Below are 57,671 nucleotides of genomic sequence, written 5' to 3'. Positions count from 1 at the left end.
ACCGGCAATAAAGATTTGACCGGACTCAATTTGACGGGTGAGGTACCTTCGTCAACTACTTATGAGGGAAGCACGACTGGAGGTGCAGCCAATGGAAACGAGGTAACTTTTCCTCCTTTCGATCTGGCTGTCGGTGAAACCAAGACATTTGTATATGTGGTCGAAGCAAGCTCGGTTACACCTCCGACACCTATTGTCAATGAGGCGGTCGTCCAGTTTGAAGATGCTCAAGGTACTACTGTATCTAAAAACGATACGCACAGTATGCCTACAAATTGTACACCTGTCGTCGCGGGAGACTTGGAATTGTCAACAGCAGATCCTAATCCGGCTTGTTTAGGTGAAAAAGTTACGTTGACAGCTAATGTGGCTACAACTTCTTCGTTGGATCCAACCGTTCTGTCCAATATCGTATGGTATAGCTCATACAATGCCACTACAGGTGTGCTGAGTGGAGAAGTAGGGACGGGACAAAGTATAGAAGTGACACCTACAAGCCTTGTTACGAAGTACTATGTTGCTGTAGTTTCGACAGATTACTGTTTCCAAAATCCACCTGCGGAAATCACGGTAACGGTTGAGGATGTACCTTCAAAACCTGTTATTGCAGCCGTTGCAGCAGATTATTTCTGTGATGGAGATGTGATGACACTTACTATTGCCAATGAGCAGATCGGAGCTACCTATACATGGTTTAGAAATGGTGTTGAAGTTGGTACAGGAATATCTTACAATGCAGATGCAACAGGAGAATATACTGTTCGAGCGTCCTTCGGATCTTGTCCAAGTGAACTTTCTACCGGGGTAAATCTTACGGTTTATCCTCGTCCAGTAGCGAATGATATTCAAATTACAGGTAATGAGAGCTCCGTGTGTGAAGGTGAGCCTGTACGTTTGCAGGCTGCACTGGTCACTACTCCAAGTGTAGTCGTGACTAATCCGGTGTTCCACTGGTATAGCGATGCCACTTTGACCAATAGAGTGTATACCGGAAATACATTGGATATCAATCCACAGGTGACGGTAACATATTATGTGACCGTATCCGGTGACAATATCTGCGAAAATGTAAGTGGAACGGCCAAAGAAGTTACGGTAACTGTGAATCCGACCCCTGATTATACGATCAATGGTGCATTGAGCTACGGTATCGAAGTCGGTCAATCGGTTACCCTACCAACTATATCGGCTCCTACAGCTACTATAACATGGTATGATGATGCGGGAACAAACATAGGCACAGCTACGACCACTCGTGTATTTGACGCTGTTGGTACTTATACCTATACTGCTGTCATTTCAGAAGCCAACCATTGTACAGTATCCTTATCTGTGGTCATCCGCGTATTTGATACGGGCGAATGTCCGCCGGTATATCAACGGGTATATGCGACAGATGGTTCTTCCTATGGTGTGTCTCGTTTGATCGTACCTTTGGGTTCGGTATCTGATCGCGCAAATGCTGCCGATAGCAATGTAGAAACATACAGCACCCTGACAGAAGGTCTTAATCTACTTGGTGGAGTATTGACGGGACAGACTTATCAAATCTTGAAATGGAATAATCCTGTTGCTGCCGGTACTCCGGTCAGTGTGAAGTTGGGCAAGAGTTTGAGTACGGTCAATGCGGTGGGAACATTGCGATTGGTCGCTGTAAATGCTAGTGGAAATGCGGTCAGTACCGTACAGGATATAGAACCAAAATTGGTGGAGGTGTTGGGAGGACTGAATGTGTACGAATACACGTTTACACCTGTTGATCAAAATGGACAGAACATAGCTTATTCTGGCGTGAAAGTCTATTTTGCTGGTGTTGCTTCAGTTTTACAGACCGCACGTATCTACGAAGCTTATTATCATGAATCAGCTTCAGTGGATTGTGGAGCGGAAGAAGTACGTGATGTTCTGCATGGAGTAGAAAATCCGATCCAGACGTTGGGTGTAGCAAATGCATTGGTCGGTGTTAGTGATGTAGAGAATGCAGTAGACAATGATCCAGATACCTATGCAGTAATGAATAATGTGGTTGGCGTAAATGCGCAGACACGCTTAGAAGTGTTGTATCATATACCTGCATTGCCTGGTGATAAGTTGTTGATCAATCTATCTACGCCAAGTTCATTGTTGAGTGTGCAGGCATTGCAATCGTTTACTATCCAGCCTTATTTAGGTAATGTTCCTGTAGGACAACCTATAAGTCAAGATGGGGTCATCTTGAAGATAGACATACTTTCTGGCAATAGTGAAGCATTAGTGACTTACACTGCTGACAAAGCCTTTGACCGTATAAAGATTCTGTATGGTGGTGTAGCAGATGTATTGACTCAGCTACGGGTACATGAGATCAGGCGTCAAATACCGGAAATCGTGACAGGGGACAACAATGACAATAAATTTGAGATATGTGAGGGAGGAGACATCAGCATTGTGCCGTCCGATAATTGTACGACTTACCGAATTTATGATAATGCTACCGGAGGTGCTGTTGTCGATGTGAAAACACTTGGAGCAGGTACACATACCGTATATGTACAGGTTGTTCGTTTTGGAACATGTGAGGTAGGAGACAGGACGGCTATAGAAATCACGGTCAATGCTTTGCCGGATGCACCTGTAGTGGTTGATCAAACTGTTTGTCAAACACCATCAGCATCTACTGTTCCATATAATGTTACGGCATTGACCGGACATAATCTGATCTTTTATGCTGATGAGAATACGGCTACGCCATTGACAGACGTACCTACAGTAAATAGTGCGAATGTAGGAGTTTATAGAGTATACGTTAGTCAACGCAGTAGCACAGGTTGTGAGAGTGCTCGTGTTCCGGTCATAATTACAGTTACACGCACTGCCACAGCAGCAGACATCATAGTCAATGACGTCACTATTTGTGAAGGTGAAAGTATTACCTTGTCTGCTTCCAGTGCCACAGTAAGCAATCCGATCTTTAAGTTTTACACAGATGAGACATTGTCAACAGAGATTATGAATGCTACTGTCACACCGACTGTCTCGGGCAATTATTATGTCACAGTGACTGGAGACGGTGTATGTGCCAATCCAGTAGGCGAGGCTGCGGTCATTCATGTCAATGTGGTGGTCACGGCAGCTCCTACCATAGATAATGCCAATCCTGAATATTGTGAGAATGACAACAAGACGTTGGCAGACCTTCCGGTCGAAGGTACTGCGATCAAATGGTATACAGATGTAACAGGTGGAACTGAATTGGCAAATTCGACTTTGTTGCAAGACGGAGTAACATATTATGCCAGCCAGATGGGAGCAAACTGTGAAAGCGTGGCCCGATTGGCAGTAACCCCTGTTATTAAGGACTGTGAAGTGAAGTTGGGTATCACAAAACAGGCAGATGACAGTAGGGTTGTGGCTGGTCAAAATACAAGTTTCACTTTGACGATTACAAACAATGGGCCAGGCATAGTAAAAGTGGGGGATGTTATTACCTTGGAAGAAGCCCCAAGTGAAGGTCTGGAGATTACTGGTTTCACGATGGACAGTCAGTACGGAAGTATCAGTTCTGTTGGCAATACAGCTACTATCACAGCGAGTGATGTCATGTCAATCGGAGGCACTATCGTTGTAAAAGTGCTCGCCAAAGTTACGGCTGATGCACCATCGACGATTCGCAATGGTATCAAAGTTTGGGGACCTGACACTCCTACCACGGATGATCCTGACGATGAGGATGAGACACCAGATATTCCGGTGGATCGTGAGTACGAGCTGGGTATTACCAAAGTGGCTGATCAGGCTCGTGTGAAAGCAGGAGAGAGTACGACCTTTACAGTAACCATTCGCAACAATGGTCCGTCGGCGATAGCTGTAGGTAAGACCATTGAACTGCAGGAAACACCAAGCCCCGGTCTGACGATCACAGGCTATGCAGTTACTTCGGGCAATGGTACTATAGTCGGTACGGACAACAGTGCTACAGTTACGACTGCAAGCAAGATCGATGTAGGTGATGATATCGTCGTCAAGGTCACTGCATTGGTATCTGCTGATGCACCATCGACCATCCGCAACGGTATCAAAGTTTGGGGGCCTGACAAGCCGACTACGGACGATCCTGACGATGAGGACGAGACACCAGATATTCCGGTGGATCGTGAATATGAGTTGGGTATTACCAAAGTGGCTGATCAGGCACGTGTGAAAGCGGGTGAGAGCACGACCTTTACAGTAACCATTCGCAACAATGGTCCGTCGGCGATAGCTGTAGGTAAGACCATTGAACTGCAGGAAGCACCAAGCCCCGGTCTGACGATCACAGGCTATGCAGTTACTTCGGGCAATGGTACTATAGTCGGTGCGGACAACAGTGCTACAGTTACGACTGCAAGCAAGATCGATGTAGGTGATGAGATCGTCGTCAAGGTCACTGCATTGGTATCTGCCGATGCACCATCGACCATCCGCAACGGTATCAAAGTTTGGGGGCCTGACAAGCCGACTACGGACGATCCTGACGATGAGGACGAGACACCAGATATTCCGGTGGATCGTGAATATGAGTTGGGTATTACCAAAGTGGCTGATCAGGCACGTGTGAAAGCAGGAGAGACGACTACCTTCACCGTGACAGTAATCAACAATGGTCCATCGGTGATCGACATAGGCAAGGAGATCCTTCTACGTGAAAGACCAAGTAATGGAGTTGTCATTGAGGGCTATGAGATGATCAGTAACAATGCAACTGTCAATGGTACAGCCAATAATGCTACATTGACAACAACAAACAAGATCGGAGTTGGTGAAACAATTGTAGTCAGAATCGTTGCAAAAGTAGATGATGAAGCTCCGGCAACGATCACTAATGGTATCGATGTTTGGGGACCAGACAAACCTACTACCGAAGATCCGGACGATGAGGATGATACTCCTGAAGTTCCAGTAGATTATCCATTGATTGAAGCTGTAGATGATTTTGCTGAAGTCAAAGCTGGATCTAATGTTAAGATTGTCGTGTTGAGCAATGATATCGTAACCAAATGGGATATTGATCCCGCAACGGTTGAAATTACGCAGCAACCTCCGTTTGGAGAACTGGAAGTGTTGCCTAATGGCGAAATAATATTTACAGCTCCAAAGAACCGCCTGGGAGAAATACAGTTTAAGTATACTGTAAAAGATATCAAAGGGCGTCAAAGTAATGAAGCTGTTGTTATTGTCAACGTGATTGACAATCCTTTGGAGATACCGGATGTCATTACTCCTAATGGAGACAATGTCAATGATTATTTTGTTATTCGAGGTCTGGAAACGTATGACCGTGTAGGCTTGACCATCTTGAATCGTTGGGGTAATGAAGTGTATAGACATACTGCCTACAACAATGTATGGGATGGAAGAGGCCTCAGTGAAGGTACATATTTTTATGTATTGGAATTGGTCAAAGACGGTAAAGTCACGAAACATACCGGATCAGTACTCATTAAAAGGAATTAAATTTTCAGCTTATTACTAAGATAAATTATGAAAAAATACAGTTTAAAAAGTGGGATGATCGTATGGATCATCCTCCTTTTGACCGAGGCGGCATATAGTCAACAGAATATTCAATTGACCCAATACATCTTTAATTCTATCAGTGTCAATCCAGCGTACGCCGGATATAAGGAAGAATGGTTTGGACAATTGGGATTACGAAGTCAATGGACAGGAATGAAAGGTGCCCCTAAGACAGGTACAGTGTCCATAGATGGGGTATTGGATCCTGTGGCCCGTAGGCACGGGGTAGGTTTGACTGTGACTGCAGATGCTTTGGGGGCACAGGCAGCGACGGGTATTTACGCGAATTATGCATTACGCTTACAGTTGGATCGGTCGGACGAACATCGGTTGAGCTTGGGTATAGCCGGAGGTGTTACCCAGTATAGTTTGGACGGCAACAAATTGAATCCGCTGGATGCTAATGACAGGATTCTACCGGAAGGTAAAGTCGGAACTTGGCGGCCCGATATCCGGTTGGGGGTTTACTACAACAACTCGCGTTGGTATGCAGGCGTCTCCGTACAGGATCTTTTTGCCGGAATGGATAGTGATGACGATTTTCAGTTGAATCAAAATTCGTTGGAGAGCTTATACCGCAATGTCCATGGCTATTTTATTGCAGGAGCTTTGTTTGAATTGGATAGGGCATTGTTGCTTCGCCCCAGTATATTGATCAAGGACGATTTTAGGGGGCCTACGGCGATGGATGTCAATGCCATGTTTGTTTTCAACGACAGGTTTTGGATAGGAGGAGGTTATCGTACACGAACTAAGATATTCAAACGGGATTATTCCACCTATACAACGAATAAACTAAGCTCTATCAATTCATTGACCGGTATTGTGCAGTTTTACGTTAACCCTAAATTCCGTATCGGTTATTCTTATGACCACATGTTGAAACGTTCGGTCGGTATCCAAAACGGAACGCACGAAGTGACTTTAGGAGTGACATTCGGACGCTTGGACAGAAGGGTGTTGAGTCCACGTTATTTTTAAATCAAAGAGATGGTTTGGGAGACAGTGGATATCACCGGGAGTAATGCAGTATTGTAAACAAAGCAAGAGAGTACAATGATGAAAAGAACATATCATATAGGTGTCGGCGCTATTGCCTTAAGCCTCTTACTGAATCTTGATCTCGTTCAAGGGCAAGAACAACCTAGCCGACGTGGGCGCGCAGAAAAGTTATACAATAAGTATGAGTATGCGAATGCAGCAAGGGTGTACGAGACACTGGTCGATACGAAAAAACCTAGTACAGTCGATATGGAGCGATTGGCCCATAGCTATTATTATATCAAGGAATATGGTCTTGCCGAAAACTGGTACGCGCGTATCGTAGAGCGTTCCGATGCAGACAAACAGTCTTTCCTTCATTATGCTGAAGTTCTGAAACAACAGGGCAAGTATGGAGATGCCAGGACACAATATAAATCGTATGCAGAGAAGTTTGGTAGTACACCGCTTGTGGAAAATGCGATTCTAGGGACAGATTCTGCAGAGGTATGGCTCAAAAATCCTTCAAGATACAAATTGCGTAATGAAGAAGGTGTCAATACTGCTCAAGCTGAATTTTCACTTGTCCCGACCAGCGGAGGAGCAATTTTTGCCGGCGAACCGACGACAACAATCCTTGGGCAAAAGAGTGGAATGACCGGACAGGCCTATCTACGGATATATTCCGCTTCAAGGCATGAGGATGGTACATTGAGCTATCCGAATATCATGGTAGCCTCATTGAATAATTCACCCTACCATATAGGGCCTTTAGCAGCTGATTCAACAGAAGAAACCTTATATGTCACTAAGACGTATGCTGGAAATGATGGAGAAAAAATAAGGTCCGATGGCAAGTCTTGGAGAAATCAGAATTTGGAACTGAAAATTTATAAAAAGGATGGAGAGGGTTGGAAAGAGGAGGATTTTGCTTATAACAATGTGAAGGAATATTCGGTGGGACATGCATCCTTAAGCAGCGATAATAAAATTTTGTACTTTGCTTCAGATATGCCGGGAGGAAAAGGAGGGGTGGATATATGGTATTGTGAGTTGGGTACGGATGGCAAATGGGGAAACCCACAAAATGCAGGTGCGACTATCAATACTCCGGGAGATGAAATGTTTCCCTCAGTACACGAAAATACATTATACTTCTCCAGTACGGGACATGTAGGGATGGGAGGTCTGGATATTTTTAAGGCAGAAGGAACCAAATCATCCTTTACGACACCTGTCAATCTAGGTGTTCCTGTCAATTCTCCATCGGACGATTTTGCTTTTGTCGTTTTGGAGGCAGGCGAAGAAGGAAGCAAGGGATATCTGTCTTCCAATCGTACGGGTGGTGCAGGATCGGATGATATTTATTCTTTTACCTATCAAAAGCCTAAAATCAATATTCAGTTAGAAGGGATTGCAAGGGACAAAAAGACGAACGAACTGTTGTCTGCTTTAACGTTTAGCCTACATGATCAGAGTGGTCAATTATTGGCCAAAAACAAAACAGGGCTCAATGGTGTTGCCTCGTTTGACATTCAGAAAGGGCAGCATCTGAAACTTACAGGAGAAAAGAGCGGATATATGTCCGAGACGATATCTGTCGAACCTGTAAATCCTCAAAGGGATACCATTATCCGTGTGACCATGCTTTTACAATCCGTACAGAAAGTGGGGGAGAAATTTGTATTGGAAGATATCTACTATGATTTTGACAAATATCATATCCGTCAGGATGCTGCTCTGATTTTAGATAAACTGGTAGCAACCATGCGTGACAATCCTACATTGAGAATTGAGTTATCGAGTCATACGGATAGCCGAGGAAGCGATAGCTATAATATGTCGTTATCCCAAAAAAGGGCACAGGCCGCAGTGGATTATATTGTCGGTCGTGGAATCGCTCGTGATAGAATGGTTGCCAAAGGTTATGGGGAAACGCGTTTGGTCAACAAATGTAGCAACGGTGTAAAGTGTACCGAAGAAGAACATCAGAAAAACAGAAGAACGGAGATTGAAGTGCTGGCTTATTAAAAAATGCTAACCCGCAACGGATAGTTGTTGTTTTCAATTTTCTATAAGAAGATCTACCCATAAAAATAGATTACCCAAATTGTATGACAGTTTGGGTAATCTTTTGTAAGACAAACCAATGAAGACCATGCGTATATTTTGTGGGGTAATGCTATTTTGGATTGCAGTCCAGACGGGGTATGGGCAGCGGGTATATGCGGATGCAACACAAATATCGGTAACTCCTCCTGTTTTAGTTACGTTAGCTTCAGTGGAAAATCAGGGAAGAGCTATTGATTTGCCGGACACTTTAAATTTTTCAACGTTAAATGTATCGGTAGGTGCTTTGGGAATAATATATGCTCGTCAGAATTTACAATTTATCAATAATCCAAAACCTAGTAGGTTTTCTCCAATAATTACCAAAATAGGGAGACAAGGCTCATTGATAGATCTACTGGGCCGCTTTAAGGTCCAACGTACGAATGGAAATATCAATAATCTAGTGGAACCGGATTATTCGGGAAGCCAGTTGTTAAACCTGTTAAATTTGTTTGGAGGGGGAGAGGTCGGTACTCTTGTGTTTTTACCCAATGGGGATGATTTTGATGGAATAAGATTTGAAGTTACTAGTTTTCTCAGTGCCGCTGTTTCCGCACACTACTATTATGCCTTTTACATTGCTTCACCAACCTTATCGAATCATACCATACATCTTTGTGAAGGAGCAAGCGGCACAGCTACTATTTCCAATTTTCAACCGGGTTATACATACAGACTTTATACAGCACAGGCCGGCGGCACACAGGTGTGGAATGATATTACCACGAATACCATTACGATACCCCCGGATTCGGAAGGTTCTTATTGGTTAGAGGCTAGGGAAGGGAATGTGTATCCTTCAGCAAGAGTAAAAATAACGGTTACTGTCCATCCTTTACCGGGCAAACCACAGGTAACGCTAACAGATGAATTAAATTAAACTAATAGAAAGCAAATATGAAATGTACAACAAAAATGTTAAAAATGGGGCTGGTGGCTTTGTTTTTATCGGTAGGATTAAGTGCTTCTGCACAGCAACTCATTACAGCAAGCGATCAAACCAAACTGCGACCTCCCTTGAGTGGGTCGGCAACAGAAACGATCTTTGCACATGAAAAGACAAGGTTCAAATTGACGGCCACGACAACCAGTACCGCTACTGATGGAGAGGCAGGAATAACTTTTACCAATATCCAATGGTATTATAAGAAAGCTGATGAGGGGTTGGGTGCCCTTCCAGAACTGGCATTGACGGAAGCTGCTATTGCAGGGACCGCCAATAGTGAGTTGACTGTAAACGGACTAAAACCGGGTTTCTACACTTTTATGGCTGTTGGAGAAACTTCGGGTGAAATCTGTTCTACCGTACCGGAAGAATTTACCGTATTTGTTCTCCCGCCTTTGACGGTTGCTGTAGCAGGTGTGAGCCCCCTTATCTACTGTACGGACAATGCACCGGCAACTGGAAATACTTTGACGGCTACAGCTTCTTTTGGAGAAACATTTAATACGGCGACTCCATATACAACAAATAATCCCGATGTCAGTGATTTTGAATTACGCTATCGTTGGTACAAAGTTGCGGATGGTGGAACACTTGATATTGGAGAGACACCATTGCATACAAGTACAACGTCAAATACATACGATATCGTGGAGACAGCAGTGGGTAAATGGAATTATTACGCTGTCGTAGACTATACCGTAAAATCAGCAGGGCCATACCAAGCCGCATTGGGAGGAGGAACACCAACTGTCATCGAGGTGACACCTAAACCGGGTAAACCAACGATTACTATTGAAGATCTGAATTAATCCAGTCGTATACTGATATGCGCAACCTGTCCCTGTTATTTAGCTTGGCTTTAGCTGTGCTATTGTTTGCTCCACAGCAGACAATGGCGCAGCAGGGACAGTCTGTGCGTATTGTCAAAGGTAAGAAAGTAACCCTTAGGGCTGATGCTGACCATGCATTATCTTATATTTGGTTCCGTGATGGGCAGCCGATACATGGTGCACACGACAAGCGTATCATAGTAACAGAGGGAGGGAAATATACCGTAATTGCTTTGGGGGAGGAGTGCCATTCCGATCTTTCTGATTTTGTGGAGGTCATCGTAGATCCTCAGGGCGAAGATGTACAGGTGGATCTGGAAATACGTAACCTTCCAGATCGGAGCGAGATGCTTGTTTCAAAAGAGTTTAACTATCAGCTTTTGCTACTGAACAACAGTTCGTCTACTGCTACGGATGTGGTAGTGACGTTTGAGTTGCCGGATCAATTGAAATACGTAGGGCTGGTACATGGGGAAATGGCGGGCATCAATTACAATGCCCAAACGAATGAGTTGACTTGGTACTTGCCGAAATTGGATGGAGGAGAGGCTATCTCTCAGTGGATTAAGGTGAAAGGACAAGGCCCTGGCTACGCTGTGACAACAGCTAGCGTAAAGAGCCGTCAACAGGATACAAACCCCGCCGATAATATAGCACAATCTACGGTGGAGATCGTTACGCTTTTTGTACCCAATGTTTTCACGCCTAATGGAGACGGGGTAAACGATGTGTTTAAGATCGCGGGACTGGAGGCGTTCAAGTCTAATAAATTGATTATATTCAATAGATTTGGTAATGAAGTGTACAGGTCACTGAATTATCAGAACAATTGGAGTGGGGAGGGACTTAACGAAGGCACATACTTCTATTACCTCGAAGTGGAGGATTGGACAGGAGTGATACACCGTGATAAAGGACATGTACTATTGATGCGAGCAGAGATTCGGAATTAAACTTCCATCGGCTATAAGCCGATGGAAGTTTAATTTTTCTTAAAAAAGTCTACGGTGTGGGCCACAGCTTTGGCCCAATCATCAGGATGGTTTCCAAAGCCATGATCGGTATCCATTAAGATATAAGCACTGTTCGTGCCGTAGGAGCGCAGCTGATCATGGTATTTTTCGGCATCTTGTATGGTGCTGAAATAAGGTTCAAACGGAAGATCCTGATCATTGGATTTTGCCATGACCGTAATATTGGGCTTACCCGGTTTATTGTTGTTGGATACCCAATTGGGCGATATGGCCATCAAGTTTAATGCATTCTCATGGACAACTTCCGCACCACTCATTCGGTACAAAAGTTCTTTGATAGCCGGCCATAATGCATGGTCGGGAGGATTGTTGTAAAGCTCTTCGGACAAGGTCAGATTAGCAAGACCGGCAAAATTTCCCGAAGCCCTTACACCGCTATTCTTGTCGCCCTGCACATATAGCATAGCCAATGTTCCGCCGGCACTGTGGCCTGCCATATACAGGTTGGATATCCCTACACCCCAATCGCTTGCTGATGCTTTGTATTTGTTGACTGCCGAAGCCAGATCATCCACCTGATCACTTACTTTTATCGCAGAGGCCTGGTGCACAGGAGGAGACTGATCCAAGCCCGATGCGTCGACCAACCGATGGCTAAGGTTGACCGCAACAAAACCTTTGGCCACAAACAATTTGGCTACCTGTGTAAATTGTTCTTTCGTTCCCGCAATCCAACCGCCTCCATGTATCAGAAACACGACTGGTGTATGTTGATTATAACCTTCCGGAAAATAAATATCCATTTTTTGTAGGACGTGATCACCATAGGCAATGTCTATTTCTTCTTTTACCAAAGCATAGACCTTGTCGGGATCTGGGTCATTCTTTTTGCAACCCACAACAAACAGAAAGGAAACGAACAATAAGCCGAATATCTTTTTCATCATATAGGATTTATGTAGTATCTAATTTAATGTATTGCAAAAATAAGTCCAAAAAAAAGCCTTTGAAACAAACTTTCAAAGGCTTTTTTTGCTATGTTATAGCAATCTTACAATTGCTTTTCCAATTTTTCGACCAATACAGATTTTGGTACTGCACCGATTTGTTTGTCGACGATCTCACCGTTTTTAAAGAATAATAAAGCCGGAATATTACGGATTCCATATTTAACGGAAATATCCGAGTTATGATCTACATTGACTTTTCCGACGACAGCTTTGCCTTCATATTCGTTGGCAATTTCGTCCACAACAGGCCCGACCATGCGGCAAGGTCCACACCATTCAGCCCAAAAATCAATCAAAACGGGTTTATCTGACTTCAAAACAACTTCGTCAAAGTTGCTGTCTGTAATTTCTAATGCCATAATAATTATCCTCTCTTATATTTAATGTACCTACAAATATATGTAAAAACTTCATAAACGGCATCTCATCAAAATGCAATATTATCTATGCCCTATCAATTTAATTTATAATTGACGCCTTCCAATTCTTCCAAGCCTTCGAGCAACTCATTGGTCAATTTGATTTTTTTAGCCTTTGCAGGCATTTCTACGGAAAGTTCGTCCTGTACGTCTACTACCTTGAACTTGAGTGCACAGTTGGCCTGTTCGCCCTCTATTTGAGTAGCTTGTACCAATTCATCCAAGAAAGAGATCATTTCTTCGTTCAATTTATGAAGGACAATCTGTATGGTAAAACTCTTGGCCAGTTTATCCCGTAGATCGGACAGGAGCTGTATACTCTTCATTTCAAATCCCCAGTTTCCTTCCTGTCTGTAGCGCTCTAGTACCATACCTCGTAGCTGCACAAAATAACCTTCTTGTAGATAACCCTTAAATTTGACATAATCCTCCCCAAAAATTGCCATATCGTAGGAGTCGGAATAATCTTCAATAATGAAGGAGCCAAAGGGTTTTCCAGCCTTGGATATTCGATGTGCCACGTTCGTGATAATACCGCCCACGACAAGTTCCTTATTCTTGATTTTATTGAATGCGTCTAGTGTTTCTTCTTCCACTATGGTTTCTTTAACCTTATTGATCAATTGTAGATCGGTAACCGAATTTGGACAAAAATGCTTGATCTCGAACTTATAATTGTCCAAAGGATGGCTTGTCAGGTAAATACCGATTACATCTTTTTCGTATTTGAGTTTTTCGATCAGTCCCCAAGGTGTGCAGGGAGTAAGTACAGGCTCGGGCAGAGCCGTGGCTGCACCTCCACCAAACAGACTTGCCTGGGCGGACTGCTCGTTTTCCTTAAAGCGCTGCCCGAATTTGATGGCTTTTTCTATACCTGTAGACCCATCACCGTCCTTGAAAAAGTACTGTGCGCGATGTGTGTCCTTAAAACTGTCGAATCCACCGGCATAGGCTAAACTTTCAAAAGCCTTTTTATTGGCAGCACGAAGGTCTACACGCTTGGCAAAATCGAAAATAGATTTGTAAGGTCCTGTAGACCGGGTCTGTACGATCGTATCCACGGCTCCGGCACCCACGCCTTTGACAGCGCCTATACCGAAACGGACAGCTCCACTTTCGTTTACGGTAAATTTGTAGTGTGATTCGTTGACATCCGGTCCCAAAACTTCCAATCCCATTCGTTTACATTCTTCCATGAAGAAGGTGACCTGTTTGATATCATTCATATTGTTGGACAGGACGGCAGCCATGTATTCGGCTGGGTAATGGGCTTTCAAATAGGCCGTTTGATAGGCTACCCATGCATAGCAGGTAGAATGGGACTTGTTAAAAGCGTAGGAAGCAAAGGCTTCCCAATCCGTCCATATCTTCTCCAGGATCTTTTTATCGTGACCATTTTCGGCAGCTTGATCGATGAATTTAGGCTTCATCTTGTCGAGTACGGCCTTTTGTTTTTTACCCATCGCCTTCCGCAATACATCGGCGTCACCTTTGGAAAATCCGGCCAGTTTTTGCGAAAGTAACATCACCTGTTCCTGATAGACGGTGATTCCATAGGTTTCTTTCAAATATTCTTCGCAGGCTTCCAGATCATATGTAATGGGCTCGATACCGTGTTTACGTTTGATAAAGGAAGGAATGTATTCCATTGGCCCGGGACGATAGAGGGCATTCATCGCAATGAGATCGGCAAAGACCGTAGGCTTGAGCTCCTTCATGTATTTTTGCATACCGGGAGACTCGTACTGGAACACGCCTATGGTTTCTCCACGTTGGAACAGTTCGTAGGTCAGTGTGTCATCTATTGGGAAATTGTCAGGATCGAGCTCGATATCATGCCGCAACTTGACATTGGCGACTGTGTCTTTAATCAAGGTTAGGGTTTTTAATCCCAGAAAGTCCATCTTCAACAGTCCGGCACTTTCGACGACGGAGTTGTCAAATTGGGTGACGTACAGATCGGAATCTTTGGCCAGTGATACGGGAACGAAGTTCGTGATGTCATCCGGCGTAATGATGACCCCGCAGGCATGTATTCCCGTGTTGCGCATCGATCCTTCCAGTACCCGGGCCTGTTTGATCGTTTCGGCTTCCAGTCCGGCTCCGTCCGCTAGGTTTTTCAACCTATTGACAGCTTCTAGCTCTTCACTGCGCAAGACTTCCTTCAAGGCTTTTTCCTCCATGTTGAAGATCTTGCTCAGTTTGAGGTTCGGGATGAGCTTGGCGATCTCGTTGGCATCGGATAGGGGGAGGTCCAGTACACGGGCTGTATCTTTGATCGAAGATTTAGCGGCCATCGTACCGTAGGTAATGATCTGTGCGACCTGCGAGGATCCATATTTGTCAATGACATACTGCATGACCCGACCACGGCCTTCATCATCGAAGTCGATGTCGATATCGGGCATGGATACCCGGTCTGGATTGAGGAAACGCTCGAAGAGCAAATCATACTCGATCGGGTCAATATTGGTAATACCGAGGCAATAGGCCACCGCGGACCCTGCGGCCGATCCCCGTCCGGGACCTACCGATACGCCCATATTGCGGGCAGCAGCGATGAAATCCTGTACGATCAGGAAGTAACCGGGATAACCCGTGTTCTCAATGGTAGCCAGCTCAAAGTCGAGCCGTTCGCGTATGTCATCTGTAATTTCCTTGTATCGTTTTTCGGCGCCTACATAGGTCAAATGACGCAGATAGGCATTTTCGCCACGTTTTCCACCGTCTACTTCGTCTTGGGGATCTTGAAACTCTTCAGGAATCTCAAACTTGGGCAGCAAGACATCCCGATTGAGGGAATAGATCTCAATCTTGTCCACTATCTCCTGTATATTCAAGATAGCTTCGGGCAGATCGGCAAATGCTTTTTTCATTTCGTCAGCCGATTTGAAATAATACTCTTGATTAGGCATGCCATATCGAAATCCACGACCCCTTCCGATAGGGGTGGAAAGTTTTTCACCGTCTTTGACGCAGAGCAGGATGTCATGGGCATGCGCATCGGATTTGTTGACGTAGTAGGTGTTGTTGGTCGCGATCAATTTGACATCGTGTTTTTGTGCCAGTTTGACCAATGTTTCGTTTACCCGATTTTCATCTTCCTGCCCATGGCGCATGATTTCTATGTAAAAGTCATTGCTAAAGACTTCTTTCCACCATATCAGGGCATCTTCTGCCTGGTTTTCGCCGATGTTCAATACTTTGCTCGGTATTTCTCCATACAGGTTTCCCGATAATACAATGATGTCCTCTTTGTGGCGTTGTATGACTTCTTTATCTATTCGGGGTACGTAATAAAACCCCTCAGTATAGGCAATGGAAGCCATTTTGGCCAGGTTATGGTAACCGTTTTTGTTTTTTGCTAAAAAAACAATTTGGTATCCGTTGTCTTTTCGGCTTTTGTCTTTTCTGTCCTCACAGACATAAAATTCACAACCTACAATGGGTTTGATGAGCTGTCCTGTAAATTCTTCACCTGTCTCCTGTGCTTCTTTTTGTTTGGTTTCGACTTCCTTATTGTGGCCAATGATCCGGCTCACAAACTGGAAAGCCCCCATCATGTTGCCGTGATCGGTCAAGGCAACAGCCGGCATATTGTTCTTGATAGTAGCAGCGGCCAGATCTCCGATAGAAATGGTAGATTGGAGAACCGAAAACTGGGAATGGTTGTGCAGATGTGCAAAAGCTGCTTCTTGTAGGGCTTCGCGTACAGCGTCGTCTATCTCTATTTTGCCTGCCGACGGTTTATCACGGTTGCGAATGGCATCCGAAGCTGCTTTGAGATTAATATGTGTGAGTCCGACTGTGGGTATAACATCCGGATTGTGCTGCCGGAACTCAACAAAATATCCCGTATCGACCTGTAATTCTTCCGCAGTAAAGACTTCCCGGCGTATCAGTTCGAAGAAACATCGTGTTGTGGCCTCCACGTCGGCTGTAGCGTTGTGTGCTTCAGCAAAGGGAACCCCAAACAGGTAGGAATGGAGTTCGGTAAGGTTGGGCAATTTGTAACGTCCACCACGTCCACCAGGGAGTTGCAGTAGCTCTGCCGTCACTTCTGTACAGGTATCCAGTACCGGCATGCTACTCATGGGACTTTCTACGCCATATCGGTAAAATTCACATCCCATGATATTGATGTCAAAACCGATATTTTGGCCGACCACGAATTTGGCTTTGGCCAAAGCTTCGTTAAACTTGGTCAATACCTCCGGGAGAGGTACGCCTTGCTCTGTCGCCAACTCGGTCGAGATACCGTGTATCTTTTCCGAATCGTACGGTATATTGAAACCGTCCGGTTTGATCAGATAATCCTGATGCTCTATCAAGCGCCCATTCTCGTCGTGCAGCTGCCAGGCGATCTGGATACATCGTGGCCAGTTGTCTGTATCTGTAATGGGGGCATCCCAACGTTTGGGCAAACCTGTTGTTTCGGTATCGAATATTATGTACATAGTCTTTCTCTAGTGGAATATCAAAATTAGTCAATTATGAATTAATATTTAAGGACTGTGGATAATTAGTAGAGATGCAATGCATTGCGTCTCTACTGTTTTTTTATTATTTTTAACAATGGATTTGCGTTATATCGATATACATACGCATAGTGTGTGTGCAGCAGCAAATGTGCTATCGCTGAGAAATATCATTGTCTCTAAAGATGATCTACCCGACACCTATTGCTCTGTAGGTATCCATCCTTGGTATATAGACAATGAACGGCAGCAATATGTTGAGTTGGAGCAATATGCTACTGAAAAACAGGTCTTGGGCATTGGAGAATGTGGTTTGGATAAGATGGTTGCCATACCGTGGAACAAACAAGTTGAGGTATTTGAACAACAGATTGCTTTGGCTGAGCATTTGCGGAAGCCCCTCCTTATCCATTGTGTCAGATCCTATCAAGAAGTCTTCATGCTATTGGATGGTGTGACTGTTCCGGTCGTATTTCACGGATTCAATAAGAAGATTGAACTAGCTAGGCAAATTATCCAAAAAGGATACTACCTAAGCCTAGGAGCGAGTATTTTTGGAGGTCTATTGGACGAACACATCCACCAATTGCCTTTGAATAAAATATTCTTGGAAACCGATGATAAACCTATCGAAATAATGGATGTTTATATGTATTTTTGCGCCGTCCGAAAAATGCCCTTATCTGAACTTCAAGAGGAGTTGGCGGCTAATTTCGAACGGGTATTTAAATATTCTGTCTTAATATAATAAAGTGACAGAGGTGATGATAGTGATGTAGTTATGAAGGCGACACGCATACCTCCATAACCTGCTTCACTTCCATAACTTTAAAATAAATGAAAGATTTATCCTGGTTGTCCAGAACCGAAGCCTTAATAGGTCGGGAAGGATTGGAAAAATTGGCCGATTCTCATGTCATGGTCCTTGGTCTAGGTGGTGTAGGTTCCTATGCCGCTGAATTTATCTGTCGTGCAGGCGTCGGCAAAATGACGATCATTGATGGCGATACCGTAGATCCTAGCAACAGAAACCGGCAGCTTCCTGCCTTGGCAACCAATCATGGTATGGCCAAAGCGCAGATCATGCAACGGCGTCTGCTTGACATCAATCCCGAACTGGATCTGCATGTGGTTGAGGAGTTTGTGGTTCCAGAGCGTATTCCGGCGTTGTTAGATTTGAAACCAGATTACATCGTAGAGGCTATAGATAGTGTGACGCCAAAATTATTTTTGATTCGACAAGCTTATGCCGCACAGGTCCCCTTTGTCAGTTCGATGGGAGCAGGGGGGAAAGTAGATCCAACAAAGATCAGAATAGCCGACATCAGCGAATCCTACAATTGTAAATTGGCACATCATATACGCAAGAAGCTTCGTAAGCATGATATCCGTACAGGGGTGAAAGTAGCTTTTTCGACAGAACTGCCCGATAAGTCTTCATTGCTTTATACGGATGGAAGCAATTTTAAGAAATCGGCCTATGGTACGATGTCGTACCTACCAGCTGCCTTTGGTGGGGCAATTGCTTCGGTTGCTATTCGGGATCTTTTGGAGAGGGATTGAGTTGAATTAATGTTAGCGCACGTGACTCCTTTGTGTGCTTGTTATTGAGGCACACGAAAGGATTCGTGCGCCCAATGTCATTAAGTTAAGCGTTTTTGTCATCCTAAACAACGTGAATTGCGGAGCAATCATTCATGCCATTGAAAACACACAAGAATGAATAACGATCTGTATACTATCCCTTTCGGTATCGCGAACAGATTCAATGTTGCATCAGCCCCACCGCCACCAACACGTCCCTGATGCCTGCTTCGCGGTCGGCTAGCCTCAGAATGACATAAAAGAACGGTTACATCCTTAACTTAATACCATTGTTCGTGCGCCAGTATACGGGAACACAAAGTCAAAGAATTACATATCTTACTAAAGCATGTTGTAACAAATTATCATGCAAAAGTCAAACTGTTTTCAGACGCTTTAATATATAAAAAATATATTTTTATTTTGCATCATAACTTTTGAACTATTTCATCAAAAAGTCAAAAGTAAAAAGTGTTGACTATGAATATATTTTTACGTACTGTTTTTTTATCCTTATCCCTTGCTCTTTCCATATCGTCCTTTGGACAGTCATTGGATATTCGGGGACGTGTATTGGATGCTCATACAAAGGAAGCAATTTCATTTGCTACCGTAGCTGTAGTAGGAAGCAGCTATAGCACCTACACGGATGATAATGGAAATTTTAATTTAACGATACCCGATCCTCAATCCAAGGTTCGTGTTTCATATGTAGGTTATACCAGTCAGGATCTAGCTATTTCTCTCCAAAACACAAGTTTTCAAATCTTTTTGCAATCGGAGAACGTCATTGATGAAGTAGTCATCAAGAGACCTAAGCTCAAATATTCGAATAAGGACAACCCCGCTGTAGCACTGATTCGACAGGTTATTGCGCATCGGGATGAAAATAGAATGTCAGGTCAGCAGTTTGTGGAATACGAGCAATATGAAAAAATATCATTGGGTCTGAGCAACCTCTCTCCAAAGTTCAAAGATAGGAAAATATTCAAAAATTATCAGTTTCTCTTTCGGAAGGATGACAGCAACACAGCCGACGAAAAATACATCTTGCCGGCTTTTATCGAAGAAAAGGTGTCCAAAGTCTATTACCGTAATGATCCGAAAAAGACCAAGCAATATATTTTGGCCGAACAGCGGGCCGAGTTTGATCCGAAGTTTGTAGACAATGATGGGCTTTCCAATTATTTCAATAAGTTGTATGAGCATGTCGATATTTATGATAGCAATATCACATTGTTGACCAATCAGTTTTTGAGTCCCATCGCAAATGCTGCACCGACATTTTACCGTTTTTATATTACGGATACGATCAAGACCCATGAGCATGAATTGGTAGAACTCAGCTTCTTTCCACGCAATAAGAATGATTTCTTGTTTCAAGGAAAGCTGTATATCACGTTGGATGGGCAGTATGCTGTACAGAGTGCTAAGATGGCGGTCAATCCCGAAATCAATCTGAATTTTGTGCGTGAACTTCAGATAGAGTTGTCCTTTGACAAGGATAATCTCCATAAATATTATCTCCATAAAAGTAGTCTTGGGATAGATTTTGCATTGTCCGACAAAGGAAAAGGTATTCGAGGCAACAGAATTGTGTATTATAAGGACTATGTCAATGGCAAGCAACAGCCGGATAGTGTGTATAGTGGGGATGCGGTCGTAAAGCTCCCTGTAGAAAAAGTGGAAGAAGATTCGGAAAACTATTGGGCAAATTTACGCTTTGAACCCCTTAGCCAAGAAGAGCAATATATTTATCGGAATATAGATTCCTTGCAGTTGATGTCTTCTTTCCGTCGGATTATGGATATTGGTGCCCTGCTGTTTTCGGGGTACAAACAGGCTGGTCCGGTAGAGATAGGGCCGGTAAATACATTTTACAGTTATAACCCTGTAGAGGGGCTACGGTTTCGTGTCGGAGGGCGCACCACCGATGCTTTGAGTACACGTTTTTATTCTGAAGCATATGGGGCCTATGGATTTGTAGACAAAAAGTGGAAATATTTCCTGAGCGGAACCTATTCCCTAAACAATAAATCCGTGTATAGATTTCCGCAACACTACATCCGTGCTTCTGTCCAACGGGATACCAAGATTCCCGGACAGAACCTGGAATTTATCCAAGAGGATAATATACTGTTGTCTTTGAAAAGAGGAGAAAACGAAAGCTATCTGTACAACGATATTTATCGGCTGGAATACAAGGCCGAATTCAAGAATAATCTATCTGTGACGGCTGGTTTGAGTAAATGGAAACAAGAGCCGGCAGGTGTGTTAAGGTATGCATTGCCCGAAACAAATGGTATGCCTACAACATTTTTGAATGAATTGCGTACAACTGAAGCTTCGGTAGGGTTGCGTTGGGCCCCGCATGAGGAATATTATCAAGGAAAGTTGTATAGGACACCTATTTTCAACAAGTATCCTATATTTACCGTCAATTATACTACGGGTATCAAAGGATTTTTGGAGGGACAATACAACTACCACAATTTCAGTGGAAGTGTTTTCAAACGTGTATATCTCTCGCAGTTGGGGTATGCTGATGTCAATGTAGACGGAAGCTATGTTTTGGGAAAAAATATTCCTTTCCCTTTATTAACTATACATCGTGCGAATCAAACGTATGCTTATCAATTGCAGTCTTACAACTTGATGAATTTTTTGGAATTTGTCTCAGATCATCATGCAGCTTTGAATGTGCAATACTATATGAATGGATTTATCCTCAACAAAATTCCTTTACTCAAGGAACTGAAATTGAGGGAGGTGTTTAGCTTCAAAGGTATATATGGAGGATTGCGTGAGGAGAATAACCCAACGTATAATGACAAGGTGTTCGCTTGGCAAACCAATTCTGACGGAGATGTGTCGTCTTTTACATTTGGGTCACAGCCTTACATGGAAGCAAGTGTCGGTCTGTCCAATATCTTTAAAATATTACGTGTAGACGTTGTGAAACGGTTGAATTACTTAGACCATCCTTCCGTTTCCGAATGGGGAGTACGTGCAAGGATTAAGTTTGATTTTTAGAAAAAGTAGAGGCACAATGTATTGTGCCTCTACTTTTTCTTTAATACCCATAATCTTGTTTTAATTTAGGGTTTGCCTCCCTGGCCGATTGAGGAAAAGGCATCAATTCACTATGATTAGCTTTAAACAGTTGTGCTACGTTTGTGATCCATGTATCTGTCAATCTGACTATCCAATTTACGCGGGTAAAGCCTGTTGGAGCAGGGGTAGGTGTAGGTTCGTAAAGTGAATGGCTCCAGATTACTTCTGTAGAAGAGGGTTTGTAATACATGTATTGCGGTAAGTTTTCGTAAGGAGCTTCCTTATTTTTCATTTTGGTAAGCTTTTCCCTTACTTCGGTGATTTTTGTTCCTAATAGATTCCATCTTATCAAATCATACTTTCTGATCCCTTCCCCCCCGAATTCAAAAGATCTTTCGTTGACGATAGCTTCAAAAAAACTGTCTTTTGTTGTAGGTGTTGTTCCGATCAGGTCACTATCTCCTCCAAAACCTCTTGTCCTAACTTCTTCAAACGCAGCTATTGCATCACTTGTCGGACCGTCGTTGAGTTCGTTTTCTGCTTCGGCAAACATTAATAAAACATCTGAAAACCTTATTAAAGGCCAGTTAAGCCCGGTAGATTGATTGGCTGTATTTAATCTGGGGTTTATCCAGTCTGAGCGAAATTTGCCACTGGTCATATTGGCAAGAGCCTGTACATTTTTGTAATATTCCGGACTGTTATAATATGGAGCTGCTGTGACATCTCTTCGTAGGTCAAGCGGATCAAAGCTATAGAAATAGGTGGGGATAATACGTATTTGTCCATTTCCCAATAATGATGTATTCCCAGGAACATAAAATCGTGGACCATCGTAATATCCAAGGTTGCTTTCATCTTCACGACCCATAGCAACCTCGAATAGTACCTCACCGTATGGATCTATCTTATAAGAACATATTCCGTCTTTGAATACCGCTTCGAAACTTGGATTAAGCGTATGTTGATCACGATGTTGCATGATATCGAAACATTCGTCTCTGGCAATTTGATAATATTTTGTGTAATCTGAACCACGTTCCATGACTCCAGAAGCCCTTCTTAGTGAGTAACCTCCACGGTACAAAGAAAGTCTTGCTCGCATTGCTTTGACGGCACCTTTCGTAATACGTTCATCAGAAGGAACTTCTGTTCTCCAAGGAATAAGTGAGGATGCTAATTCCAAATCACTGATTAAGCGGTCATAAATAATATCACGATCCGTTTGTTCCATGAAAAGATCAGGTTGGTCTATTGACGGTTCAAAAGGAGCAGGAATGTCTCCCCAGTTTCTGATCAACTCAAAATAAAACTGTGCTCTCAAGGTCAAGGCTTCACCATGTAACCTTCTGAGTTCAATTTTTTCCTCTTCCGAACCATTTTCGTAAAGTGACATCATCGGTATATTCTTGATACAGATATTTGATCTCTCTACCCCGGCATAAAGTTGTTCAAAAGGGCTCTTTAACTGTGCATTTGTAGGACTTAAATTGTATCTAGACAAATCTCTCGAACTATTGTCCGGCGCAGAACTATTTAATACCCCTACCATTTCATCATTGTCATATGGGTACATCATACTAAGCCTACTGCCATACCCTTGTCCTCCGGCGAGTCTGTCATAGGCCCCTAATACGGCACTCCTTGCATTCTCTACGGTGCTAAAGACAAAATTTTCATCAAATGCCGAAGGAGGATCGAGATTTAGGTAATTTTTGCAGGATATTCCTAATAACAATACACCGATGGTCAATAGGTAATTTAAAGTTTTTCTTTTCATTATGTATGGATTTTATAATGACAGGTTAATTCCCAAAATAAATGTCTTACTTCTTGGATAGGCCGCATAGTCGACACCTGGTGTTACCGGTACCGATCTTCGGGTGTTGGCCTCTGGATCATATCCCGTGTAGTTGGTGAATACGGCAAGATTATTTATCGTTCCGTACACTCTTAAATTGTTTATTTTTATACGATTGACGAGGTGAGAAGGCAATGTATAGCCCAATGTAATATTGTTGATCCGCAAAAAAGACCCGTCTTCCATTGCCCATGAAGTCGGGTACCATGCGCCTGTGCCACTGATAGGAATCCACATAGTGGCGTCTTTATTGATTTCAGATAGTACTTCGGGAGCTGCTCCCGTAACAAATTGTTGCCCATCGATGGTCTCCACTTGTTGTATTCTATTCCCATTCTGATCAATGGTTTTCCAGCGACCAGATACCATTTCTAGCGAATTGGCATAGGAACTGTATGCATTGGTAAATTCAATTTTGTTAGCGTTGTACGTGTTGTTTCCCACTACAAAATTTACGAAAATACTCATGTCGAAATTCTTATAGGTAAATTGTTGATTCAATCCTCCACTGAATTTCGGATTTGCGTTTCCGATAATGGTTCTGTCATTGTCATCAATGACCTTATTGCCATCTAAATCTTTCAATTTCATCCAGCCAGGTTGGGCTATGCCGATTGCATCAGAAACGTCTGTTACACCATTTTTGAGCGTGTATATGGACGTAATGGGATCATAATCGAAATCATCTGTCGTATAGAATCCATCTGCCACAAATCCATACATAGCACCTACAGGTTGGCCCACCTGGACAACATAATCCGATGGCTGGCCGGATATGCCAAAGCCAGATTTTTCATAATACAAATCTTGTTTGTCAGATATTTTCTCTATTTTGTTTCTATTGAATGATATGTTGAAGTTGGCATTCCATACAAAATCCCTATGGTTTATTGGAATAGTATTGACTTGAAATTCCAACCCTCTATTGGAAGTGCTGCCGATATTTTGTATCTGTGTGGTATAGCCAGATGTAGAGGGGATAGGTACCTTTATCAATAAATCATGAACCTTATTTTGATAGGCATCTGCTATCAGTTGTATACGGTTCTTGAAAAGAGAAAGATCAAGCCCGATATTTTTTGAGACAGTTGTCTCCCAAACAAGATCTTTGTTGGCAAGGTTCTTCGTAATGTATGCAGGAATGAGTTCTTCGTTGAGCGCGTATTTTGCACCGGCCTCGTATATATTCATAAATAGATAGTCGTCTATACGGTCGTTCCCGGAAGTACCATAGCTTAATCGTAGTTTTAAGTCGGAGATTGCTGTGATATCTTGCATGAAATCTTCTTGTGAAATCCTCCATGCAACAGATCCTGATGGAAAGTATCCCCATCTCTTATCTTCCGCAAACCTAGAAGAAGCGTCTGCTCTCATACTAAAAGTTGCCAAATATTTGTCTTTGTAACTATAATTGCTACGGTTAAAGAATGATAATGTTCGTGTCGCCGATTTATAGTTCTGGGGGTATATTTCAGGAGATGTCAGCATTGTGCCTAGGCTCAGCTGACCTAAAGCTTTCTCTGCAGTGATGCCTTTTGGAAAGTTCTTGAGTTGCATTTCGGAACTTCTATAGTCGATATTGTAAAATTCATTCCCTAATAATATGTTCAGCTTATGACTGCTTCCTTTTTTTAGGTTAAATGTGAATACATTAGAAAAATTCAGATTGTTTCTGTCCATATCGAGTACACCTACCATCGGCAATTGCCCTCCCTGTGTCCTTGCTCTGGATGTAATCCCATCTTCAAAACTCTGGGTAGACCGTCTATGATAGTTCACACCTAATGTGCTTCTAAAGGACAACATCTTATTAAAACTATAGTTCAAGAAACCGTTAAGGTGAGTGGTTTGCATTTCTCGATTTCTGTACTGTGCATTGCTCAATGCTACAGGGTTAATTATGCCAAGTGCATTTCCTGTATTGGTTTCTTCGTAATAGATTTCGTCAACCTCTTCGTCCGTAAGATTACCAAGGTTCAAAGGCATATATTTGACCGTGTGTCGGAGCATATTATAGGTACTACCTCCTGCATCTGAAGTGCCTGCGCCCAATACGTTTTGATTGGAATATCTCACATTAAATCCAGCGTTCAGTTTATCGCTTACTTTGCTGTTGAATCTAAAATTTAACAATGTTCTCTTATAACCAGAGTTGAGCATAATGCCATCATCGTTATTGTGTGTGACACTGAGGTTATATTGTGTAGCTTGTGTACCTCCCGCTACACTGAGATTGTGTGTTTGCATAAAGGCATCGTTTCCAAATGTTTTCTTTTGCCAGTCTATAAATGGTGTTTCTTTATATTGCTCTATATCTTGCCATGTACCATATCTACGTTCGAAGGCAGCTTCTGCTTGTGTTAATCCTCTAGAACGTTCGTATTGGCGAACAACAAAATCATAAGGCTTCATCACTTCTAGTTTCTTGGCAAGGCTTTTCATTCCCAATACATTATTGTAATTGACTTGAGGTTTTTTCATTTGTTTTCCACCTTTGGTCGTGATGATGACCACACCATTGGCACCTCTTGCTCCATAGATGGACGTTGTGGAAGCATCTTTTAAAATATCGACAGAAGCAATGTCTTGAGGTGATAAGCTCGAAATACCGTCATCAACTATCACACCATCTATAATATATAGAGGATCATTGCTTTGTGTTATAGAGCCGCCGCCACGTATCTTTATCTGTACCTCTGCTCCGGGAGCACCTTCTGATGTGGTCACCTGCACACCTGCCAAACGGCCAGTAAGCGCTTCGGCAGCAGAATTGATGGGGATATCTTTTAGCTGTTTCTCATTGATCGACGAAACGGAACCTGTCAAGTCTTTACGCTCCACCGTGCCATACCCGATGGCAACGACTTCTTCTATTTCATGGGCAGCCTCTGTAAGGAGGAAATCTATTTTAGTTTCCCCTTTAAAAGCTATTTCCTGTGCAACAAAACCAATATATTGTGCAGTGATAATTATATCCGATTCTCCAGCAGGTATAGTCAATGTGTAACTCCCTTTTTGATCTGTTAAGGCTCTCTGTGGATTGCCTTTTATATTAATACTCGCACCAATCAATGGTTGCTTGGTCTCTTTGTTGAGCACTTTGCCTGTTATTCTTGTTTGAGCATGCAATATTGTCATGCTGCTCACCAGAATGGCCACGGTTATTTTGACTGCTTTTATCATAAATAATTAAGTTTTTTATAATTGATCAAGAATCTGTTGCGTAAACAGATCGCTTGTATGAAAATTCATTCGATGCTTACACAAGAATACACGTTTTTACTGGAGATATAAATGAAATCAGGTAAAAAAATAGCGGAAGCGTTCTCGGTAATAATGTCGAGAACGTTATCGTTTTTTTTACGATCATATTGTGCTTTTTCTCTTCTTTTTTATAAAAAAGTATCGACCTTTAAGGTGCTGATCGAAGGCCCTAAAGAAATAAAATCCATGTAATTAATTATTTTGTATTATGATGAAAAAAGAAAAAAAACAAATATTAGGATTGTCTATTATACTGATAGCTTTGTTCTCTTTTGGAATTTATAGTGATCCTAAACCTACCATTCATTCCATAGGAGATTCGACAATGAGCGATTATGGAGAGAGTTACTTGAATAGATTTGGTGGTGAAGGCTATCCTATAAGAGGTTGGATGCAAATGATGCCTGAATTTGTAAAACCTGAGACAGTGGCCATAAATAATGCTGCAAGAAGTGGGAGAAGTTCGAAAAGTTTTAGAGAAGAAGGATTTTGGGACAAGGTAAAAGCTAAAATTCAACCGGGAGATTATGTGTTTATACAGTTTGGACATAATGATGCCAAAGAAGATTCGTTACGTCATACCGATCCACAGACTACATTTAAGCAAAATATCCGAAACTACGTCGAAGAGGTAAAAGCGAAAGATGCAAACCCGATATTGTTTACCTCCATCGTCAGAAGGCGATTTGACAAAAACGGAAAGATTATGGATTTCCATGGAGAATATGTCACCGTAATAAGAGATCTGGCAAATGAAATGAATGTTCCCCTTGTCGATCTTAACAAGCTGAGTGCAGAACTGGTGGAAAGTTATGGCGTAGAAAAATCTAAGGAATTGTTTCTTTATATCGAACCGGGACGGTTCTCAAAATTGCCAAATGGCAAACAGGATAATGCTCACCTTTGTGTAGAAGGAGCAAGGAAGATTGCTGAATTGGCAGTCAAATCAATGAAAGAGCAGAACTTACCTGTTGCAAAGTGTTTTCTGTGAGAAGTAAATAGGTTTTGTGAAGAGTTATAAACCCAATAAGGTTTTTGAAAACCTTATTGGGTTTTGTTTTGATTTATTATTTGCTTGACAGAACTTTGGCAGATGCTGCAGGGATATTTATTTTACCCTCTACGGTATCATTATCCCAGGTGCTCCAAATCCCTTTGGGAAGCTTAAAAGAACGAGTTTCTTTTGAGGAAGGATTTACAATAACTAGTCCTTTGGAATATCTCCTTATCCATAGACCGGAATCCAATTTCGTTGGTACTGACACTGGTTCACCGATATCGGTATCTATCTCCTTTCTATAAGAAAAATGATGGTAAATAGCCTTATCCGTATAACCCACCATAGCTAAGAGACTACTGGGCCCTCTGCTGAGTAAATAATTCCCGATGACATACTCTACCTGCTCTTTGGGCCAATCATTGGCATGCTCGCCTTTCATTTGATTGATAGATATATATCCTTTTTCGGGAGTGATTTTATGGATAATGGCCATGGCTTTTTCCCATTTGTCATCCGTGACGTTGATACCCCGGTGTGCAAAGCCATTCTCGTCAAGCCAGGCATCTACAGCTTGAATTATCTCCAGTACGACAGGCTCCGGTGCTGAGTTGGCCTTTATATTGCCTACTAATGCAATACCGAGCGGATTCAGTTTATCTTTTAAGAATTGCATCCATCCTATCATGTTTTTATGGAAAGTTGTATCATTTTTTTGTCCGGTGTACAATTTTACCCATTCGTTTCCGGAATACCTTCCTACGGCTTTAGGCCAATTTCCTAAATCCACATTGTCCATGGCAATCACTTTGTAGCCAGCCTGAACAGCAGGCATGATGAATTTTTGCAAATAATATTCCCTCACTTCCGGATTGGACACATCCAAGGGAACTAGTCCGCCATAACTGTAGATATAACCATAAGCCGGAGTTTTTCGATCTTCCTGATACATGATCCAATCCGGATGGTTTTCTTGATACCATTTGATATCCAGTTTGCGGTCGGGATTACGTATGGAAGGAAAGTATTTGCTGCCTGTGACATACTCCGGTTGCTCTGAGGAGCGCGATCCCCATACGTAAAATACTTTGTTCTTCTGTTGTTGATAAACAGATTTGTCCTTTATCTGGTTGTCAAATATCTGAGCCATAGGTATTCCATGTGACGGAATACCTGATGAACCCAAAAAAATTGTTTGATTCTGTGCATTGAGGCTTACCGATAGGGCTAAAGCACAGATTATCAATAAGCTGATCTTTTTCATTATGCTTCTTTTCCTTCTACAATATTTGATAATAGACTTGCGGAAGCCTCGTCGAGATAGAAACTGCAATTGGGATGCAGTTGTAGTATGCTGGCCGGGAACATGTTGCTTACGGGTTGTTCTAAGCTGTTTTTTACAGCCTGAGCTTTTCTTTCATCGGGTACAGAGCAGATAATGTGTTGAGATTTCATAATCTGTTTTACCGACATGCTGATCGCCTGTGTCGGGACTTCTTCCAAAGATGCAAACCAACCTTCTCCCATTTGTTGTTTGCGGCACTGCTCGTCTAGATCTACAATCAGGTAGGGTTCTTCCGTGTCAAAATCGGCGGGTGGATCATTGAATGCCAAATGTCCGTTTTCGCCAATTCCCACTAATGCAACATCAATTGGATGCTTTTCAATGATTGCTTTTAGTTTTGCTATTTCTCCTTCAGGATCGGATTCTCCATTTATCAAATAGGCTTCCTTTAAAGGAGGGACTTTGTCCAAAAAACGTTCTTTCAGATATTTTCTAAAACTTGCAAGTTCTGTCATAGGGAGTCCGATGTATTCATCCAAATGGAACATTACAACTTTGCTCCAGTCAATATCTTCTTTTATGAGTTGATTGATTGTTTCGAATTGACTTGTGCCGGTAGCAAGGATAATGTTTGCTTGACCTTTTTCGTTGATGGTCTCTTTGATCAGTTGGGCAGCAAGGTTTCCAGCTGCTTCTCCAAGTTTAAGTGGATTTTTGTAAATATTGATTTTCATAAAAAATATTGAGTTTAAAATGTTGTATTACTTCCTCTTTTGGGCAACACACCTGTGTTTGCTCCAGTTAACAGTTGTATGTCTACGGGCTTGTTGGTTTTCCATTTTCCTCGGGTAAAATCAGGGACGTCTATCGAATTGGATCTATTGGAAACAGATTGCTCACTCAATGGACCTAATGCACTCCATAAGGCTGTGTCGTACACATCGATGTCAAGAGGAAGCCCATTGCGAAGGCAGTCAATAGTGCGCCAATCCATTATAAAATCCATTCCTCCGTGCCCTCCGAACTTTTTGGCTATATCTCCGATTTTCTTTGATATTGCAGGGGTATATTTTTCTTGCAAGACTTTAAACTCTTCCTCTGTAGCCCATTGATGACCGATCGCTATTTTTCCCGGAAGAGGATAGCCCTGTGCCGTTGCTTTGGTACCACTGACTAGGTGTATGCGTGAGTACGGACGAGGTGAAGTGACGTCATGTTGTATCATGATGGATCGTCCCTTACTGGTTTTGATGATGCTGGTATTCATGTTGCCGCGGAAGGATTTGTTTACATAGGGTTTGTAAGAAGCATCTTCTTCTGCGAGGTTCCTTGCCATATTTCCCATCATGAAATCGTTTGAAGAGAGCGAGACTAAATAATCCATTTTGTCACCACGATTGAGGTCCATTATTTGGCTTACAGGACCAAGGCCATGGGTGGGGTAGAGGTTGCCGTTACGAAGGTTTTCTTTCAATCGCCACAATTCCCAATATTTTTCTTTAGAAAAATTACCTTCTAGCAAATCGTGGATATAGGCCCCTTCACAATGGATAATGTCTCCAAAAAATCCTTGCCTAGCCATGTTGAGTGTCAATTGTTCAAAAAAACCATAGCAACAGTTTTCTAGCATCATGCAATGCTTTTTTGTTTTTTCAGAAGTTTCTACTAGCTGCCAGCATTCTTCCACAGTAGTTGCCGCGGGCACTTCTACACAGACATGTTTGCCCTGATTCATGGCATATACCGCCATGGGAGTGTGTAGGTGCCAAGGCGTAGAAATATAAACAAGATCTATATCACTTCTGTCACAAAGCTTTTTCCATTCCTGTTCTCTGTCAGTATATAAAGTAGGATTGTGCTTGCTTCCATTTAATTTTTGTTTGGCAGCATCGGCTTTTTCAGCTCTGATATCACATATAGCTTTAATATCTGTGCCTTCAATATGAGAAAGTCTGAAAACTGCTGCAGAACCACGATTTCCGACACCAATGAAGCCAACTCTTACTGTCTCCAGTTTGGGAGCGGCATACCCACACATGTTGAAAACCTGTGAATCTGAAGGGATACTGAATGGTGTTAAAAGATCAGTTTTTGCGTCATTTGCATGACCAAAGCCTTGCAACAAACCTGATCCGGCCAAACTTGTTCCTAATAGTCCAGTGAGTTTTAGAAATTCTCTCCGATTATTTTTCATGTTTATAATTTTAGAGGGTTGATTACTTTCTTGCACAACATCGCTTTCGTCGATTGTTTACCCAAATGTATCAAATAAGCAAGTGACATTTAGCGCATCTGCCTGAATAAAATAGCGAGAACGTTATCGATTTTGGAAATAAAAACTACCTCAGATTCTATGCTTATTCTAAGATCTCAATTGGCTGTGGATGTTGGTTATGACATCTTGTGTAAGTAACAATGCGGTATCTTTAAAAAATGCAGGTATGGATATCAGATATCATGAAACTAATATAAGCCAACTATTTGTTTTCAGAAAAAACAACAGATTGCCTTACGATCAGTTTCCCCGGTAGCACTATGTCGCGAGGTTCGTGATCCTTATTTTTGATATGTTTTATCAAGAGGTTGCAACTCTGTTGCCCAATTTCAAATGCCGGTTCTTCTACTGTGGTTAGATTAGGTTCTATTACCGTAGCGATAGGGTCGTTGGTAAAACCGACAACGCCCACATCCACACCGACCTGAATATTATTTGCTTTCAAAGCTTGAATAGCTCCTACAGCTTTTCGATCATTCACCGCAAAAATGGCATCTGGAGCATCCGTTAAGGATAAGAGAGCTAATGTGTCCGTATATCCATGCCCCTGCGAAAAACCGGAAAAAATAATGTATTCCTCCTTTTGGGGGAGCTTTGCTTTTTCCAATGCTGCCAAATAGCCCTTCAGCCTTTCTTGGGTAAAGTTCAACTCTTTGGGGCCTGCTATATGGGCAATTTTTTGATAGCCTTTTTCGATAAGATGATTGGTTGCCATAAAGGAACCATCAAAATCACTCTGCATCACCTTCGAGGCATGGATTTCATGCGGTACCCGATCAAAAAATACAATTGGTAGACCTCTTTGCATCAACTGTTCAAAATGATCTTGCATGTCCGAATTGGAGGAAATAGAAATCAATAGACCATCCAAACTTGTTGTGGCTATATTTTTCAATAAAATTTTCTCTCTATCCACATCGTCATTAGTGACAAAAAGTATAATGTTGTATCCTTTATTGTAGGCTTCCTCTTGAATGCCGGATATGACTGTAGAAAAATAATAATTGGTAATAAAAGGGATGACTACTCCTATATTTTTTGTACTACCCGATGCCAGAGCGGCAGCATTTTTATTCGGCGTGAAATTGAGTTCTTCGGCCAATGCAGTAACTTTCTTTCGAGTCTCTGGACTGACATCATATGCATCCCGCAATGCGCGGGATACAGTAGACACAGAAATGTTGAGTATCCTGGCAATGTCTTTAATTCCGACCTGTTGCTTCATAAGCTATTTTTCTATATCTATTCGTAATTTCGAACCTAATGATGAACCTAAGTTACTTAACTTGGTGTACCATCATGTTGTGCATACTGGTAAATGTAAGAAAATATCGGTAAAAAGCATTATATTATAAACTGACCCCCCGTTTCCATGGGATGAAATCGTCTTGATTCAACTGCACCGCCTTAGGAATAATCTCGCCACTTGCGGCTTTGATGCAATATTCCAGAATGTCCTCTCCCATTTGCTCGATCGTCTTTGCGCCATCGATGATAGGTCCGGTATTGATGTCGATGATGTCAGACATACGTCGGGTCAAAGCATTGTTTGTGGCGACCTTGATGACAGGGCAAATAGGGTTTCCGGTAGGAGTGCCCAATCCTGTAGTAAACAGAATGAGTGTCGCGCCGGCAGCTGTCTTTCCGGTAGTGGCTTCCACATCATTGCCGGGTGTGCAGACCAGGTTTAACCCCGGCTTGGTGGCCTCTTCGGTATAATCCAGTACATCGACGACAGGTGAATTTCCACCTTTTTTGGCGGCCCCGCTACTTTTTATGGCATCGGTAATAAGGCCATCACGGATATTGCCGGGCGAAGGGTTCATGTGAAATCCGGAGCCTGCATCTTCGGCGGCCTGGCTGTAAGACTGCATGAGATGGATGAATTTATGTGCGGCGTCCGGATCGACAGTCCGGTCGATCAGGTTTTGCTCTGCTCCACACAGTTCGGGAAATTCGGCCAACAAGACCTTGCCACCCAATGCGACCAAAAGATCTGAGGTATAACCCACGGCAGGATTGGCCGATATACCACTAAAGCCGTCGCTTCCACCACATTTCACGCCCAAGGTCAACTTGCTCAAGGGTACGGGCGTACGTCCGAGTGTATTGATCTCGGTCAGCCCGATGAAGGTCTTTTGGATAGCCTCTTTGATGAGCAATTCCTCGCTTTTGGATTGCTGCTGCTCAAAAACGAAAAGCGGCTTGTCAAACTGTGGATTACGGGATTTGATCTCGTCCAATAGGTCCTGTAGTTGAAGATTTTGACAGCCTAGGCTAAGTATGGTCACTCCCCCGACATTCGGATGGTCGGCATAGGCTGCCAGCAATTTCCCCAAGACCTCTGCATCTTGTCGAATACCGCCACAGCCCCCTTGATGGTTGAGGAATTTTATGCCGTCGACATTTTGGAATACACGTTCTTTCCGGTGCGTCGGTACGCTCAATGCATCCAACGATAGAGTATTCAGGCTTTTCCCTTCTTGATATGCGGCTAGCAGTTCGTGGGTGAAAGCACGGTATTTGTCCGTGACCGAATAACCAAGTTCATGGTAAAGCGCTTCTTTGATCACATCGAGGTTTCTGTTTTCACAGAAAACCGTAGGAATAAAGAGCCAATGGTTTGCCGTGCCTACACGACCGTCTCTGCGGACATAGCCGTTGAACGTGCGTCCGGCAAATCGGGATATGTCGGGTGCTTCCCAATGGTGGTTGTAAGGACGAAAGACATACGGATCTGCAGCATGTTTCGTATTGTCAGTCGTCATCAATCCTCCTTTAGGGATAGTGTATTGCGCCTTTCCGACCAGCACACCGTACATGATGATTTCGTCTCCGGCTTGCATATCTTTCATGAAAAATTTATGCTTGGCCGGAATGTTATCCTGCAGGATATATACCTGTCCATCGTACAACAACTCTTCACCCTTGGCCAAATCCTGTAAGGCGACCAATACGTTATCTTTGGGGTTGATTTTCAATATTCTGTTAGCCATGGTCAATTTGTTTTTGTATGGTTTCCAATATGCCTTGTGTCTTGTAGGCGTCCACATATTCCTGTACACATTCGGCTAAGCCGGCGTACTTGGTGAGATCGGTATCCCATAGGGATCGGTCTCTCAACACATTTTGTACGACGGTGGTTGGGTCCTGCCAATGAGCATACAGGAGTGGTGCAAGCTCATCTTGTAGTATGATATCCCTGTCATTGAGGATATAGCTATATTGATCATTGGATTTCTCCGTGTTCATAAGGGTCAGGTATGCCGCGAATCCCATCGCGAAGTAGGTAGGGGGCGTTGTATGGGTCTGGTACCAACGGTCCAACAGAGGGATAGCACGCATATTCATCTTGGACGAAAAGTTTAGGGCAATGTTTTCCCAACGGTGATCGAGAAAAGGATTGCTAAAGCGATCGATGGCACTGCTTGAAAAATTTGTTACATCTTGTGCTTTGATGTCTTGATCTATGATCGCGTTACCGATTTCGTTTTGCATCAGCAACCGGACAAAGGTACTGAAAGTGTCGTTGGACATAGCCTGCTTCACAACTTCAATACCGGCGAGCAAAGCGATGCCACAGCTCAACGTATGCGTGCCATTGAGCAGCCTTAATTTTAGTTCTTTGAATTTTTCGATGGATGGAACGATGACTATGCCACTATCGGCCTGTGCAAAGCTTAAGGTTTCTTTTACCAGTGGGGATGTACTTTCGATGGCCCATAGGCGGAAGGGTTCGGCCATAATCATGAGTTGGTCTTCGTAACCAAGCTTCTGCTCGGTGTCTTCCTGCTCTTCTTTTGGGAGCCGTCCCGGCACGATTCTATCTACCAAGGTGTTGCAAAAGTGATTGGCATCGGTCAACCATTGTTTGAAACCGTCTTCCAAGTCATTTTGATCGGTCAGAGCCAAAAGTATTTCCTTCAGTTTGCCTGCGTTGTCCGATATGAGTTCGGTCGGAAGGATGACAAGACCCGCATCTGCCGCACCTTGGAAAAATTGATACCGTTTGTATAAAAAGGCCAACAGTTTGCCCGGATAGGAGGAGGGCGGTATGTCATCTATTTTGTTATTGCTCAACGTGATGCCGGCTTCGGTGGTATTGGATATCACGATGCGTAGATCGGGATTGTGGGCAGTTTCCAATACCGTTGGCCAATCTTGACGAGCGGAAAGTACACGTGAAATCGAGTTGTTGACCATATAGTTTTCCACTTCTTTTCCTTGTTCAATGCCTTTGATACAAAGTGTATAAAGATTGTCTTGGCGTTGGAAGGCATCGGTTCCGGCTGAATCGGTGGATTTGACCATGATGATGCGGCCATTGAAGATGTGCTGCTTGTTTGCTTTATCAATGAAATAGTCCGGTAGCCCTCTCAACAGGACGCCTGTCCCAAACTGTAAGACACGTTCGGGTAGAAGAAAAGAATCGGCTGTTGGCAATTCTACGTCAGTAGATTTGATATTGGCCAGGTTTTCTTTTGAAAGTAACATAGGGTATATACTGATTTCTATTATTTATTGTTTACTTGATCGACATCTAATAATGCGAAACACTACTTTTTACAATGTATAATTATGCTAAAATGTCTAACGGATGTCTATAGTTTTGACAAGTCTACATTCTTTTTTCCTAAAAATAAAAGAAAAACCATGCAAACGTTTCCGAAGAGTGAGTCGGTTTGTTGTCTCCCTGCATAAATATTAACCCTATTTTTGTTTCTTCGAAAAAATATTACATCTTTATCGTATATGGATTTTTACAAGAATGAGCCTAGTGTATTATTAGCTGTGGACTGTGTTATTTTTGGTTTCAACGGTGATTCTTTGGACATTCTGCTGTTTAAGAGAGCCATTGAGCCCGAAATCAATAAATGGAGCTTGCCGGGAGGGTTTGTGCAGGCTGAAGAATCCCCCGAGGTCGCTGCTGCCCGTGTACTGAAGAAACTCACGGGATTAGGGAATATTTATGTTGAAGAGTCTGCGGTTTTTGGTGATCCCAAACGAGAATCCCACCGACGTGTGGTGAGTATTACGTATTATGCACTGATAGACGTCCATAAATATCAGCATGTGATCACGGACGATTACGAAGCCAGATGGTTCCCGTTGAACGATTGCCCACCACTCATATTCGATCATGAGGAGATGATACGTGTTGCTAAAGGTAGGTTGAGGTCAAAAGCGGCCCTTTATCCCATTCTTTTCGAGTTGTTGCCGGAAAAATTCACGCTGCCCCAGATAGCAACCCTCTACGAAAAAACGTACGATATAGTCTTAGATAGAAGAAATTTCAATAGGAAGCTGCTTGGTTCGGGACTTCTCATCAAACTCAAAGAGAAAGATAAAACGGGGTCGAGACGAGGGGCTTATTATTTCAAATTGGACAAGAAAGTGTACAAAGAGAAGATTATGTCGTTTTTGCGGTATTTGCCTAGCTGGAATATTGATTCGGAATAGCTATTATATATAAATAAAAAAAGGTTTTCAAACGGGGAGAATGAAAACCTTTACTAACCAATTATAAACCTAAATTATGATGATACAAAGGTAAGTGTATTTGTAACACATTGCAAATTATTTTTAAAAAATATTAATAAATTTGTTAAATATCTGTTTTTCAGTGTTTTATTTTTTTTTAAGAGTGCTTTTTGATCTATTTCTACTTCTTTTTTTGATCGATAATTTTGATTTCAGTTCTTCTGTTTAGTTGTTTTCCTTCCTCACTTTCGTTATCTGCTACAGGAAGTTGGTCTCCATAGCCCTTACTCGTGATGCGAAATCTTTCTATACCGTTTTGAAGCAGGTAATGGGTGACGGATTGCGCACGTTTTTCCGAGAGGGTTTTGTTTAATTCTTTGGTTCCCGTGTTGTCGGTGTGACCTCCTACTTCGATGATGACGGTAGGATTGGTTTTCAAAAAATCCAATAGCAGGCTAAGATCACTTTTTGATGCAGGTAAGATGTCAGATTTGTTGGTGTCAAAGTAGATATTGTTCAGTTGTATGGTATTGCCCGTCTTGATGTGGGCGAGTAATATCTCCGTCGTGAACTTTTCATTGGCGAGTTGTGTGTCTGTGAGGTCGTATTGTCTGGAATCGAAGAGGTATCCTTCGGCTTGTACATGTACGGCATAGTTTCTTCCGATCGGCAAAGTTGCAATGAACATTCCGTCTTGGAAATCGGATCGGTCTTCAAACACGACTTTCTGATTGTCCGTGTCGGTTACCGATACCCGTGCGACTACGGGCTGTTTGTTCTCTGCGTCCAGTACTGTTCCTGCAATATAGGCTACAGGTGCAGGTTTGATGTCTTTCGAGAGTTCAAATTCGTATATGTCCAACTGACGACTTGCTGAATCCTGCGTAGAGAAAAAACCGATACTTCCGTTCATGTTGACATGGACAGCGGTTTGATTATGGTGGTTATTGATGGGTTTTCCAAGATTTGTCGGGATTGCCCATTGTCCCGTCGTATCGGTTTTGCTCATAAAAAGATCTTGCCCCCCGTATCCGGGCCATCCATTGGAGGAAAAGTACAGCGTTTTGTTGTCAGCGTGGATATAGGGAGAACTCTCGTCGTAAGGGGTGTTGATGTTTTTGCCGAGATTGATAGGGACTTTCCATTTGCCATCCTCGCCGAGCTCACTTTTCCAGATGTCGTTGCCCCCAAATCCACCGGCACGGTTGCTGACGAAATACAGTGTCTTGCCATCGGCTGATATAGCGGGCTGAGCTTCCCACCCTCGGGTATTAATAGGTGCACCCAAATTGGTCGGTATAGACCATTTGCCGTTCTCTTTTTTCGAAATATAAATATCACAACTTCCATAACCGGAGGGACGATTGCACCCTGTAAAAAAGAGATATTTACCATCCGGTGAAATACAATGTGCTCCTTCGTTGAAGTTGTCCGAATTGACTTGTCCGATCAATTTTTGTGCTTCCGACCAGTCCTTTTCATTACTTAAGTGGCTCTCATAAAAATTTTCTTGGTTATTTTCCTTGCGGGTGAAGATGATGGTGTGCTGATCGGCCGTCAATTGGGGGAAATATTCATCGTACTGCGTGTTGATGGATGGGGGAAGTTTGATTAACTTTATAGGGGATGCTTGGGTATTGTCCAGTGCAAAACGGCAGTCTGCCAGGTATTTATTGACCAGATTTTTGCTTTTTTCTGAAATGTTTGTATTTAGGTATCGTTCGAAATAGGGGATAGCATCACTATATTGCCCGGTATGCAAGAGAGCTTCTCCTAGTCCGAAGTCGGTCAATGGCGTTAGGTCTGCATCTAGACGCAGTACCTCTCTATAGTTGGGGATAGCTTGGTCAAATAGACGCTGTGACCGGTATATATCACCCAATTGTTGGTATGCAGTTGCGAAAGTAGGGTCTTCTGCGATAGATTTGTTGAGAAAGTCAATAGCGGCTTCGTACCGATGGGTCTGTAGGTTCTTCAAACTGTTTTCATAGTATTGTTGTGCTTTTTTGTTCTCCGACTTTCTTTGAGCCAGGGCATGGGATAGGCTCATAAAGCACAGCAGTAGCATGACATGTATGAATTTATGCATCACAAACAGGATTTGACACCTTAAAAATACAGAAGTTTTGGGAGAATAGGAAGTTAGGGTATATTCAGATACTTGTGGGTCTGCAATGAGATTTCCCATTTAGGGTTGTTTTTGACATAGTCTATGATAAGTGGGGTCATCTCGGAGGCTTTGGACCATTCGGGCTGTAGATACAGTTTACAACGGTCGTTGACCAATGCGGCATGCTCCTCTGCCCAGGTAAAATCACTCTTGTTGAAGACGATGACTTTTAATTCTCCGGCAGCTTGCAGGACTTCCTTTCGTGGCGCTTTGAATTTTTTTGGTGAAAGGCAGATCCAATCCCAGTGTCCGCTGAGGGGATAAGCTCCGGATGTTTCCATAAATGTTTTTATTCCTTCGCTTTGCAGACGACTCGTAAGCGTATCCAGATTGTAAATTAAAGGTTCTCCACCCGTCACGACTACAGTCTTTGCAGGATGAACTTTGGCATGCTGGACAATGGTTTCGACAGGGGTAAGGGGATGGAGCTCTGCATTCCAGCTCTCTTTGACATCGCACCAATGGCAACCTACATCGCAACCGCCAAGACGTATGAAATAGGCAGCTTTTCCGGTATGATAACCTTCTCCCTGTATGGTATAGAATTCTTCCATAAGGGGAAGCAAAGAGCCATCTTCGGGAACCTGATTTGACATGTCTTACTATTTTAGTCTGCAAAGGTACGAAATAACCCCGTAGATACAATGATTTATACACGAAAAGCTCTGGAGTTTCGAGGGGAGATGATACGTTCTACCGTAATTCTATTTTTAATTGTATATATTGAAAAATAAGAAAAAATATTATATTTGTTTAGACAATTATGATAGCTAAATATGATATTCCCTGCAAGAATATTTCTCTTTCTGCTCATTGCTTTTGGAGGCACGGTGAGGGCTTATGCGGATGGTTCTAAGGATATGTATCCCTCTGATGTAGAGGGAAACCGGGCTTTTCTTATCTCCAGGACTGCAAGAGCTAGTAATGTTTTATTTAATTCAGCGGCTCACTATGTCTATGTGCGTGAGGGAGAGACGGTTGCGGTAGCATCCAGTGCACAAGGGATCGGGAATGGTCATATCATCTTGAGAGCACCCGATGGTGCGGTTTATACGACCCAAGAAGGGCATATCCCGAATCGTGTATCGGAATTAGGTGGGCCGGGTGTGGGGTACACTCCTTATGTAAGGAAAGTCTTGCCCGGACAAGAGGGAATATGGAAAGTGGAGTTCATGCCTACGCGGAAAGAACAAGGTGAGACTAGGACCACTCAAGATAGCCCTCCGGCAAACCAACGGGCAGATGCCGATTGGATACAACAGGATGTGAGTTTTTTTATCGCCGCATGGGATATATCGGTGCGGAATGAGGCGGAAACGGAGTGGGTCAAAGGAAGAGTATTTACACATGTTCTGAATCTGTATGTGCGGGTAAGTGATTGGAAAAAGAGTGAAGAGGCATTCTATGGCCAAAATTATGTGCTCACGAAAGACGGGTATATTTACCGGGTCGATGGGAATGGGAGCAATGGCATCAATTTCTTTTATTTTGTGAATAGTTCGGGTATTTTGGATGCAGACGGCAATCCCTCTTATAAAAGTTCGAATAAAGGCATAGGCACTGCGCATAGAAATACGGATATAATCTATCATAATCCTAACGAGCCGGATGATGGTGAGCAACACGTCACCCATAAGATGTTTTATACCTTTCCCGATGTGACCATGCCCAGCTCAAGTACGGGTACGGTTCCCGGTGGCAGTACCTGGCTTTATCGGCAAACCCAGATTGCAGAGATTCAGAATATTTCTGTTTCCTGTCCGGAGGGGAACAAGAACTATGTGACGGCGAAAGGTGCTTTTGTGGAGTTTGAAACCAACTATCAAGGACGATACGAAGTGATTATTGCACCGAAATCGGGTGCTCCCTTTTTTCCAAAGAAGCGGCTTATAGCAGACGTGCACGATATCACAGGACCGATACGTATGAAATGGGATGGTTTGGACAGTGCCGGGAATTATCTGCCTGTGGGTAATTACCCCATTTCCATTTCCGTCGCATTGGTGGAAGGGGAGATCCATTTTCCCTATTTCGATATGGAGATCAATCCACAGGGGATACTTATCGAGCGTATGAACCTGGATGATACGCCCAAAGAATATGCGAAGGTACGTTGGGATGATAGTGCGATTACGCCCGGATCGCCGGGAGAAGAAACTAATCCATTGGTTAATCTCGAAGGGATCAGGAGTGATATTAATGGGCATAAGTGGGGGAGTTATCGGGCGAATAGCAGAGCAGCACCGAAGGATACGATCGCAGCGGATCAGGAACTCTATGCCATATATGGGAACAGCTATAATGGGAATTATGGGCAGTTTAGCTTTGGAAACGAACGGGCGATGGATACCTGGTCCTATGCTGCGGATATGCAGGAGGTCAAAGAAGAAAATATTACGGTCGAAATAGCCGATCTCGAGGTTGTCAGCGTGACAGCAGACAAGGATACCATTGAATTGGGGGATGTGGTCAATTATACCGTTGTGGTGAGGAACAATGGCCCTTCCGATGCTGTGGGAGCTAAGTTTGAGTACGATCTGCCGCAGGGATTTTATATTATCGGTGTGAACAGCGATTCAAATTGTGGAAGTTCAATCATCAGCCCTCCGGTGAATTTCAATAAGCTTCGTGCTGTATTGGATTTGCCCAATGGCTGTAGCCTAACCTATCATATCCAGGCTACGACAGGAGTTTCGGTGCCGGGTGAGGTATATGGCTATGTGTTGGCTACGGCGGGCGTTGTGCGTCCTGTGGGCTTTACAGATCCCGATGCCACCTCGTCCGACCCGGATATTGCTGTGCCCGGTACGGCAGCAGAAGAATGTGGCGGTGCATGCAACAATATAAAAGAAGACCGGGAGGTGTTCTTGCTCGAACCTTACGAGGAACGAGGCCAATTGGCACTTTTGAAGACCGTGCGTCATCTGGACAGCAACGGCTCGGGTTTCCAGGAAGAGGGGGAACAGCTAGAGTACACCTTTACTATCCGGAATATAGGCTTTGTACGGGTCAGAAATATCTCTGTCGAGGATAAGATGCTCCTTCCGGGAGTACTGGCCCCACCTGCCATTGCCTTGGAACCTAACGAAGAAACCGAGATCATCTACCGCTATACGATTACCGCGGCTGATGTGGCGCGCAAATATGTCGAGAATACGGCTTTGGTCTTCGGGACGAACCCGCGTGGGTTTGATGTCAAAGATGTATCGGGAACAGGTTTTGACAATGATAGGCCGACCCGCATAGATGTGGATCAGAAGCCTGTTTTTGCGATGGTCAAGAAAGTTGTCAATACAGGTACGGGGGAGAATGGACAGTTTACAATAGGTGATAAGATCGTGTACCAGTTCGATATACAGCATGCGGGAGATATTGCTGTAGAAGAGATTCAGATCAATGATGCGAAGATTTCCAGTGAAAACCACATGGTTGCTCCATCAGTGATTTCCAACCAGACGCAAAGTTACCAACTCGAATACATCATCACAGCAGATGACATCAGCAATGGACAGGTACAGAATACGGCAACATTATGGGGAAAAGATCAAAAATACGGCAATCTGCTCACAGATCTGAGCGGACAGACTTTTGAAGATGATCTTCCTACAGTCACCAGGCTGGCCAGGGCTCCCACCGGAGTGGAAGATGTCTTTGTGACCTATCAGGGTAACAACGGACTGTTTGATGTGCTGGCCAATGATCTCGTCGGATCGAGCAGTTTGGATATGGGTTCGCTCGAGATCGTCTCACAGCCCTCGCTGGGATCGGTGACCGTGCAGGACGGTAAAATCCTATACGTGCCTACGGATAATTTTGTACATGGCGAAGACCGTTTTGTCTATCGGTTTTCGGATCGTAGCCGGTTGAGCAGTCCGGATACCGAAGTAAAAATAACAATTTTGCGGACGATCCCCGTTGCCGTCGAAGATCACTATAAGGTAGGCTACAATTTCCGGGTACAACTCAAGTCTTACGAAAATGACTATGTGGAATATAGCGAACTGTTGAGGGAAAGTATCCGTATCACCTCATATCCCCGATATGGCGATATCTATGATCTGGGTAATGGTATATTCGAGTATAGGCCACATTTGGATTATACCGGCTACGATGTGCTGAAATATACCATTCGGGACAAAAACGGGAATGAGTCAGAGGAAGCTACGATAAATATAGAGGTGCTGGGTTTTTTCTTACCCAATACGATTACCCCTAATGGAGATGGCAAAAACGATACTTTCCGGGTATTGGGCACATATAAGTTCGATCATGTCGAACTGGAGATCATCAATAGATTTGGGCAACGTATATTCTATTCGGCAGATTATAAAAATGACTGGGTCGTCCCGGATAATATTTCTGACGGAACCTATTTCTATACCTTTAAGGGGATGAAAAACAATGAAAAGCCGATCGTACGCAAAGGGTTTTTGTTACTCGTACGCAAGCAGTCAAGGCATTGATCCTTTGTTGTTCGGCCTGCTAATGCCATTCTTCTCTCCCCAGAGGTTTTTGTCCTTCGTAGGGGATAGGCTCTTCTACGGCCATACTTTGAAGAGAAAAATCCGTTAGTCTGGGCTGTCCGGCGTCGATCCATGCCGAATACCAATAAGAGGCAACCTGTAGTATGGAAGCCCTTAGCCGTCTTTCTACCATACCGTCGAGAGCCTCATGGTAGGCATTGGTATACTTGTCCGAATAGCTTAATACGAGCTGATTGTTGCGTGTCAAATACGTTTTGCGCTCCGTCTCCTTGAATTGTACGGAAAGTGATTTTTCGATATTCAAGACAGAATCTACCAGAGCATGGCTTTCTTTGACGATCTTCCAGCCTTGCTCTAATGGATCATGTATATAGATGGCGGGGCCTATAAATAGATCATATTGCGTGATGAACATTTCGGGCAACCGTGTTTCCCAAAAGGCATGTATGCCGACCTGATTGGTCTGCTGCCCGTTGTAATTGCTCGTCGTGTGTAAGGGGACATGAGCATCGGCTATATAGTGTCCTATGTCGGCACTGTGTTTGATAATCAAGCTAATGTCTTTCTTGGTAAAGGCTTGGACTAGACTTTGGTATGACCGCCAAATTTGCCAAGGGACGATTCCGGTCAGCAATAACTTTCTTTCGGTATACTTTTCCTTAGCTTTCGACCAGTGAATAGGGATGGAATCGGCTTCTTGTCCATAGCGATCGAGATCGATGTAATGGCGAGGTGCTTCGGCAGTGTCTACGTAGCATCTTTTATCCGCATCGGTTGCCCGTTCGGTGATGGTCGTGATGTGGGGTTTGTAAAAGGCAGACATCTCTGTCGGTAGTAGAAATACAGCTGTCTCGTTGATCTTCTTGTGCGCATAGAATCCCCATGAAGCACAGAGCAGCAAAATACCGGACAAAAAGAGGGAGAGCTTTATTGTCTTCATCATGCAAGGTTTATTTCAGTAAATATAATTAATTTTTATTTAACATCATCTTTTTCGTACTTACACAAATAATTGCTACTTTCGGAAGCAAATTCTGAGATGAAAATACTCTATGCCATACAGGGAACCGGAAACGGGCATTTATGTCGTGCGATGGACATTATCCCTTGTCTACAACAGCTTGGTGAAGTCGATGTGTTGATCAGTGGGATACAGGCCGATATTGTGTTGCCCTTCGAGATAAAATATCGTTTTCATGGCATGAGTTTTATCTTCGGCAAGTCTGGGGGGGTTGATTTCTGGAAGACCTTCATGAGCTCTACCATCCGTAAATTTATTCAAGAGATCAATAGTGTACCGGTAGAAAAATATGACCTCGTCCTGAATGACTTTGAACCTATCACAGCCTGGGCATGTCATACGAGGGACATTCCTTGTATTGGCCTCAGCCATCAGATAGGTGCCCTACATCCGGATAGTCCCAAACCCGAAGAAAGTGATATGATGGGCAAGTTCATCATGAAGAATTATGCTCCAGTCACAACAGGCTACGGTTTTCATTTTAAATCTTACCACCGTTCTATATTCACGCCTGTAATCCGTCACGAAATTCGTCATATTGAGCCTACCCGTGAAGGGCACTATACCGTATATCTACCTGCTTATGATGATGCACATTTGCTCAAGCATCTGTCCAAGTTTAGGGATGTCAGATGGGAAGTGTTTTCCAAGCATAACACCAGACCTATCACATTGAAGAATATCACGATCAACCCCATTGACAGTGCTGCATTTGTCAAAAGCATGGCGGCATCGGAAGGGGTATTGTGTGGAGCTGGGTTCGAAACTCCCGCAGAAGCCTTATATCTACGTAAAAAGTTATTGGCTATTCCGATGAAAAACCAATATGAACAACATCTGAACGCAGCGGCCTTGCAGGATATGGGTGTGCCGGTCATCAAGAGTCTGAAAAGAAAATACGAGTTCGAAATCGAATTATGGCTGAACGCAAGTGATCGTATCGAAATCGATTATCCTGACAATACATTTAGCATAGTAGAAAATATTGTAAATAACCACAAATAATGAAGCATAGTAAGCTATACCTTTTGGTCACAATGGCCGTTTTTTCTGTCTCGCTATCCCAAGCACAGACGGCGAAGAAAACCGTGAAAAAGACACCATCAAAAACGAATGCAACTACGAACCCCATCCTCTTGAAGAACAGTTCGGATTCATTGTCCTATGCCTTGGGGATGGATATTGCACGGTCGTTGAAATCCAGTGGTTTCGAGGTCGACCTGAATACACTTTCCAAAGGATTGGAAGCCGTTTATCAAGGCCAGCAGCCATTGCTTGTAGAAGAAGATGTTGCGACAATCATCCAAAACAGCTTCCAAGCAGCTATGGAAAAGCGGAATGCCGAACTTAAGAAACCGGGAGAAGAATTTTTAGCTGCACTAAAATCCAATCCTGCCGTGAAATCTACCCCTGAGGGCGTGCTGTACGAAGTATTGGTACAAGGTGAAGGCAGTCAGCCACAGCCTACAGATGAGGTCAAAGTACATTATGCGGGCTATCTGATCGATGGCGAAAAATTTGATAGCTCTTACGACCGTGACGAGCCTATCAACTTGAGGCTCGATCAAGTGATCGAAGGCTGGAAAGTCGCTGTTCCATTGATGAAAGTAGGCTCGAAATACAAATTGTATATTCCGTATCATCTTGCCTACGGCGAAAGGGAAACGGGAAGTATACCGGCTTTCAGTACACTGATCTTTGAAATAGAACTGCTGGATATCATAAAATCCGATGCGGTATAACAAAGTAGGGAATTCGGAACTCTCGGTGTCGGAAATAGGCTTGGGCTGTATGTCTTTGCCCGAAGATGATCCGTCCTCTGCTACCCGGATTATTAGTGGGGCACTGGAATTGGGTATTAATTATTTTGATACGGCAGACCTGTATGGTCGTGGTGCCAACGAATCTTTGATCGGTAAAGCCTTAAGAGGTGTCCGTAAAAAAATTGTTCTTGCGACAAAAGTAGGCAACCAATGGGAAGAGGGCAAAGAAGGTTGGACGTGGAATCCCTCCAAGGCGCATATCCTACGGTCGGTAGAGGATTCATTGCAGAGACTGCAAACAGATTATATCGACCTGTACCAATTGCACGGCGGTACCTGTGAGGACAATTTTGAAGAAGTCATGGAAACCTTTGAGCTGTTGGTGCAACAGGGCAAGATCCGTTGTTACGGTATATCGTCTATTCGGCCCAATGTGTTCACGGCATACCTACAGCAATCCGGTATAGTATCCGATATGATGCAGTATAGTCTCTTGGATACCCGACCCGAAGAATTTTTTGATGAGTTTGAAAAGCATAGCGTAAGTATTGTCGCCAGAGGAGCAATGGCTCAAGGTCTGCTATTGGACAAGGTCGTTGATAAATCTTATTTAGATCACAACATTGAGGAAGTACAGGTGGTCAAGGGTTTGGTAACTCATCTTGGTGATAAGTATGGGGTTGGCAAACAGGCGATTGCTTTAAAATATTGTTTGGAAAAACCTGTTGTGTGCAGTGCGCTTGTCGGGATAAGGACTTTTGACCAATTGGCTCAATTGCAGCAAAGCTATACCGATTATCTTAAGATAGCCGACAAAGATATGCATGCTGATTTTTCTACATTGCGTAAGATACGGTATAGGGAGCATCGGTGATTTATTTTTTTATTATTCTTGGTGTACAGCGTTGTATTTTACTAAACCTCTAAGGTTTTCAAACCTTAGAGGTTTTATTCTAATCTTTGCTGAAAAATCTTCGGGTAAAATACAGTATATTTCCGCTGTAAAGTTGATGTTCAAAGGCAGAGGAGAGATCAATAAATATCCTTTATATGCAACTGAATTATATTGCATATAAAGGATAATTTATCTAAGTTTGCCGTTTAAAATAGTGGCAACACCCCTGTATGAAGCATATACGCAATTTTTGTATCATCGCGCACATCGACCATGGTAAAAGTACCCTGGCCGACCGATTATTGGAATATACAAACACCATTTCCAAACGTGAGGCACAGGCCCAGCTTTTGGATAATATGGATCTGGAACGTGAGCGTGGTATCACGATCAAGAGCCATGCCATCCAGATGGAGTTTATGAAAGATGGACAACAGTATATTCTGAACCTAATTGATACCCCGGGGCACGTCGATTTTTCTTATGAAGTATCTCGTTCAATTGCAGCATGTGAAGGAGCATTATTGATCGTAGATGCTTCACAAGGCATACAGGCACAAACTATTTCGAATCTGTATCTGGCGTTGGAGCATGATTTGGAAATTATCCCTATCCTCAACAAAATGGACCTGCCGGGAGCTATGCCCGAGGAGGTCAAAGATCAGATCATCGAACTGATCGGCGGTAAGCGTGAAGAGATTATACCCGCCTCCGGCAAGACCGGAATGGGAATTCCAGATATATTGGATGCTATTGTAGAGCGTATCCCTGCACCTGTTGGGGATCCGGATGCACCCTTGCAAGCCCTGATATTTGACTCTGTATTCAATTCTTTCCGGGGGATTATGGCTTACTTTAAAGTAGAAAACGGTGAAATTCGAAAAGGCGATCGCGTAAAGTTCGTTGCTACGGGCAAAGAGTATTTTGCAGACGAAGTGGGGACTTTAAAGTTGAACCAAGTACCCAAGGACGTCATCAAAACCGGGGATGTAGGCTATATCATTTCGGGAATTAAAGAAGCAAGGGAAGTCAAGGTAGGGGACACGATTACCCACAAAGACAGGCCATGTACAGAAGCTATACAGGGATTTGAAGAGGTAAAGCCTATGGTATTTGCGGGTATCTATCCGGTAGATACAGAAGATTTTGAGGAATTGCGGGAGTCTATGCATCGTTTGCAATTGAACGACGCTTCACTCGTTTTTGAACCCGAATCTTCGGCGGCGTTAGGCTTTGGTTTCCGTTGTGGCTTCCTCGGTATGCTACACATGGAAATCATACAGGAGCGGTTGGAACGTGAGTTTGACATGACGGTCATTACGACGGTGCCGAACGTATCCTACCGTGCTTTCCTCACGAAAAACCAAGAAGAAGTCATTGTGCACAATCCTTCGGACCTGCCGGATCCGAGTAAACTGGATTCTATTGAAGAGCCGTATATCAAGGCCAATATCATTACCAAAGCCGAGTTTGTCGGGCCGGTCATGTCGTTGTGTATACAGAAGCGCGGAACAATTATCAATCAGTCTTATTTGACTTCGGATCGTGTGGAACTGGTCTTTGAAATGCCGATGGGCGAGATTGTATTTGATTTTTACGACAAGTTAAAGACCATTTCCAAGGGATATGCGTCCTTTGACTACCATCAGATCGGTTACCGTACCTCGGATCTGGTCAAGTTGGATATCCGCTTGAACGATGAACCTGTCGATGCCCTGTCCTCTTTGATTCATCGTAGCAATGCCTATGACTTTGGCAAAAAGATCTGTGAGAAATTAAAGGAACTGCTGCCACGTCAGCAATTTGAGATCCGTATCCAAGCATCGATAGGTGCCAAGATCATCGCACGTGAGACAATTTCGGCGCTCCGCAAGGATGTGACGGCCAAATGTTACGGCGGGGATATTTCGCGTAAGCGTAAGCTATTGGAAAAACAGAAGAAAGGTAAAAAACGTATGCGCCAGGTCGGTAATGTGGAAATCCCGCAATCGGCGTTTATGGCGGTGCTGAAGCTAGATTAGAGAATGTTATGTAGGGGCGAAAGATTTTTCGCCCTTACCCTCAATACATAAATGCTATGAATATATTAGACGGAAAAGAAGTCTCTGCAAAGATCAAAGAAGATATTAAAAGGGAGGCTGCCGAATTTACAGCTTCTGCGGGACGAAAACCACATTTGGTGGCTATTCTGGTAGGTAATGACGGAGGAAGCGAAACATATGTCGCCAGCAAAATGCGCAATTGTGAATTGGTAGGATTCGATTCGACCAATATTCGTTATGACGAGAGCATTACGGAAGATGAATTGATTGCCAAGATACACGAAATAAACAAAGACGGAAGCATTGACGGTTTGATTGTACAATTACCTTTACCTAGACATATCGACACTGAGAAAATTACGGAAGCCATTGATTATCGAAAAGATGTAGATGGTTTTCATCCGATCAATCTGGGAAGGATGCAACGCAATTTGCCTTGCTTCATTCCAGCTACGCCGTACGGTATCCTGTTGATGCTGGAGCACTATGGCATCGATACGACCGGTAAGCATGCGGTTGTGGTCGGCCGTAGTAATATTGTGGGGTCGCCAATGAGCATTTTATTGGCCCGCAATACCAATCCGGGCAACTGTACCGTTACCTTGACCCATAGCCGTACCAGAGATCTGAAAGCCGAAGTGCTGCGTGGAGATATCGTAGTCGCAGCGATCGGCAGGAAGAATTTTGTCACGGCCGATATGGTCAAAGAAGGCGCTATCGTCATTGATGTGGGCATCAACCGTGAAACGTCCACCGAGACGAAGTCTGGTTACAAACTCTATGGAGACGTGGATTTTGAAGAAGTATCCAAAAAAGCGTCTTGGATCACGCCCGTACCAGGTGGGGTAGGCCTGATGACCATTGTCGGTCTGCTAAAAAATACATTGGAAGCCGCCAAAGGCACAATATATAGCGCTTAGTTTACGTTATTGCTTTGGCATAGATATTGTAACTATGTTTTGACAATAAAAAAACCATACAACATGAAAAAAATTGCATTATTAGGTGTTGCGGTAGGCGCATTGGCTTTTGCTTCCTGCAACAACACAACCACGAAGAACGAAAATGGTACAGAGGATACGCTGACTACGGTTGGCGAACATTTGGATCATGCTGTCGATCATGTAGATGAAGCTTCCCAAAAGCTGTTGGCACAAGCTGAGGCAGACTACAACAAAGCTAAAGAAGATTTAGATGCCGCTATTGCCAGTGGTGACAAGAAAGCAGAGGAGGCGGCACGTACAGCTTTGGAAAGAGCCGAAGCAGCTTGGAACAATACAAAAGAAGCTGTGAAAAATGCAGGTACCAAGGTAGCTGAAGGTGTAGATCAGGGTATGGAAGCTACGAAAGAAGCTGCCAATTCGACCGTAGAGGGAGCCAAAGAAGCCGCAAAAAATGCCGGAGAAGCTATTGAAAATACAGCTGAAAAAGCAGGTGCTGCAACAGAAAAAGCGGTAGAGGACGCCAAAGAAGCAGGCAAAAAAGCTGAAGATAAACTCAACAATGCGAAAGAAGCTTTGAAAAAATAAGCGTATTTTTAGTATACTGGTTTAAGAGCGTTTGTATTTATACAAGCGCTCTTGTTTTTTTAGTGGCAATTGAAATTTAATATAAATTTAGTAAAAAGGAATAAGCCGATAGGGTAGATACGTGTATCTTTACACCGTATATTTTTTTCTATGAAGTCAAATAAGCTTTCTTTGGTTTTGGGCAGTGGAGGTGCAAGAGGAATTGCCCATATAGGTGTTATCCGCTTTTTGATAGAGTGTGGCTATGAAATCGATGAGGTCGTAGGTTGTTCGATAGGTTCTTTAGTTGGAGGAGCATTTGCAAAAGGCAAGATATTCGAACTAGAGGAGTGGATGAGTAGACTGACCAAGAGAGAGGTTTTCAGATTAATGGATTTTTCTGACCCCAGATTTGGTTTCTTAAAAGGTGAGCGGGTGTTCAATACGTTGCAGGATGTCTTTGAAGATGAGATGATTGAGAATTTGGGTGTCAGTTATACAGCAGTAGCTACGGATCTAGCACACGACAAAGAGATCGTTTTTAGGCAGGGAAGTTTGTATAAGGCTATTCGTGCTTCCATAGCTATACCGGCTGTCTTCAAAGGTGTAGATACGGAAGATAGTTTTTTGGTCGATGGAGGAGTACTCAATCCTTTACCCGTCAATCATGTTCAGCATAGAGACAATATTGTTGTCGCCGTCAATTTGGATGGGTACCCGGAGATGCAGGCTGCTCGGCCCTATAGCAGGATGAATGCTATAGGAATCTTACAAGAGTCCTATCTGATGATGCGAAGAAGGTTGGCAACGCTTACAGTAAATTTGTATAGACCGGATTATATTATTGATATCCCACACAATATTGCTAATATATGGGACTTTGACCGTTCGACAGATCTAATAGAAAGAGGTTACACTATTGCAAAATCAAATTTTTCGGAATTGGTGTTGACCAAATCGGTTTAAAATCTAATTTTTTAAGTTATCTTTAATAAAAAACTATTCATCAGCTTATTGAAGGCCTCGGGGTTCTCCAGGTTGGGCAAATGCCCACATTCTTCTATTTCTATATAATCCGATTGTGGAATCGTCTGGTGCAATTCTTGCATGTATTCCTTGGCAGTAATCTTATCTTCCGCTCCTCGGATCAGCAAAGCAGGCACTTGGATGGTTGGGAGTATATGGGCGCTGTCTGTTCGTGAAGCCAAGGCGAGTAAGGTCGCACAGATACCGTGAATACTGTTCCTACGGATACTGCTTTTTATGAATTCGACTGTGTCCGGAAGTTCTTCTAGGGATTTTTGGGAGAAGAGGTTGCTCATGAACCCTATGGCAAATGGTCTCCTTCCATGTCTCAATATGGCCTGTATGCTGTCAAACCTTTTTTGTTTGGCTATGTTGTTATCGGCTTTGTGATGTGTGTCGCACAAAATCAATCCGGCAATCTTTTCGGGAAATAGTTCATACGCTCTCAAAGCGATATATCCACCCATGGATACACCGCACAAAATGACCCGATCCAATTGGAGTTTTTCGATAAAAACCTTCAGATCCTTAGCAAATACGTCTATACTCAAGAATCCGTGTCCCATTGTACTTAACCCATGCCCCCTTACATCTATCGCAATACCCTTGATATCATCGGCAAGTGCCTCCAATTGGGGACGCCAGGAGTTTTTGTTGAAAGGAAAGCCATGGATAAAAAGAATGGTTTTGTGATCTGTTTCGTTTGTTGCTTCTTTGATGTAATAGGAGATACTGATATCTCCGATGCGTATCTTGCTGGTCTTTACGGTTCTTTCCATGTGTACGTATAAATTTAAAACAGGCACTAAGTATATTGATATGAACAATATACGAATTAATTTGTTCGTGGAGCGAGCAAAATGCACGAAATTATTTGAAAAACGAAAAAATGTATAGATATTTGTGGCACAAAAACGGTCTGTATGAAGTCCGCTTTTCTTTGAAATATTGCACTCCTAGCTCAATTGGATAGAGCATCTGACTACGGATCAGAAGGTTAGGGGTTCGACTCCCTTGGAGTGCACTATTTTTTCTTGTCTACTTCATCTTTTTTATTTTAATACGATTCATACTTACCATGGCAGTAGAGGGCTGGGAGAGGGGAAGCACATGCGATATTAGCGTGTCTAAAAAGTGGTAAAAGCCTAGTAATTTTGTTATCCCGACTTTGGAGGGATCTATAAACTATGCAGATATTCAAGTCTTTAGATTCAATGTTGCATCAGCCCCACAGCCACCAACACGTCCCTGATGCCTGCTACGCAGTCAGCAAGCCTCAGAATGACAGTATTAAACGGTTTTTCAGACCTTTTTAGACACTCTCGTATACCTGCAATTAGCCAGTAGTTGCCGGCGTAGGGTATAATGAAAATATGTCGAGAAGGTTGGAAGATTTTGGGGTATATGGTATAGATATGAGGAGTATGCGTAAGCTTGGGTATAGAATCAATTTAAGTAAGTAGCTGGTGGACGGTTAGTCCTCCACTACCAGTTTGTCATCCCCATCGTACAGCCATTCGGCTAACTCCAGGATGAGATCCAAATTTAAAATTTCTAAATCTTTGATCATTTTATTTTAATTTTTGTTTGTATCAAAGATAAGGCTCATTCGTGAGGAGTATATGAATTATATGTTAATTTTCCGTTAAGCTGATAGAGGGGGCTGCGTTTTTTTGTCCCGCAGATTCGCTGGTGCACGCCTGTGACGTGTGCCTCGTCTATATAAAAATTAGGGCAACCGCATCAAAACACAAAACCTTAACAAAGTGGGATGTACAATGGAAGCGATCGTATGATATAGGTCATATTACAGCCATGGAAAATGCCGTAGGCATGCCCTTTCGGTAAAAAAGCTGTCATCTCTATATCAAATCCCATAGGGATGACCTTACGGTATGGTCGCTTTCCGATAATCGGAACAGGCTCTATGGAGCTTGGGTGTGGGTTTGCTTGCGGTTACCCTAAGGTTCGCCCCTCTGGGGCTTATTTTTGATGCGGTTGCCCTGTATAAAAATCGAGTTAAAGGCACCAAGATTTTTTTCTTTGTACCTTGGTGCTTTTGTGGCTCATAGATTTAGAGCACCTTAAAATGTTTCAACGCATTCCATATCCCATCGTTGTCCACATCGTCCGTAATGAAGTCGGCAATTTGCTTGACTTCGGGATTGGCATTGCCCATGGCAATACCCGTCCGTACGTGTTTCAACATGGTAATATCATTTCCACCATCGCCAAAAGCCATCGTTTCGGCTATGTTTATACCGAACTGCTCGCAAAAAACATCAATACCAACCTTTTTACTTTGCCCTTTGGGATTGACATCGGCAAATAATGGTGTCCATCGTGAAGCAACAGAATTAGGCATGATATTCTTCATAAACTCCTCCTCGTCATCTGGTCCGAGGAAGATATTGGTCTGTAGGATGCTGCTCGTGTCCACATTGTTGATGTCCACCAGTTTGGGAACAGGAAGGTTGAGGTGAGCATACATTCCGGCGATCTCGGGGGTCACATCATGTATGGTGATTTCTTTTTCGGACATAAACGAAAAACTCAAAGGCTGTTGACAAGCATAATTCAATACGGATTGTATATCTCCGGGATCCAACGTCTTACGGAGCAAAATATGTCCTTCTTGTGTGACACAATACCCACCATTGAACGTGATGTAACCATCAAAATTCAAGTACCTGACATGGTCAATACTGTTGATCGAACGGCCTGTGGACAGGATCGTCTTGATACCTTTGGCTTGTAGTTGTGCAATAGCTTCTTCTGTGGAGGCAGACACTTCGTGTGTCTTGAAACTGAGTAGTGTACCGTCTATATCGAAAAATACGGCTTTAATATTCGGATTGTGCATATTGAGACAAATTTACGAATATATTTTATTCTTATCTTTGCCCTATGGCGACAAATCAGCAGTTTTTGGATCGGGTAAGGCAAAGTCTGGATAATGATGGTTTTATCAAATTATCTCTGGGCAATTATAGGGGAAGCGAAGCGGAACTGAAAAACATCTATATAAAACCTGTTATGATCAAGCGAGCGTTGAAATTGTCTTTCGTTTATCGCTATCAACGTCGGGACATTACCAAAAACCATACTGTGGAGGAAGGCCTGAATTTATTGACAGAATTGCTGCGTGAAGATAATTTTGGTGCCGGGACACTCTTTACCGAGAAGGAAAACCTCAGCTGCCAAATGCAAAAAAACGGCAAATGGATACTTCGGTCCGATGCTCCCACAGCAAAAAAATCCCATTCGCTAACCCACGACCATCAAAAAGAACGGAAGATCGGTGCGGAGAATAAACGTTATCTACAAGAACTTCGATTGACGGATGCGGATGGGAAAGTGTACAAAAACGCGCAGGACAAATGGAAGCAGATCAACCATTATATCGAAATACTAAGCAAGGTTCTGGAGGAATTGCCTCAAAAGGAAGAATTGCACATTGTCGATATGGGTGCAGGAAAGGGCTACCTGACCTTTGCATTGTACGACTTTCTCAACAATGAATTGAAAAAGGAAGCTAGGATAGAAGGGATCGAATACCGGCAGGATCTGGTCGATCTGTGTAATGATGTTGCGGTCAGATCACAAATGGATAAGTTGGTCTTTCGGCAGGGCACAATTGAAGATTATGTGCCGACTTCCTCCTTGGATGTGCTGATTGCTTTGCATGCCTGCGACACGGCTACAGACGATGCTATTTTTAAGGGGATCGCAAACGAGGCCAGCATGATTGTTGTCGCTCCTTGCTGCCATAAGCAGATTCGGAAAGAAATCAAAAAAAACAGACCGAAAAATGATCTCGATTTCATGACAAAGCACGGGATTTTCTTGGAACGGCATGCCGAGATGTTGACCGATGGTGTGCGCGCTTTGTTGCTCGAATATCACGGCTATCAGACAAAGGTCGTACAGTTTGTCTCAGATATGCATACCCCAAAGAATGCGATGATCATCGCAACCAAAAAATCAGTTTCTTCCACCAAACAGGCTGAAATCAGTGAAAAATTACAGTCTTTGAAAGCTTATTTTGGGATTGGCTACCATCATTTGGAAAGGTTGTTTGGCTTATAGCTCTTTTTTAACTTTTCCAAAGTTGCGAATTTTGAAAAAATCGTGTAATACATTGTTAATTAGCATCTTCAAAAACAATTTCTTCTTTTTTTGTCTTTTTACATAGAACCGTTCAAAAATCGTGTCTATGGAGAAATCGAAAAATCTAGCCGATACTGTAATTTACGATAGGAAAAATAGTACAGACAGCCTTGCGTATGTTGAATCAGCAAAAAAAGTAGATACACCGAAGCAGGTGTTGAGTGTAACCGACGCCATCGTCGTCATTGTGGGCATCGTGGTCGGTGCGGGCATATTCCGGACACCTTCTATCGTGGCATCCAATACAGGTAGTTGGGAGTTGTTTCTTACGGTATGGTTTGTGGGAGGCATCGTATCGTTGATCGGAGCGATGTGCTACGCAGAGTTGGCCACTACATTTCCCAATACTGGCGGAGACTACCACTTTTTACACCGTGCATTTGGGCGACGTTTTGCATTTCTTTTTGCGTGGGCACGAATGAGCATTATCCAGACAGGCTCTATTGCTTTGTTGGCTTTTATTGTGGGAGACTATATGAGCGAACTTCGCTCTATTGGGCCTTATTCTTCTTCAATTTATGCAGGGGGCGTGGTGGTGACTCTTACTGTAGTCAATATTATTGGTGTACGTGTCGGTACAGCTACCCAAAAATTTCTTGTTGCACTACAATTTGTCGGTTTGCTGATCCTAATCCTTACAGGGGTATTGATGGCTTCTCCTGAGACGTCGGCAGAGGTTATTCCTGTCCAAGAAGCAGATGGTACTTCTCCGGCCATTGGAGTGGCTTTGATCATGGTGCTGCTCACCTTCGGCGGATGGAATGAGGCGGGGTATATCTCGGCCGAAATGCGGGGTGGAAGCAAAAAGATGGCTCGTGTAATGATCATCAGCATCCTCTTGATCACGGGGATATATCTTCTGATTAATTTGGCTTATCTATATGTGCTGGGGATAGACGGGATGGCCCAATCTGAGGCTGTTGCCGTGGATGTCATGCGTGTTGCGATGGGCGACCGGGGAGCGGTTTTTATAGGTTTGTTGGTTATTTTGGCGGCCTTGACATCGACGAATGCGACGATATTTACCGGAGCGCGAACCAACCATGCGTTGGGAAGGGACTTTCCAGCTTTCTCTTTTATGGGGAGATGGACGGCAGCTACATCTACTCCGGTGAATGCACTTTTGGTGCAGGGTGTGGTAGCGACGGCGTTAATCATCGTAGGGTCTTTTGCTCGGAGTGGCTTTCAGTCTATGGTGGATTTTACTGCACCTATATTTTGGTTTTTTATCTTTTGTACGGGATTGGCTCTCTTTGTGTTGCGTTATAAAGAGCCTCGTGTACATCGACCTTTTAAGGTGCCGCTTTATCCCATATTGCCTCTTATATTCTGTATCAGTTCGGTCTATCTGCTCTATTCGAGCTTGTTGTTTGCAGGTCGCGGAACATGGTTGGCTATAGGTATATTGCTGTTGGGGACGGTTTTCTTTCTGTTCGAAAAAAAGCTTTCCCGACCCGAACAAAATTTAAAATAGTGTGTTTTTTATAATACACATATACTATTTGA

At 43.2% G+C, this 57,671-nt stretch carries 37 protein-coding genes and 1 tRNA gene (1 of these 38 running past the window's edge); 22 read left to right on the top strand and 16 right to left on the bottom strand.

Annotation, left to right across the window (positions count from 1 at the left end; genetic code table 11):
- The 6 genes from G5B00_RS13110 to G5B00_RS13085 form a co-directional block, all read left to right on the top strand.
- A protein-coding gene (locus tag G5B00_RS13110; RefSeq protein ID WP_163876094.1) for a gliding motility-associated C-terminal domain-containing protein crosses the window boundary here: on the top strand, positions 1-5,472 show its 3' portion. 4,833 nt of this gene lie to the left of the window's left edge; 5,472 of the gene's 10,305 nt are visible here — the last part of the coding sequence; its start codon lies beyond the left edge, outside the window; it ends in the stop codon at positions 5,470-5,472.
- A gap of 27 nt (positions 5,473-5,499) precedes the next feature.
- Positions 5,500-6,516: a type IX secretion system membrane protein PorP/SprF gene (locus G5B00_RS13105; RefSeq protein WP_163876091.1), complete on the top strand. Its 1,017-nt coding sequence runs from the start codon at positions 5,500-5,502 to the stop codon at positions 6,514-6,516.
- 75 nt (positions 6,517-6,591) lie between these two features.
- Positions 6,592-8,547 carry an OmpA family protein gene (locus G5B00_RS13100; protein WP_163876088.1) on the top strand — a complete coding sequence of 652 codons (1,956 nt, stop codon included), beginning with the start codon at positions 6,592-6,594 and terminating at the stop codon, positions 8,545-8,547.
- A gap of 127 nt (positions 8,548-8,674) precedes the next feature.
- Positions 8,675-9,508 (top strand): hypothetical protein, encoded by an 834-nt coding sequence (locus tag G5B00_RS13095; RefSeq protein WP_163876085.1) that lies wholly within the window; start codon positions 8,675-8,677, stop codon positions 9,506-9,508.
- 17 nt (positions 9,509-9,525) lie between these two features.
- The gene (locus G5B00_RS13090) at positions 9,526-10,383 is read left to right on the top strand and encodes a hypothetical protein (protein ID WP_163876082.1); all 858 of its coding nucleotides are present in this window, start codon (positions 9,526-9,528) and stop codon (positions 10,381-10,383) included.
- 17 nt (positions 10,384-10,400) lie between these two features.
- Entirely contained in the window at positions 10,401-11,357 is a 957-nt protein-coding gene (locus tag G5B00_RS13085; RefSeq protein WP_163876079.1) for a gliding motility-associated C-terminal domain-containing protein, read from the top strand.
- 29 nt (positions 11,358-11,386) lie between these two features.
- Here the strand turns inward: G5B00_RS13085 and G5B00_RS13080 are convergent, their stop codons facing one another.
- From G5B00_RS13080 to dnaE, 3 genes are all read right to left on the bottom strand, one after another.
- Positions 11,387-12,325 (bottom strand): alpha/beta hydrolase, encoded by a 939-nt coding sequence (locus G5B00_RS13080; protein WP_163876075.1) that lies wholly within the window; start codon positions 12,323-12,325, stop codon positions 11,387-11,389.
- A gap of 104 nt (positions 12,326-12,429) precedes the next feature.
- Complete coding sequence (gene trxA, locus G5B00_RS13075) at positions 12,430-12,747, bottom strand: thioredoxin (protein WP_163876072.1); 318 nt, start codon at positions 12,745-12,747, stop codon at positions 12,430-12,432.
- Positions 12,748-12,842: 95 nt separating this feature from the next.
- Positions 12,843-17,264, bottom strand: a complete 4,422-nt coding sequence (dnaE, locus tag G5B00_RS13070) for a DNA polymerase III subunit alpha (RefSeq protein ID WP_163876069.1) — start codon at positions 17,262-17,264, stop codon at positions 12,843-12,845.
- A gap of 118 nt (positions 17,265-17,382) precedes the next feature.
- On the opposite strand from dnaE, the gene G5B00_RS13065 reads away from it, so the two are divergent.
- The 3 genes from G5B00_RS13065 (at position 17,383) to G5B00_RS13055 (ending at position 21,902) form a co-directional block, all read left to right on the top strand.
- Entirely contained in the window at positions 17,383-18,033 is a 651-nt protein-coding gene (locus G5B00_RS13065; RefSeq protein ID WP_163876066.1) for a TatD family hydrolase, read from the top strand.
- Positions 18,034-18,122: 89 nt separating this feature from the next.
- Entirely contained in the window at positions 18,123-18,848 is a 726-nt protein-coding gene (locus G5B00_RS13060; protein WP_163876063.1) for a ThiF family adenylyltransferase, read from the top strand.
- 501 nt (positions 18,849-19,349) lie between these two features.
- Entirely contained in the window at positions 19,350-21,902 is a 2,553-nt protein-coding gene (locus G5B00_RS13055; protein ID WP_163876060.1) for a DUF5686 and carboxypeptidase-like regulatory domain-containing protein, read from the top strand.
- Between the two features lie 40 nt (positions 21,903-21,942).
- Here G5B00_RS13055 and G5B00_RS13050 read toward each other — a convergent pair whose 3' ends face one another.
- On the bottom strand, positions 21,943-23,703 hold the full coding sequence (locus G5B00_RS13050) for a RagB/SusD family nutrient uptake outer membrane protein (protein ID WP_163876057.1): 1,761 nt from the start codon (positions 23,701-23,703) through the stop codon (positions 21,943-21,945).
- A 12-nt stretch (positions 23,704-23,715) separates the two neighbouring features.
- Entirely contained in the window at positions 23,716-26,967 is a 3,252-nt protein-coding gene (locus G5B00_RS13045; RefSeq protein ID WP_163876052.1) for a SusC/RagA family TonB-linked outer membrane protein, read from the bottom strand.
- 289 nt (positions 26,968-27,256) lie between these two features.
- On the opposite strand from G5B00_RS13045, the gene G5B00_RS13040 reads away from it, so the two are divergent.
- Positions 27,257-28,039: a rhamnogalacturonan acetylesterase gene (locus tag G5B00_RS13040; protein ID WP_205966960.1), complete on the top strand. Its 783-nt coding sequence runs from the start codon at positions 27,257-27,259 to the stop codon at positions 28,037-28,039.
- 76 nt (positions 28,040-28,115) lie between these two features.
- On the opposite strand, the gene G5B00_RS13035 is transcribed toward G5B00_RS13040, so the two are convergent.
- From G5B00_RS13035 to G5B00_RS13010, 6 genes are all read right to left on the bottom strand, one after another.
- Positions 28,116-29,309: a putative glycoside hydrolase gene (locus G5B00_RS13035; RefSeq protein WP_163876049.1), complete on the bottom strand. Its 1,194-nt coding sequence runs from the start codon at positions 29,307-29,309 to the stop codon at positions 28,116-28,118.
- On the bottom strand, positions 29,309-30,064 hold the full coding sequence (locus tag G5B00_RS13030; protein WP_163876048.1) for a glucosamine-6-phosphate deaminase: 756 nt from the start codon (positions 30,062-30,064) through the stop codon (positions 29,309-29,311). The genes G5B00_RS13035 and G5B00_RS13030 overlap by 1 nt, the downstream gene beginning before the upstream one ends.
- Before the next feature lie 14 nt (positions 30,065-30,078).
- Positions 30,079-31,524: a Gfo/Idh/MocA family protein gene (locus G5B00_RS13025; RefSeq protein WP_163876045.1), complete on the bottom strand. Its 1,446-nt coding sequence runs from the start codon at positions 31,522-31,524 to the stop codon at positions 30,079-30,081.
- Positions 31,525-31,807: 283 nt separating this feature from the next.
- Positions 31,808-32,830, bottom strand: a complete 1,023-nt coding sequence (locus G5B00_RS13020; protein WP_163876042.1) for a LacI family DNA-binding transcriptional regulator — start codon at positions 32,828-32,830, stop codon at positions 31,808-31,810.
- A gap of 124 nt (positions 32,831-32,954) precedes the next feature.
- Positions 32,955-34,601 carry a UxaA family hydrolase gene (locus tag G5B00_RS13015; protein ID WP_163876039.1) on the bottom strand — a complete coding sequence of 549 codons (1,647 nt, stop codon included), beginning with the start codon at positions 34,599-34,601 and terminating at the stop codon, positions 32,955-32,957.
- Positions 34,594-36,099: a tagaturonate reductase gene (locus G5B00_RS13010; protein ID WP_163876037.1), complete on the bottom strand. Its 1,506-nt coding sequence runs from the start codon at positions 36,097-36,099 to the stop codon at positions 34,594-34,596. The genes G5B00_RS13015 and G5B00_RS13010 overlap by 8 nt, the downstream gene beginning before the upstream one ends.
- A gap of 258 nt (positions 36,100-36,357) precedes the next feature.
- On the opposite strand from G5B00_RS13010, the gene G5B00_RS13005 reads away from it, so the two are divergent.
- The gene (locus tag G5B00_RS13005) at positions 36,358-37,065 is read left to right on the top strand and encodes an NUDIX hydrolase (RefSeq protein WP_163876034.1); all 708 of its coding nucleotides are present in this window, start codon (positions 36,358-36,360) and stop codon (positions 37,063-37,065) included.
- 202 nt (positions 37,066-37,267) lie between these two features.
- Here the strand turns inward: G5B00_RS13005 and G5B00_RS13000 are convergent, their stop codons facing one another.
- Positions 37,268-39,175: an OmpA family protein gene (locus tag G5B00_RS13000; protein WP_205966419.1), complete on the bottom strand. Its 1,908-nt coding sequence runs from the start codon at positions 39,173-39,175 to the stop codon at positions 37,268-37,270.
- 53 nt (positions 39,176-39,228) lie between these two features.
- Positions 39,229-39,852, bottom strand: coding sequence for a 7-carboxy-7-deazaguanine synthase QueE (locus G5B00_RS12995; protein WP_163876031.1), 624 nt, complete (start codon positions 39,850-39,852; stop codon positions 39,229-39,231).
- A gap of 180 nt (positions 39,853-40,032) precedes the next feature.
- Between G5B00_RS12995 and G5B00_RS12990 the strand changes: the two genes are divergently transcribed.
- Positions 40,033-43,719 (top strand): gliding motility-associated C-terminal domain-containing protein, encoded by a 3,687-nt coding sequence (locus tag G5B00_RS12990; RefSeq protein WP_163876028.1) that lies wholly within the window; start codon positions 40,033-40,035, stop codon positions 43,717-43,719.
- Between the two features lie 19 nt (positions 43,720-43,738).
- Here G5B00_RS12990 and G5B00_RS12985 read toward each other — a convergent pair whose 3' ends face one another.
- Positions 43,739-44,683 (bottom strand): zinc dependent phospholipase C family protein, encoded by a 945-nt coding sequence (locus tag G5B00_RS12985; RefSeq protein ID WP_205966850.1) that lies wholly within the window; start codon positions 44,681-44,683, stop codon positions 43,739-43,741.
- A 96-nt stretch (positions 44,684-44,779) separates the two neighbouring features.
- On the opposite strand from G5B00_RS12985, the gene G5B00_RS12980 reads away from it, so the two are divergent.
- The 7 genes from G5B00_RS12980 to G5B00_RS12950 all read left to right on the top strand — a co-directional run bounded on the left by G5B00_RS12980 (position 44,780) and on the right by G5B00_RS12950 (position 51,935).
- Complete coding sequence (locus G5B00_RS12980; RefSeq protein WP_163876025.1) at positions 44,780-45,766, top strand: glycosyltransferase family protein; 987 nt, start codon at positions 44,780-44,782, stop codon at positions 45,764-45,766.
- On the top strand, positions 45,766-46,503 hold the full coding sequence (locus G5B00_RS12975; RefSeq protein WP_163876024.1) for an FKBP-type peptidyl-prolyl cis-trans isomerase: 738 nt from the start codon (positions 45,766-45,768) through the stop codon (positions 46,501-46,503). The genes G5B00_RS12980 and G5B00_RS12975 overlap by 1 nt, the downstream gene beginning before the upstream one ends.
- Positions 46,493-47,398, top strand: coding sequence for an aldo/keto reductase (locus G5B00_RS12970; protein WP_163876021.1), 906 nt, complete (start codon positions 46,493-46,495; stop codon positions 47,396-47,398). Before G5B00_RS12975 ends, G5B00_RS12970 begins: the two co-directional genes overlap by 11 nt.
- A 251-nt stretch (positions 47,399-47,649) precedes the next feature.
- Positions 47,650-49,440, top strand: coding sequence for a translation elongation factor 4 (gene lepA / locus G5B00_RS12965; protein WP_163876018.1), 1,791 nt, complete (start codon positions 47,650-47,652; stop codon positions 49,438-49,440).
- Between the two features lie 56 nt (positions 49,441-49,496).
- Complete coding sequence (locus tag G5B00_RS12960) at positions 49,497-50,381, top strand: bifunctional 5,10-methylenetetrahydrofolate dehydrogenase/5,10-methenyltetrahydrofolate cyclohydrolase (RefSeq protein WP_163876015.1); 885 nt, start codon at positions 49,497-49,499, stop codon at positions 50,379-50,381.
- Positions 50,382-50,444: 63 nt separating this feature from the next.
- Entirely contained in the window at positions 50,445-50,990 is a 546-nt protein-coding gene (locus tag G5B00_RS12955; RefSeq protein ID WP_163876012.1) for a hypothetical protein, read from the top strand.
- Between the two features lie 150 nt (positions 50,991-51,140).
- Positions 51,141-51,935: a patatin-like phospholipase family protein gene (locus G5B00_RS12950; RefSeq protein ID WP_163876009.1), complete on the top strand. Its 795-nt coding sequence runs from the start codon at positions 51,141-51,143 to the stop codon at positions 51,933-51,935.
- 11 nt (positions 51,936-51,946) lie between these two features.
- On the opposite strand, the gene G5B00_RS12945 is transcribed toward G5B00_RS12950, so the two are convergent.
- On the bottom strand, positions 51,947-52,774 hold the full coding sequence (locus G5B00_RS12945; protein WP_163876006.1) for an alpha/beta fold hydrolase: 828 nt from the start codon (positions 52,772-52,774) through the stop codon (positions 51,947-51,949).
- Between the two features lie 171 nt (positions 52,775-52,945).
- On the opposite strand from G5B00_RS12945, the gene G5B00_RS12940 reads away from it, so the two are divergent.
- Positions 52,946-53,019: transfer RNA gene (locus tag G5B00_RS12940), tRNA-Arg, on the top strand.
- A gap of 1,050 nt (positions 53,020-54,069) precedes the next feature.
- Here G5B00_RS12940 and G5B00_RS12935 read toward each other — a convergent pair.
- Positions 54,070-54,858, bottom strand: coding sequence for a Cof-type HAD-IIB family hydrolase (locus G5B00_RS12935; protein ID WP_163876003.1), 789 nt, complete (start codon positions 54,856-54,858; stop codon positions 54,070-54,072).
- 44 nt (positions 54,859-54,902) lie between these two features.
- On the opposite strand from G5B00_RS12935, the gene G5B00_RS12930 reads away from it, so the two are divergent.
- Entirely contained in the window at positions 54,903-56,084 is a 1,182-nt protein-coding gene (locus G5B00_RS12930) for a class I SAM-dependent methyltransferase (RefSeq protein WP_163875999.1), read from the top strand.
- Positions 56,085-56,211: 127 nt separating this feature from the next.
- Positions 56,212-57,639: an APC family permease gene (locus tag G5B00_RS12925; protein ID WP_163875997.1), complete on the top strand. Its 1,428-nt coding sequence runs from the start codon at positions 56,212-56,214 to the stop codon at positions 57,637-57,639.
- Positions 57,640-57,671 lie beyond the last annotated feature (32 nt).

Source organism: Parapedobacter sp. SGR-10, from assembly GCF_011030405.1.
Classification (GTDB): domain Bacteria; phylum Bacteroidota; class Bacteroidia; order Sphingobacteriales; family Sphingobacteriaceae; genus Sphingobacterium.
Note: the sequence above shows the minus strand (reverse complement) of the source record. Positions and strands in the feature narration are given on the sequence as shown.

Coding starts and splice junctions, on each gene's coding strand:
- G5B00_RS13105 (WP_163876091.1), top strand. CDS start 5,500: ATGAAAAAATACAGTTTAAAAAGTGGGATGATCGTATGGATCATCCTC.
- G5B00_RS13100 (WP_163876088.1), top strand. CDS start 6,592: ATGATGAAAAGAACATATCATATAGGTGTCGGCGCTATTGCCTTAAGC.
- G5B00_RS13095 (WP_163876085.1), top strand. CDS start 8,675: ATGCGTATATTTTGTGGGGTAATGCTATTTTGGATTGCAGTCCAGACG.
- G5B00_RS13090 (WP_163876082.1), top strand. CDS start 9,526: ATGAAATGTACAACAAAAATGTTAAAAATGGGGCTGGTGGCTTTGTTT.
- G5B00_RS13085 (WP_163876079.1), top strand. CDS start 10,401: ATGCGCAACCTGTCCCTGTTATTTAGCTTGGCTTTAGCTGTGCTATTG.
- G5B00_RS13080 (WP_163876075.1), bottom strand. CDS start 12,325: ATGATGAAAAAGATATTCGGCTTATTGTTCGTTTCCTTTCTGTTTGTT.
- trxA (WP_163876072.1), bottom strand. CDS start 12,747: ATGGCATTAGAAATTACAGACAGCAACTTTGACGAAGTTGTTTTGAAG.
- dnaE (WP_163876069.1), bottom strand. CDS start 17,264: ATGTACATAATATTCGATACCGAAACAACAGGTTTGCCCAAACGTTGG.
- G5B00_RS13065 (WP_163876066.1), top strand. CDS start 17,383: ATGGATTTGCGTTATATCGATATACATACGCATAGTGTGTGTGCAGCA.
- G5B00_RS13060 (WP_163876063.1), top strand. CDS start 18,123: ATGAAAGATTTATCCTGGTTGTCCAGAACCGAAGCCTTAATAGGTCGG.
- G5B00_RS13055 (WP_163876060.1), top strand. CDS start 19,350: ATGAATATATTTTTACGTACTGTTTTTTTATCCTTATCCCTTGCTCTT.
- G5B00_RS13050 (WP_163876057.1), bottom strand. CDS start 23,703: ATGAAAAGAAAAACTTTAAATTACCTATTGACCATCGGTGTATTGTTA.
- G5B00_RS13045 (WP_163876052.1), bottom strand. CDS start 26,967: ATGATAAAAGCAGTCAAAATAACCGTGGCCATTCTGGTGAGCAGCATG.
- G5B00_RS13040 (WP_205966960.1), top strand. CDS start 27,257: ATGATGAAAAAAGAAAAAAAACAAATATTAGGATTGTCTATTATACTG.
- G5B00_RS13035 (WP_163876049.1), bottom strand. CDS start 29,309: ATGAAAAAGATCAGCTTATTGATAATCTGTGCTTTAGCCCTATCGGTA.
- G5B00_RS13030 (WP_163876048.1), bottom strand. CDS start 30,064: ATGAAAATCAATATTTACAAAAATCCACTTAAACTTGGAGAAGCAGCT.
- G5B00_RS13025 (WP_163876045.1), bottom strand. CDS start 31,524: ATGAAAAATAATCGGAGAGAATTTCTAAAACTCACTGGACTATTAGGA.
- G5B00_RS13020 (WP_163876042.1), bottom strand. CDS start 32,830: ATGAAGCAACAGGTCGGAATTAAAGACATTGCCAGGATACTCAACATT.
- G5B00_RS13015 (WP_163876039.1), bottom strand. CDS start 34,601: ATGGCTAACAGAATATTGAAAATCAACCCCAAAGATAACGTATTGGTC.
- G5B00_RS13010 (WP_163876037.1), bottom strand. CDS start 36,099: ATGTTACTTTCAAAAGAAAACCTGGCCAATATCAAATCTACTGACGTA.
- G5B00_RS13005 (WP_163876034.1), top strand. CDS start 36,358: ATGGATTTTTACAAGAATGAGCCTAGTGTATTATTAGCTGTGGACTGT.
- G5B00_RS13000 (WP_205966419.1), bottom strand. CDS start 39,175: ATGCATAAATTCATACATGTCATGCTACTGCTGTGCTTTATGAGCCTA.
- G5B00_RS12995 (WP_163876031.1), bottom strand. CDS start 39,852: ATGTCAAATCAGGTTCCCGAAGATGGCTCTTTGCTTCCCCTTATGGAA.
- G5B00_RS12990 (WP_163876028.1), top strand. CDS start 40,033: ATGATATTCCCTGCAAGAATATTTCTCTTTCTGCTCATTGCTTTTGGA.
- G5B00_RS12985 (WP_205966850.1), bottom strand. CDS start 44,683: ATGATGAAGACAATAAAGCTCTCCCTCTTTTTGTCCGGTATTTTGCTG.
- G5B00_RS12980 (WP_163876025.1), top strand. CDS start 44,780: ATGAAAATACTCTATGCCATACAGGGAACCGGAAACGGGCATTTATGT.
- G5B00_RS12975 (WP_163876024.1), top strand. CDS start 45,766: ATGAAGCATAGTAAGCTATACCTTTTGGTCACAATGGCCGTTTTTTCT.
- G5B00_RS12970 (WP_163876021.1), top strand. CDS start 46,493: ATGCGGTATAACAAAGTAGGGAATTCGGAACTCTCGGTGTCGGAAATA.
- lepA (WP_163876018.1), top strand. CDS start 47,650: ATGAAGCATATACGCAATTTTTGTATCATCGCGCACATCGACCATGGT.
- G5B00_RS12960 (WP_163876015.1), top strand. CDS start 49,497: ATGAATATATTAGACGGAAAAGAAGTCTCTGCAAAGATCAAAGAAGAT.
- G5B00_RS12955 (WP_163876012.1), top strand. CDS start 50,445: ATGAAAAAAATTGCATTATTAGGTGTTGCGGTAGGCGCATTGGCTTTT.
- G5B00_RS12950 (WP_163876009.1), top strand. CDS start 51,141: ATGAAGTCAAATAAGCTTTCTTTGGTTTTGGGCAGTGGAGGTGCAAGA.
- G5B00_RS12945 (WP_163876006.1), bottom strand. CDS start 52,774: ATGGAAAGAACCGTAAAGACCAGCAAGATACGCATCGGAGATATCAGT.
- G5B00_RS12935 (WP_163876003.1), bottom strand. CDS start 54,858: ATGCACAATCCGAATATTAAAGCCGTATTTTTCGATATAGACGGTACA.
- G5B00_RS12930 (WP_163875999.1), top strand. CDS start 54,903: ATGGCGACAAATCAGCAGTTTTTGGATCGGGTAAGGCAAAGTCTGGAT.
- G5B00_RS12925 (WP_163875997.1), top strand. CDS start 56,212: ATGGAGAAATCGAAAAATCTAGCCGATACTGTAATTTACGATAGGAAA.